The organism is Pseudomonas sp. JL23, assembly GCF_056933585.1.
This window is the reverse complement of the sequence record NZ_CM167795.1, coordinates 1,593,744-1,650,845: the sequence shown is the minus strand read 5'-3', so window position 1 is coordinate 1,650,845 and position 57,102 is coordinate 1,593,744. Positions and strand designations below refer to the sequence as shown.

Sequence of the window (57,102 nt, the reverse complement as noted above, 5' to 3'; positions counted from 1 at the left end):
CCGGGTGGTGGATGCAGGTGGCGATAAGATCCACCAGGTTATCCAAGGCAACCAGGCTGCGTTTGTTATGGATAGCACCCAGTGGCAGCGGAATACCCTTGTCCAGCCAGCGCATCATGCTCAGGAAATTGGCTTTTACTCCGGGGCCGTAAACCAGCACGGGGCGGATGATCACCACTTCCATGCCGGTACGGGCGGCGATTTCACGCAGTCCTTCTTCGGCCCGGGCTTTGGAAACACCATAATGGTCGCCAGGACTCATGGGTTGGTCGGCGGTAAAAGGCGCGCCAATCTCAGTAGCCTCACCGTTTACTTTGATTGAGCTGATAAAGATAAAGCGCTTCACCCCGGCTGCGGCGGCCTGCTCGGCAAGATTGAGGGTTCCGGCGACGTTGACCCGCAGGTATTCCGCTTCCGGGTTGGCGGCTGTGTCGTTCATGACGTGCACGCGAGCGGCGGTGTGAACAACAACGTTTGCGCCGTTAACGAAGGATATCCAAGACGAGTCCGGTTCCATTGAGTTGATATTCACAATTTCAGCGGAATGACCAGCGGTTGAGTAAGCACCACGAACGGCCACTCTCAAAGCATACTCAGGGGACTGGCTGAGATAACGCAGAAGCGCACTACCGACAAACCCCGTAGCACCCGTTATAGCGACTAACCTATTGCTACAGTTCATAGTTACCTCCCCGAGTGCTGGATTGAGATAGTTGCTTATCAAATGTAAAAACTCAATCAAAATATGCAGCAAGACGCGCGTTCACTTCTTTCGCGTCAAAGTGCTTCTGAGCCATCGAATAACTTTCAAGCCCCATCCGTTCTATCTGCTCAGGGTTTTCGATAAAGAAGCGCATTTTTTCAACCAATGCGAGAGCGGAGAACGGGGGTACCAAAAAACCGTTTGCTCCATCAACTACAGTTTCCCGACAACCAGGAACATCGGTAGTAATCACGGGACGGCCAATCGCCATCGCTTCTTGCGTACTCCTCGGCATCCCCTCCCGATAGGAAGGAAGTACCAAAACGCTTGAACGTCGCAACCACTCACTGACATCATCTACATGCCCAGGGTGTATGACAATTCCTTTATCAACAAGCTCCGACAACGTGCGTTCAGTTATCCCCCCCGGGTTCGCCCTATCAATCCCACCCAGCATAAAAAATTTAACCGACGGGTATTCAAGTTTTATCAATCGCGCTGCGGCGACAAACTCATGCACACCTTTCTCAGCGAGTAAGCGTCCGATAAAAATAAAACTTACCGGAAAGGAACACGGCTTCGTGTAGCGATAGTGCTGGAGGTTGACGCCGATGCCGCCTAGCACGCAGCTATTTTTTACGCTCAGACGGTGCCGATCAAGCAAATCTTTCGGATCATCGGGATTGAGAAAAATCAGTCGCTCGATGAACCGAAATGAGAACCGATATAAGGCGACTTGAACTTTCCTGATCAGCGCCTTTTTAATACCTTTTTTACCAGGGTAGTCAGTGAATGCATAGCCAAGGCCTTCCAGCATCGCTATCCGTCGCCTAACCCCCGCAAGTCTTGCAGCAAGGGTACCAAATATTACGGGCTTGACGAAGTAACTAAATACCACGTCAGGCGCTATCTTTCTGATCTGCCTGGACAACACCCAACAATTCCAGGCATCTACTATAGGGTTCAACCCTGCACGGCTAAGCGTATAGTCAATCGGGATGGCATTCAGGTCTACTATTTTTTGCCGAGTCGTATCACAGTAGTCGATGGCGAATGCATAAACCTTGTAACCTTTTTCAACAAGCGTCATTATTAAATCTGCTCGAAATCCCAGCATACCAGTAGCGGTAGTACCTACCAATACAATCTTCATCTCAGTTCATTCCGTAACCGGTGGACTTTAGCGCTTGCCAATGCCGGGCATCTCCTATCTAAAATCATCTGGGAGCTGATGTAACTCGCCCAATCTGCCATCAACCCTTTCATACTTCCCCTCGTAACGATTTTTTTTCGTCAGGTAGACCGTGACTACACAAATGATGAGCGCCAGGTAGTTACACAACCTTAGCCTGACAGCAGTTCCCATATTGTCGTTACCGAGAAGCCATATAGTTCCGTAAACCACAAAGAAAAGCGTTAGAAAAACAACCAGGCGGTCGGCAAAGCGCCTGTTCAGTATCAAATACATAGCACCCAACATAAAAGGGACACTTTCCACCAGAAAAAAAAGCCAACCGAGCAGATTAGAAAAATAGAACCCTAGCATCTGAATGGAAAAACTCTGCAAAAACATCGGTATAAATAATGGGACAGAGTCAAAACTCAAGCCTAGATTAGTACCGCCCTTCAGAGTTAACTCAAACATTGACCTATACAGTAAAATCTTGTCCAGCGCGCCCAGCGCAAAAAGGCCATTTAATGCAAGTAAATATCCGATGACGGACCATACCAATGGCCACCTTGCATGATAAATAACAAACGCGCCCAACCAAGCCACAGCAAAACTGGCACCTAAATAAGGCCTAAATAAAAACATAATGTAGGACATAGCCACAATCAGCAACGATGCCATGAACCGTCTGCCAACACCTTGCAACAGGAAAAAATGCTTAACAACATACACCGCAACTAAAAATATAAAACATAAAAATACATCTCGATAAATATCCAACGCGTAGTAACATAGCGTTGGATAGACGCCGACTAATATGGCGACCGACCAATATATCTTCGGTTCAGCCATACGATTACCGACACTCAGCTCCGCAACCATCAGAGGTATGGCTACAAACCCCATCATCATCAATAGGATTGTCACGCCCTCTCTGGAATAAAACCCGTAGTCATTCATCAGCCTTAATAGCCGATTCCAGAAATTCGCCATACTCTCAACATTACCCACGGCATAATTATGGTAATAGTCGGCGTCATTACCTTCACCGAACGACCATAGTCCATTCTTCATGGTGTAAACAGCCAAGCCGATTTTCAGTACGCCTGTCCCAAAGAACACCAAGCATACAAGCTTCCTAGAAATGTTAAGGTACACAGATCTACCCCCAGCCTCACAACCAGCGTCTTATATTTTAGCCACCGAAAACGGGTTCATTACAACTGCAGTCTTTCGCCAAAACCAAGCGGCCAACAGAGAAGTAGATACGTTGTAAATCACAAACCCTAACGCCACTGAATATAGTCCGAGTATTGAGTATCCAAAGGTGATTACTAGAAGCTGAAGCACCACACCAATCGACACCACTTTAAGGTAAATACTTTTCCTTCTGCAAAACTGCAGAGCCGGTAAACCAATACCGAAACACGCCGAGAGGACGCCACCGGCCATAAGCAGCAACATGGATTGCATGGCAATAGCCTTATCCACACTTATATATCCAAGGTAAACAGAAGCCAATGGTATAATTGCCAGACTGGCACCTACCTGCACCGAGAGCATTATTCTACTCACACCTCGCATATCGCCCTCACCAGACAAAGCGATTTTTGAAGCTTTTGGGATCATCAGGTTAAATGTCGAATGCACAGCAACCAGAACGACGGTGTAAAGAGTTTGCGCAGCGAAATAGGAGGCCAACTCTTCTACATCACCCCAGTAATTGATAAATAATCGATCAGCCTGAAAAGCCAAGACTATTATTATTTGCGGTACTAAAACAGGAACTCCTACCCATTTAGTTTTCAACCAGCCTCTGATATTTAGCGAGAAGTTGACACTCCATACTTTTTCTTTTCTGGCGTAAACAAACAAGACTGGCAAGCAGAGCCAAAAAGATGAATAGGCGAAAAATACAAGCACATCAAACTCGGTATACATCGGCACCGACACCACCGCTACCATTATGACAAACGGCATGACAGCCCGACTAAATTCAAAACACAGAGAAGCCATGATAATTCTTTTTTTGACCACCAGCAAAGCCGCCAACAACGCCATCAAACCTACAGGAATGCCACCCATCAAACCGTAGTTCCAATGACCAAAATATAGCAATCCGCCGTACAAAAGTGACACGACAACTACACCATCCAGCATTTTATAACCTAACCAGACGGGAACCGGAACATCATCATCAGTTACATTATAGCTATCCACCATGGTAATAGCATCACCCCACAAAAAAACTATTGTTACAAGGTTGAATAAGAACATGAAAAGCGAGTAACTCGCCAACTCTACGCTGGTGTAGAAGCGCCCTATTAACAGGATCGCCAACAACGTCCCGATACCTGACACACCCCTTATAGAATAAACAACCAACATCTTGAGCAAGATCGAACTTTCAACCCTCATATTCTACCCACACCACTAATATTTTTATTCGTTGTAGCACTGAAATTATTAAAAATAAACACCCAGCAACTGTATCAGCCTGGATAAACAACGCCCATACCCCTCACACCTATCGCAATCATCTGCAAAGAGGACGGCGAGCATTTTGCACGTATTTCAATTGTTTGCAAGCAACGAAAAACCTGCCTTTAGTGGCTGTACCAGTGACAAAAATTTACGCGAGCCAACGAAAACGGCCGCTCAAATCAAACCAAAAAATTAACTTACCCGAAAATTAACTAATTCACTCAATACAAGTAGAACTTTCCTACAAAAAACTCATACAGGTATTACATGGTAACTCTAGGAAGGAGGGACTGTTTACGGAAAAGATACCGCCGAGGGAATTAAACAAGACCTGAAGGAGCGACTGAATACAATTTTGATCGCGCTCGTAACGCAACCCGCTCCAACACAACGCTCGGCAAATTATAGGATACGGAATCGCTAGAGAAGCGATTCAGATAGAGCGTTGAGCCACTGGCTTGCGCTTCTTATGCAGTCCCACCGCCCACCCCAGAAGCGGCCCGATCAGCATGCCGATCAACAGCGCGGCGATAATCGGTACAGCGAGGACCAGTTCGGGGGACGACCAGCCAAAGAACACCAGAGACACGATCTGCCGGTTCTCAAGAACGAACACTATGGTCGATACGATAAGCAGCAATGCGATGATCGCTGTAAGAATCCGCGTGAACATCCGCATTTTAAGCTCCTTTCGGGAGGCCTAGAGCCCCTCTTCTTCGTCTTCGTTGACACGATCACGCAATTCTTTGCCTGGCTTGAAGTGCGGAACGAATTTACCGTCGAGACTTACCGATTGGCCGGTCTTCGGATTGCGGCCGACCCGGGGTGCCCGGTAATGCAGCGAGAAGCTGCCGAAGCCGCGAATTTCGATGCGATCGCCTGTCGCCAGGCATTGCGACATCTGCTCAAGCATGGTCTTGATGGCCAGCTCGACATCCTTGGATGAGAGCAGCCCCTGATGGGTGACAATTCGTTCGATCAACTCCGACTTCGTCATATTTTTCCCTTCTTTTTCAAGCAGCTAGGACAGCGCTCCGAAGGTTTTAGCATGACCTGAAGGATTTGAACAGCCCAAGTATTGACTTATATAGCAACAGCCATGTCGTGCACGAAAATGTTGCGTGAGCGTGACAGTGGCGCACCTCGTTTCATCCTTGCCAGGACAAGCAGTTCGCCCTGAATGCGCCCTGAGAAGCCCTGAGAGCGCTTCTGAAGGCATATCCGGATTAACACTATACCTTTTGGAGGGTACCAAAATCGCGCCCACAAAAAAGGGCGACCGAAGTCGCCCTTTTTCATGGTCAAGCAGAACTTAGTTCTGTTTTTCCATTTGTGCGCGCAACAGGTCACCAAGAGTGGTAGGACCAGTGTTTTCAGCGGTGTCAGGCTTGCTACGCAGGCTCTGGATCGCTTCTTTCTCGTCTTCAACGTCTTTCGACTTGATGGACAAGCTGATTACGCGGCTCTTGCGGTCAACGCTGATGATCTTGGCTTCGATCTCTTCGCCTTCTTTCAGAACGTTACGCGCGTCTTCAACGCGGTCACGGCTGATTTCGGAGGCTTTGAGGGTCGCTTCGATGTCGTCGGCCAGGGTGATGATGGCGCCTTTGGCGTCAACTTCTTTCACGATACCGCGGACGATTGCGCCTTTGTCATTGACAGTGACGTACTCGGAGAACGGATCGCTTTCCAGCTGTTTGATACCCAGGGAGATGCGCTCGCGCTCTGGATCAACAGACAGGATGACGGTGTCGAGCTCGTCGCCCTTCTTGAAGCGACGTACGGCTTCTTCGCCCACTTCGTTCCAGGAGATGTCGGACAGGTGAACCAGGCCGTCGATGCCGCCGTCCAGACCAATGAAGATACCGAAATCGGTGATCGACTTGATGGTGCCGGAGATTTTATCGCCCTTGTTGAACTGGCCAGAGAAATCTTCCCATGGGTTAGATTTGCACTGCTTGATGCCGAGGGAGATACGACGACGCTCTTCGTCGATGTCCAGAACCATAACTTCCACTTCGTCGCCGACTTGTACGACTTTCGAAGGGTGGATGTTTTTGTTGGTCCAGTCCATTTCGGAAACGTGTACCAGGCCTTCCACGCCTTCTTCCAGCTCTGCAAAGCAGCCGTAGTCGGTCAGGTTGGTTACACGCGCGGTAACGCGGGTGCTTTCCGGGTAACGAGCTTTGATAGCAACCCATGGGTCTTCGCCCAGTTGCTTCAGGCCCAGGGAAACACGATTGCGCTCGCGATCGTACTTCAGGACTTTTACATCGATCTCATCGCCAACGTTGACGATTTCCGATGGATGCTTGATACGCTTCCAAGCCATGTCGGTGATGTGCAGCAGGCCATCGACGCCACCCAGATCGACGAATGCGCCGTAATCGGTGAGGTTCTTGACGATACCTTTGACTTGTTGGCCTTCCTGCAAGGATTCCAGCAGAGCTTCGCGCTCGGCGCTGTTCTCGGCTTCCAGGACGCTGCGACGGGAAACGACAACGTTGTTGCGCTTCTGGTCCAGTTTGATGACCTTGAATTCGAGCTCTTTGCCTTCCAGGTGAGTCGTGTCACGCACAGGGCGGACGTCAACCAGAGAACCAGGCAGGAACGCACGGATGCCGTTAACGTCGACAGTGAAGCCGCCTTTAACCTTACCGTTGATAACGCCCTTGACCACTTCTTCAGCTGCGAAAGCCGCTTCCAGAACAATCCAGCACTCAGCGCGCTTGGCTTTTTCGCGGGACAGCTTGGTTTCGCCAAAGCCGTCTTCGACCGCGTCCAGAGCAACGTGAACTTCGTCACCGACCTTGATGGTCAGCTCGCCAGCGTCGTTGTAGAACTGCTCGAGCGGGATGACACCCTCGGACTTCAGGCCAGCGTGTACAGTTACCCAGTCACCGTCGATGTCGACAACGATACCGGTAATGATTGCGCCCGGCTGAAGGTTCAGGGTTTTCAGGCTTTCTTCAAAAAGTTCTGCAAAGCTTTCGCTCATTTTAATTCCTGTTGATCAAGGGCGAAGAATACGCCCATCTGCCACGCTCCAGACAACGTGGGTTTCGTTCATATGAAAGGAAGCCTGCGGGACTCGGTCTGGTCTCCCACATGGCTCCTTGGTCACCCGGCGATATCGCGAAGGGCGATTTCACTACGGATGCGTTCCAGCACCTGCTCGATAGACAACTCGGTAGAATCCAGCTGGATGGCGTCTTGCGCCGGCTTGAGCGGGGCTACCGCTCGCTGGGTGTCACGCTCATCGCGCGCACATATCTCTTCTAGCAGACTCGACAGACTAACATCATCGCCCTTGGCCTTCAACTGCAAGTAACGACGACGTGCACGTTCCTCGGCGCTGGCGGTGAGGAAAATCTTCAAGGGGGCGTCAGGGAAGACCACCGTACCCATGTCCCGGCCGTCGGCTACCAGCCCCGGCTCTTCCTGGAAGGCACGCTGGCGCTGCAGCAGCGCATCGCGCACCGCCGGCAACGAAGCGACCTGGGAAGCACCGCTGCCGATCTGCTCGTTGCGGATCGAATGGGTAACGTCTTCGCCTTCAAGAACGATGCGCTGACCACCGCCCGCGACCGTCTCGAACTGCACGTCGAGGTGGGCGGCCAGCAGCTTGAGGGCTTCTTCGTTGGTCAGGTCGACACCATGATTGCGGGCGGCGAATGCCAACAGGCGATAAAGCGCGCCCGAATCGAGCAGACACCAACCCAGGTGCTTGGCCAGCAGGCCGGCAACGGTTCCTTTACCGGATCCGCTAGGCCCATCGATAGTGATGACTGGAGCCTTGGCTTTCACGAATGCACCTCCTGCACGACACCAAGACCAACCTGTGCGCACAGCTCAATAAAATTAGGGAAGGACGTGGCGACATTAGCGCAATCATTTACGCGAATGGCGGCACTCGCCCGCAAAGATGCAACACTGAATGCCATGGCGATACGATGATCGCCACGGGCATCGACTTCACCGCCACCGATGGCACCGCCATCAATGATGATGCCGTCCGGCGTCGGCTCCACTTGCACACCCAATGCCAGCAGCCCATCGGCCATGGCCTGGATACGGTCGGATTCCTTGACGCGCAATTCTTCGGCACCACGCAGCACAGTGCGCCCTTCGGCACAGGCCGCTGCGACGAACAGCACCGGAAACTCGTCGATCGCCAAAGGCACCAAGGCCTGAGGGATTTCGATGCCTTTCAGGCGGGCCGAGCGCACGCGCAGGTCCGCCACCGGCTCACCACCGACTTCGCGCTGATTCTCAAGGGTAATATTACCCCCCATCAGCCGCAGAATCTCGATCACGCCGACCCTGGTCGGGTTGATGCCGACATGTTCCAGCAGCAACTCCGAACCCTCGGCAATCGACGCCGCGACCATGAAGAAGGCTGCCGACGAAATATCAGCTGGCACTTCGATATGGGTCGCGGTGAGGCTATGCCCGGACTCAAGGGTCGCCCGATTGGCTTTGACACACACCGGGTAACCAAAGCCACGCAGCAGACGCTCGGTATGGTCACGAGTGGTAGCAGGCTCACTGACACTGGTCTGCCCATCGGCATACAGGCCGGCCAGCAGCAGGCAGGATTTGACCTGAGCACTGGCCATCGGCATCTGGTATTTGAGCGCCTTGAGGGTGTGGCCACCGCGAATGACCAGCGGCGGACGGCCCTCGGCGGCCGTCTCGATCACCGCGCCCATTTCGCGCAGCGGCCCGGCCACACGCTCCATGGGACGCCGAGACAACGAGGCATCACCGGTCAGGGTCGTATCGAAACTCTGCCCCGCGAGCAAACCGGCCAGCAGGCGCATGGACGTTCCGGAGTTGCCGAGGTAAATCGGCCCCGGCGGCGATTTCAGGCCATGCAGGCCGACGCCATGAATGGTCACGCGGCCATGATGCGGGCCTTCAATGACCACGCCCATATCGCGGAAGGCCTGGATGGTCGCCAGGGCATCTTCACCCTCAAGGAAACCTTCGACCTCGGTGGTGCCTTCAGCCAGGGAGCCAAGCATGATCGCGCGATGGGAAATCGATTTATCCCCCGGCACGCGAATACGCCCGTTGACGCTGCCGCCAGGGCCCGCCAGGAAACTGATATTGCGGGTGTGGGCAGCCGGCTCTACATAAGCCCGCCGCGCCAGGATCTTGCCGAAATGCTCCCGCGCCACCCGTGCCCGGGTAAACACGCCGAGCAACTGGTGACCGTCACCGGCATCGATGGCATCGCGCAGCACGTCCAGGTCGCTGCGGAAGGTATCCAGGGTGCGCAGCACCGCCTCGCGGTTGGCCAGGAAGATGTCGTGCCACATTACCGGGTCACTGCCGGCGATTCGGGTGAAATCACGAAAACCTCCAGCAGCGTAACGGAAGATATCCAGGTTTTCGTTACGTTTGGCCAGGGAGTCCACCAGACCGAACGCCAATAGGTGCGGCAGATGACTGGTGGCGGCGAGGACTTCGTCATGGCGCTGGACCTGCATATGCTCGACGTCCGCACCCAGCGCGCGCCATAACCGGTCAACCACCGCCAGGGCGTCGGGATCGGTCTCGGGCAGCGGGGTCAGGATGACCTTGTGCCGCTTGAACAACTGCGAATTCGACGCTTCCACTCCGCTTTGCTCGGACCCGGCAATCGGATGCCCCGGCACGAAACGCGATGGCATGGCGCCAAAGGCCACACCGGCAGCACGTACCACATTGCCTTTGGCACTGCCGACATCGGTCAGCACGGCGTTGCCCAGATCCATGGTTGCCAGCAGCCCCAGCAACTTTTCCATGGCCAGGATCGGCACTGCCAGTTGAATGACATCAGCACCGCGACAGGCGACGGCAATGTCTTCTTCACAGCGATCAACTACACCGAGCTCTACCGCCAGACGCCGCGATTGCGGGTCCAGGTCGACACCCACCACTTCGCCGCACAGGCCGCTTTCACGCAGGCCCTTGGCGAAGGAACCGCCGATGAGGCCAAGACCGATCACCACCAAGCGCCCGATCATAGGTTGGCCTGATTGCACTGAGATGACATCAACCACGCGCCAGAACCTTGGCCAGGGCCTCGAGGAAGCGGGTGTTCTCGGCGGGCAGACCAATGCTGACGCGCAAATGATTCGGCATGCCATAACCACCGATCGGACGCACGATCACGCCTTCGCGCAGCAGCCCTTGATAGACCGGCGCCGCTTCACGTTCAAGGTCGATGGCAATGAAGTTGGCCTTCGAGGGAATCCACTTCAGACCCATCAGGCGCAAACCGCCTTCCAGCTGTTCCATGCCGACTTCATTGAGCTGACGACTCTTCTCGACATACTCGGCGTCGTCCAGCGCAGCGCAGGCAGCAGCCAGGGCCAGGCTGTTGACGTTGAAGGGCTGGCGCACACGATTGAGCACGTCGGCCACTTGCGGCGTCGACAGCGCATAGCCGACACGCAGCGAGGCCAGGCCGTAGGCCTTGGAGAAGGTGCGCGATACCAGCAGGTTGGGGAAATCGGCCAGATAGTTGAGACCATCCGGCAGCTCAGCGCCTGCGGCGTATTCGATATAAGCCTCGTCCAGCACCACCAGCACGTCTTTCGGCACCGCAGCGAGGAACGCGGCGAGCGCGTCGGGACCGAACCAGGTGCCGGTCGGGTTGTTCGGGTTGGCGACGAATACCACGCGGGTATTGCTGTCGATGGCCGCGAGCATGGCCGTCAGGTCATGCCCCCAGTCCTTGGCCGGCGCAACGCGAGCATCAGCGCCGACCGCCTGGGTAACGATGGGGTAGATAGCGAACGCATACTCACTGAATACCGCATTCAACCCCGGCGCCAGGTAGGCACGGGCAACCAGTTCAAGAATATCGTTGGAGCCATTGCCCAGAGTGACCTGGCTGGCCTGCACATTACAGCGCGCAGCGAGGCGTTGCTTCAGATCGAAGCCGTTGCCATCCGGATAGCGGGTCAGTTCGGCAAGTTCGCTGCGAATCGCTTCGAGCGCCTTGGGACTGGCGCCCAGCGGGTTCTCATTGCTCGCCAGCTTGATGATCTGCGCCGGGTCCAGGCCCAGCTCACGAGCCAGCTCATCAACCGGTTTGCCCGGAACATAAGGCGATAGTTTTTGCACGCCCGGCTGAGCCAGGGCGAGGAAGTCGACGCTCATGTATCGCCCCTGTCAGAGAACCGCTTTCGGGTAGGAACCCAGTACCTTGAGTGCAACCGCTTCCTGGCTAATCTGCTCCAGTACGGCCTTGACCAGTGGATCGCGGTGATGGCCGACGAAATCGATAAAGAACACGTAGGTCCATTTACCGCTGCGCGAAGGCCGGGTCTCGATACGGGTCAGGTCGATGCCGTTCTCGTGGAAAGGCACCAGTAGCTCGTGGAGCGCGCCGGGCTTGTTGCTCATCGAGACAATGATCGAGGTCTTGTCGTCACCCGTCGGCGGTACTTCCTGACTGCCGATGATCAGGAAACGCGTCGAGTTGTCCGGACGGTCTTCGATCTTCTCGGCAATACGCGTCAGGCCGTACAGGCCTGCGGACATGTCACCGGCAATGGCAGCGGAGTTCCACTCACCCTTGACCCGCTTGGCCGCCTCGGCGTTGCTGGCAACGGCGATGCGCTCAACATTCGGGTAGTGCGCGTCCAGCCACTTGCGGCACTGGGCCAGGGACTGGGCGTGGGAGTAGATGCGGCTGATGCTTTCGGTCTTGGTGTTTTCGCCGACCAGCAGGTGGTGGTGAATACGCAGCTCGACTTCGCCACAGATGACCATGTCATGCTCAAGGAAACTGTCGAGAGTGTGGTTGACCGCACCTTCAGTGGAGTTTTCCACCGGGACGACACCGAAGTTCACCGCACCGGCGGCGACTTCACGGAACACTTCGTCGATCGCCGCCATCGGACGGCTAATCACGGCGTTGCCAAAATGCTTGATGGCAGCAGCCTGGGTGAAGGTGCCTTCCGGGCCGAGGTAAGCCACTTTCAGCGGTTGTTCAAGAGCTAGGCACGACGACATGATTTCGCGGAACAGCCGCGCCATCTCTTCGTTGCTCAGCGGGCCACGGTTACGCTCCATGACGCGCTTGAGCACCTGGGCCTCGCGCTCGGGACGGTAGAACACCGGCACCTCGCCTTCAGCCAGGGACGCCATTTTCACCCGTGCCACTTCCTGGGCGCAGCGGGCGCGCTCACTGATCAGCTCCAGAACTTTCTCGTCCAGACTGTCAATGCGGACCCGCAGGGCCTTGAGTTCCTGTTCGGACATTAGCCGTGTTCCTTCTCGAACTCAGCCATGTACGCCACCAGCGCATTGACTGCGTGGATATCCACCGCGTTATAGATGGAGGCACGCATGCCGCCCACCGAACGGTGGCCCTTGAGGTTAAGCAGCCCGCGTGCTTCGGCACCGGCGAGGAACGGCTTGTCCAGGCGATCATCAGCCAGGCGGAACGGCACGTTCATCCACGAGCGATCGGACTTGTTGATCGGGTTGCTGTACAAGCCGCTGGCGTCGATGAAGTCGTACAGCTTGCGCTGCTTGACGTCATTGAGCGTGGCAATGGCTTCGACGCCGCCCTGCTCTTTCAGCCATTCGAAGACCAGGCCGGACAGATACCAGGCCAGAGTCGGCGGGGTGTTGTACATCGAGGCGTTATCGGCTGCGACCTTATAGTTGAGCATGGTCGGGCAGAGCGAACGGGCACGACCCAGCAGGTCTTCACGAATGATGTTAACCACGATGCCGCTCGGGCCGATGTTCTTCTGGGCACCGGCGTAGATCATGCCGAAACGCGAGATATCCACCGGACGCGAGAGGATGTCCGAAGACATGTCAGCGACCAATGGCACGTCGCCAGTCTCAGGAATCCAGTTGAATTCCAGGCCACCGATGGTTTCGTTCGGGGCGTAGTGAACGTAGGCGGCGTCTTTGGACAGCTTCCACTCGTTCTGGCCGGGAATGGCGAAATAGTCGTAGGGCTTGGCGCTGGCCGCGACATTGACGTGGCCGTAGCGCGACGCCTCTTCAATGGCTTTCTGCGACCAGATACCGGTGTCGATATAGTCGGCAGTGGCGTCTTCGGGCAACAGGTTCAGCGGAATCTGGCTGAATTGCTGGCTGGCGCCGCCTTGCAGGAACAGCACTTTATAGTTGGACGGAATGTTCAGCAGGTCACGCAGGTCCTGCTCAGCCTTGTTGGCGATGGACACGAACTCATCGCTGCGATGGCTCATTTCCATGACCGACAGGCCTTTGCCATGCCAATCCAGGAGTTCCGCCTGGGCGCGCAGCAGAACAGCTTCAGGAAGCGCAGCAGGACCTGCGCAGAAGTTAAAGGCTCGCTTGCTCATATCCACTCTCACTACGGCCCCGAGAACACCGACACCGTATCGGGCTCTCAGGCGGGTTCATTCAGACCGGGGGCGTTGCCCGCCCCCTTCAACTCAAGGATTTGCTCAGTCCTGCGGTGCTTCGTCGTCCGCAGCACCATCGGCCTGCAGTTCATCACCCGCTTCGTCAGCATCGACGGAGGCCGACAGATCGCCTTCCAGCGCCTCGTCGTCCAGTTCGTCGCCTTCGACTTCAGATGGCTCCTGCACACGCTCCAGACCTACCAGTTTCTCGTCGCTGGCCAGCTTGATCAGGGTCACGCCCTGGGTGTTACGACCGAGGCTGGAAACTTCGTCGACACGGGTACGGACCAGGGTGCCCTGATCGGAAATCAGCATGATCTCCTCGCCGTCGAGCACCTGCACCGCACCGACCAGACGGCCGTTACGCTCGTTGCTGACCATGGCGATAACGCCCTGACCGCCACGCTTGTACTCAGGGAACTCGGAAATCGCAGTGCGCTTGCCATAGCCGCGCTCGGAAGCGGTGAGGATCTGGCTGCCTTCTTCCGGGATCAGCATGGAAATCAGCTTCTGCCCTTCCGGCAGACGCATGCCGCGCACACCGCGGGCGGTACGGCCCATGGCACGGACATCGGATTCCTTGAAGCGGGTAACCTTGCCTCCGTCGGAGAACAGCATGATTTCCTGCTCGCCATCGGTGATGGCGGCGGAGATCAGGATGTCGCCTTCGTCCAGCTCAAGGGCGATCAGGCCGACGCTACGCTGACGGCTGAACGCCACCAGCGGGGTTTTCTTCACGGTACCGTTGGCGGTGGACATGAAGATGAACGGCGCCTTCTTCTTGTCCGCAGCCTTGATGCGCGCCTTGCGCTCTTCTTCGGTTTCGTCGCTGTTTTCCGCGTCGTCGAGTTCGCCATCAATGACCTCGTCTTCCTCGTCAGCCCGCTTGCGCATGGCTTCCAGGTCGACCGGCAACATGGTGGTGATGTACTCGCCTTCGCTCAGTGGCAGCAGGTTGACCAGCGGACGGCCACGGGCAGCGCGGGACGCTTCCGGAATCTCGTAGGTCTTGAGCCAGTACACCTTGCCCTTGCTGGAGAACATCAGCAGGGTGGTATGGCTGTTGGCGACCAGCAGGTGAGCGATGTAGTCCTCATCCTTGACGCCGGTAGCCGATTTACCTTTACCGCCACGACGCTGGGCCTGATAGACCGCCAATGGCTGGGTCTTGGCATAGCCGCCATGGGAAATGGTCACGACCCGCTCTTCTTCGGTGATCAGGTCACCCAGGGTCAGGTCCAGGCGCGCATCGAGAATTTCGGTGCGGCGCACATCGCCGTATTCGGCACGGATCAGTTCCAGCTCTTCGCGGATGACTTCCATCAGGCGCGTGGCGCTGTTGAGGATGCGGATCAGCTCGCCGATCTGGGTCAGGATTTCCTGATACTCGCCCAGCAGCTTCTCGTGCTCCAGACCGGTCAGACGGTGCAGACGCAGTTCCAGAATGGCCTGAGCCTGTTCCGGCGAGAGGAAATACTTGCCGTCACGCAGACCGTATTGCGGATCGAGGTTTTCCGGGCGGCTGGATTCGGCGCCTGCGCGCTCGACCATTTCCACCACGGCGCTGGATTCCCACGGCGTGCTGATCAGGCCTTCCTTGGCTTCGGCCGGGGTCGGCGAAGCCTTGATCAGGGCGATGACCGGATCGATGTTGGACAGGGCAACCGCCTGGCCTTCAAGGATATGGCCGCGCTCGCGAGCCTTGCGCAGTTCGAAGACGGTGCGGCGGGTGACGACTTCGCGGCGGTGACGGACGAAGGCTTCCAGCAGATCCTTGAGGTTGAGGATCCGTGGGCGGCCATCGATCAGCGCAACGATGTTGATACCGAAGACGCTTTGCAGCTGGGTCTGGGCGTAGAGGTTGTTGAGGATGACCTCAGGCACTTCGCCACGACGCAGCTCGATCACTACGCGCATACCATCCTTGTCGGATTCGTCGCGCAGCTCGGTAATACCTTCGAGTTTTTTTTCCTTGACCAGCTCGGCGATCTTCTCGATCAGACGCGCCTTGTTCAGCTGGTACGGCAGTTCGGTGATGACGATCTGCTGGCGGCCGCCGACCTTGTCGATGTCTTCGACCATGGAACGCGCACGCATATAAATGCGTCCGCGACCGGTGCGGTAGGCTTCGACGATACCGGCGCGACCGTTGATGATCGCTGCGGTCGGGAAGTCCGGGCCGGGAATGAATTCCATCAGTTCGTCGATCGTCAACTCAGGGTTGTCGATCAGCGCCAGGCAACCGTCGATGACTTCACCGAGGTTGTGCGGCGGAATGTTGGTCGCCATGCCCACGGCGATACCGCTGGAGCCGTTGACCAACAGGTTGGGAATACGGGTCGGCATGACCGCCGGGATCATTTCGGTGCCGTCGTAGTTCGGCACCCAGTCCACGGTTTCCTTGTGCAGGTCGGCCAACAGTTCATGGGCCAGCTTGGTCATGCGCACTTCGGTGTATCGCATGGCTGCGGCGTTGTCGCCGTCCACCGAACCGAAGTTGCCCTGGCCATCTACCAGCAGGTAGCGCAGGGAGAAAGGTTGCGCCATCCGTACGATGGTGTCGTAAACGGCCGTATCACCGTGAGGGTGATACTTACCGATGACGTCACCGACCACACGGGCGGATTTCTTGTATGGCTTGTTCCAGTCGTTGCCCAGTTCGCTCATTGCGAACAGAACACGCCGGTGCACGGGCTTCAAGCCATCGCGCGCATCCGGCAATGCCCGTCCGACGATTACGCTCATCGCGTAGTCGAGATAGGACTGCTTCAGCTCGTCTTCGATATTGACCGGGAGGATTTCTTTGGCCAGTTCGCCCATGAGAAGCCTGATTCCTTTTTCTGGTGAAACCTCGTGTCATCCATGCGGGACGAACGAAGCTCGCCGCTAGCGGCCTGTGCCGGATAGCGACTTACGACAAATCAACGAGTTATGCCCTGGATCTGTGCAGTGGGGACCACTCTTGCAAGCACCCCCGGAAACCGCCGGATGTTAGCACAAACGCCGTCATGGACCTATCCCTTGAAAGCGCTGAAAACGAGCGAGGCGACCAGAAGACGCCTGATACGCGCTCACAGAGCCGTACAGCCGCCTTCATGGCAATTGGCCGGGCCATTTTAATGCAGGTGTTTACGGCTCATCAGCAGGGCCATCTTCGCTGCATCAGGGCGCTCGACGATGCCTTTTTCGGTCACGATGGCATCGATCAAATCCGCCGGAGTCACATCGAACACCGGATTGAAGGCTTCTACATCCGCGCCGACCCGCTGCCCGCCCACTTCCAGCAATTCGCGACCGTCGCGCTCTTCGATGACGATGTCATCGCCGCTTGCAGTTTCCATGTCAATGGTCGAACTCGGCGCCACCACCATGAACCGCACACCATGGTGCATGGCGGCTACGGCCAGTTGATAAGTACCGATCTTGTTCGCCACGTCGCCATTGGCGGTGATGCGGTCGGCGCCGACGATGACCCAGGTCAGGCCTTTGGTGCGCATCAAGTGAGCCGCAGCCGAATCGGCGTTAAGCGTGACCGGGATGCCTTCGTTGGCCAGTTCCCAGGCGGTCAGGCGCGAGCCCTGCAGCCAGGGTCGGGTTTCGTCGGCGTAGACCCGCTCGATCATGCCTTCCAGGTGCGCCGCACGGATAACGCCCAAGGCAGTACCGAAGCCGCCAGTGGCCAGAGCCCCGGTGTTGCAGTGGGTCAGTACGGTCTGCAGGTTGCCCTGATGCTTGCGGATCAGTTCGGCGCCCAGTTGGGCCATGGTCAGGTTGGCTTCGCGATCACTCAGATGAATCGCTACCGCCTCGGCTTCCAGCACCGTCAACGGATCATCGGTGGGCTTGAGCCGTTGCAGGCGATCGCGCATGCGGTTGAGCGCCCAGAACAGATTGACCGCAGTCGGCCGTGATGCCGCCAGTATGGAAAAATCCTCTACCAGCCCGGCCGCCCAGTCACTACCAGCGGCGATACGGGCGCGGGCGCCAAGCACAATGCCATAGGCCGCGCTGATACCAATGGCCGGCGCACCACGCACGACCATCGAGCGAATCGCCTCAGCGACCCCGGCGGCACTTGTATAGGCGTGCCAGGTTTCCTCGAACGGCAAAACCCGCTGATCCAACAGGTAGAGCGCGTCGTCTCGCCAATCGATGGCCTTCACTTTCTCTGCAGCCAACAGTCGATCGCGCATTACACACCCCACTCTTTTATCAAACAAAACATAATTCACTGAAAAGATGCACACCTGTGGGACCGGCTTTAGCCGGGAAGGCACCGGTACATCCGCTGCATTTGCATGAGCGGATCAGACGTCTTCCCGGCTAAAGCCGGTCCCACGTCAGGCCCGTGTTTGCTGCGCGACAACGCAGCGGCAGGTTCACGATGTGAAAGCCTGCACGCAAACCTTTGCAATTCGCAAACAAGGGGCCAAAAGCCGCCGATTATAGCGAGCCGTCCGGCAAGACGCTCGGGTATACTTCGCCGTCCCTATAAATAAGCCCGGAAGCCTTGCCATGCCGAACACCAAAGCGCCCCTCGACCTGCTGCTCCTGCCGACCTGGCTGGTCCCGGTCGAACCTGCAGGCGTGGTGCTCAAGGACCATGGCCTGGGCGTTCGCGACGGCCGTATCGTCTACATCGGTCCCCGGACCGAGGCCTTGAAACAGCAGGCTGTCGAGATTCGCGAGCTGCCGGGCATGTTGCTCAGCCCCGGTCTGATCAATGCCCACGGCCATGCCGCCATGACTCTGTTCCGCGGCCTGGCCGACGATCTGCCGCTGATGACCTGGCTCGAAGAGCATATCTGGCCCGCCGAAGGCAAATGGGTTGATGAAGCCTTCGTTCGCGACGGCACGGACCTGGCCATCGCCGAGCAGCTCAAGGGCGGCATTACCTGCTTCTCGGACATGTACTTCTACCCCAAGGTGGCCAGCGAGCGCGTGCACAACAGCGGTATGCGCGCACAGATCACCGTGCCGGTGCTGGATTTCCCGATCCCCGGCGCACGCAATACCGACGAAGCCCTGCATATCGGCGTCGAACTGTTCAATGACCTGGCCCATCACCCGCGCATCACCGTGGCCTTCGGTCCGCATGCGCCTTACACCGTGGGCGACGACAACCTGGAGAAAATCCGCGTCATCGCCGACGAACTCGACGCCATGATCCAGATGCACGTCCATGAAACAGCCTTCGAAGTCGAACAGGCAGTGGCACAGAATCAGGAGCGCCCGCTGGCCCGCCTGCACCGCCTCGGCATGCTCGGGCCGCGCTTCCAGGCCGTTCATATGACCCAAATCAGCGATGACGACCTGGCTTTGCTGGTAGAAAGCAACTCCAGCGTGATTCATTGCCCGGAGTCCAACCTGAAACTGGCCAGTGGCTTCTGCCCGGTGGAGCGCCTGTGGCAGGCCGGAGTCAATGTTGCGGTGGGCACCGACGGTGCGGCCAGCAACAATGACCTGGATCTGCTCGGCGAAACCCGTACCGCTGCACTGCTGGCCAAAGCGGTCGCTGGCTCGGCCACGGCACTGGATGCCCATCGCGCCCTGCGCATGGCGACCCTCAACGGCGCCCGTGCCTTGGGCCTGCAGGCCGAGGTCGGCTCCCTGGAAATTGGCAAGGCCGCCGACATGGTCGCCTTCGACTTGTCCGGCCTGGCCCAGCAACCGGTCTATGATCCGGTATCGCAACTGATATATGCCTCCGGCCGCGATTGCGTCAGCCATGTGTGGGTGGCAGGCAAGCCCTTGCTCGAGGAGCGCCGCCTGACCCGCATGGATGAACAGGCACTGGGCCGGACCGCCCGGGCCTGGGGCCTGCGGATCAGCGGCCAGGCCGAATAAGACAGCCCACACCCGCGCTGAGCGGGCCGGCCACACCGAATTCTGAGATTAAGAGGACACCCCATGAGCAACGTCGACCACGCTGAAATCGCCAAATTCGAGGCCCTGGCCCATCGTTGGTGGGACCGCGAAAGCGAGTTCAAGCCGCTGCACGACATCAACCCGCTGCGAGTCAACTGGATCGACGAACGAGTCAATCTGGCCGGTAAAAAGGTCCTCGACGTCGGCTGCGGCGGCGGCATCCTCAGCGAAGCCATGGCTCAGCGCGGTGCCACCGTCACCGGCATCGACATGGGCGAAGCACCCCTGGCCGTGGCCCGCCTGCACCAGCTGGAATCCGGCGTGGAAGTGGAATACCGGCAGATCACTGCCGAAGCCCTGGCTGAAGAGATGCCTGAGCAGTTCGACGTGGTCACTTGCCTGGAAATGCTCGAGCACGTGCCGGATCCGTCCTCGGTCATCCGTTCCTGCATGCGCATGGTCAAGCCCGGCGGCCAGGTGTTCTTCTCCACCATCAACCGCAACCCCAAGGCTTATCTGTTCGCCATCGTCGGCGCCGAATACATCATGGGCCTGCTGCCCCGTGGCACCCACGACTTCAAGAAATTCATCCGCCCCTCGGAGCTGGGTGCCTGGAGCCGCGCGGCGGGCCTTGAGGTCAAGGACATCATCGGCCTGACCTACAACCCCCTGACCAAACACTACAAGCTGGCGTCCGATGTCGACGTCAATTACATGATCCAGACGCTGCGGGAGGCATGACAGCATGCGTTTGAGGGCAGTTCTCTTCGATATGGACGGCACGCTGCTCGACACCGCGCCGGACTTCATCGCCATTTGCCAGGCCATGCTGGCCGATCGCGAATTACCGCCTATCGCCGACAAACTGATTCGCGACCAGATCTCCGGCGGCGCCAGGGCCATGGTTGCGGCGACCTTCGCCATGTCCCCTGAGGCCCCGGAGTTCGAGGCCCTGCGCCTGGAGTTTCTGGAGCGTTATCAGGTCGGTTGCGCCGTCCACAGCCATCTGTTCGACGGCATGGCCGAGCTGCTGGCCGACATCGAAAAGGCCAACCTGATCTGGGGCGTAGTGACCAACAAGCCGGTGCGCTTTGCCGAACCGATCATGCAGCAACTCAAGCTGGCCGAGCGCTCGGCCCTGCTGATCTGCCCGGACCATGTGACCCGCAGCAAGCCGGACCCGGAACCGCTGATCCTGGCCTGCCGCATGCTCGACCTGGATCCGGCCAGCGTGCTGTTCGTCGGTGATGACCTGCGCGATATCGAGTCCGGCCGCGACGCCGGTACCCGCACCGCCGCCGTGCGCTACGGCTATATCCACCCCCACGACAACCCGGATCACTGGGGCGCCGATGTGGTGGTGGATCACCCTCTGGATCTGCGCAAGGTGCTGGATAACGCGTTGTGCAGTTGCTGATACATTTGTAGAGATTGATGAAGTAACCCTGTGGGACCGGCTTTAGCCGGGAAGGCGGCCTGTCTGACAACACAGTCGGGGTGACTGTCCGAGCCTCTTCCCGGCTAAAGCCGGTCCCACCCAGGCGCCATTACCCGCTTATTTCACCGAGGTACCCCATGTTCGATTACTCCGCTCGCCCTGAACTGCTCAAGGACCGGGTAATTCTGGTCACCGGCGCCGGACGTGGCATCGGTGCCGCTGCCGCGCTGACCTACGCCGCCCATGGCGCCACCGTGTTGCTGCTGGGCAAGACAGAAGCCAATCTGACCCAGGTCTATGACCAGATCGAAGCCGCCGGCTACCCGCAACCAGCAGTGATTCCGTTTAACCTGGAAACCGCCCTGCCCCATCAGTACGACGAGCTGGCGGCGATGATCGAGAGCGAGTTCGGTCACCTCGACGGCCTGCTGCACAACGCCTCGATCATCGGCCCGCGCACGCCGCTGGAGCAGTTGTCCGGCGACAACTTCATGCGCGTCATGCACATCAACGTCAACGCCATGTTCATGCTGACCAGCACGCTGCTGCCGCTGCTCAAACTGTCCCAGGACGCTTGCGTGGTGTTCACCTCCAGCAGTGTCGGGCGCAAGGGCAAGGCCTACTGGGGCGCCTATGGCGTATCGAAGTTCGCCACCGAAGGCCTGATGCAGACTCTGGCCGAAGAAGTCGATGGTGTCGCGCCAGTGCGGGCCAACAGCATCAATCCGGGGGCGACCCGCACCAGCATGCGTGCCCAAGCCTATCCGGGGGAAAACCCATTGGATAACCCGCTGCCCGAGCAGATCATGCCGGTGTACCTGTACCTGATGGGCCCCGACAGCGCTGGCATCAACGGCCAGGCTTTCAACGCGCAATAAGCCCTCTCGCTGTTCGGCGGCAGTAATCTGTCGCCAAACGGTGCACTGACCGTTTTCTGCCCCTCACCCCGCCAACAAACCGCCAACGCCAATCCAATGGCAGTTTCATCAATGCGCCAACCCCTTGATCCTGCGGAAGTTAATTTTATTTTCCGCACATGGCACGACTTTCGCTCTACCTCATTCAAGACAGCAACACTTGCTGAGGAGTGCAACCATGAGTTCTCCCGTCCAGACCAACATCATTGATTTCGACCTTGCCCGATCCCAGCGCAAGAGCAGTGCCGTTGGCCATTTCAGCCTGGCGGCACCGATCAATGTGGCGCAATTGCGTCAGCATCTGGACCAACGGTTGCAGAGCAGCCTGGAAGCCGAGCGCATCCTCACGCTGTTCTTCAAACATGTGCAGCACCTGATCCCCCTGGATGGCCTGACCTATCGCCATGAACAAAGCGATGTGAAATTGCGCCTGGGCGGCAACGGTCGGCACAGCGTCACCTATAGCCTCAGTTACGAAGGCCAGTCCCTCGGTGAACTGGGCCTGCAACGCAATATGGGTTTCCTGGAACAAGAACTGGCTGACCTTGAAAGCCTGCTGGCCTGCCTGCTGTTCCCGATCCGCAACGCCCTTCTGTATCGAGCCGCGACTCAGAGCGCCCTGCGTGATCCATTGACCGGCACCGGCAACCGCATCGCCATGGATCAGAGCCTGAGCCGGGAGATAGAAACCGCCGCCAAGGAGCTGCGTCCTCTGTCGTTGCTGATGCTGGATATCGATCACTTCAAGCAGGTCAACGACACCTACGGCCATTGCGTGGGCGATGAAGTACTCAAATCCATCGCCAACACACTCAAGGCGCAGCTGCGTAATTGCGATCAGGTGTTCCGCTTCGGCGGCGAAGAATTCCTCGTCGTCCTCGCCGACACCGGCCGTGACACTGCGGCAATGCTCGGTGAACGCCTGCGCAAGGCCGCCCAGACCCTGATTCACCCGGCAGTAGGGCGCCCGGTAGAGCTGACCATCAGCCTCGGTTGCGCAACGCTGCTGCCTGCCGAGTCCGCCGACAGCCTGCTGCGCCGGGTCGACAGCGCGCTGTACGTCGCCAAGCGCGGCGGACGCAATCGCCTGAGCATGGCCGGCTAAGCCTCAACCGAATGCCCCCGGCACGCTGGCCAGCCTGGTCACCGGCCGCGCCGGCCGCGCGTGCAGGCATTCGCAGGTGAACAGCCGGGGTTTTTCGATCAGATAGCCCTGAGCAAAATCGACACCGATCTCCTGTAAAGCCGCCTCGATCTGTGGGGTTTCGACAAACTCGGCGATGGTCCGCTTACCCATCACATGGCCAATATGGTTGATCACCTCGACCATGGCCCGGTTGATGGGGTTATCGAGCATGTCCTTGACGAAGCTGCCGTCGATTTTCAGGTAGTCCACCGGCAGATGCTTGAGGTAGGAAAAGGTCGACATACCTGCGCAGAAATCATCAAGAGCGAAGTAACAGCCCAGAGCTTTCAACTCGTTGATAAAGCGAATTGCGCTGCCCAGGTTGGCGATGGCCACGGTCTCAGTGATCTCGAAACAAATCATATGCGGCGGAATGCCGAAGGTCTTGAACTGCTGGCGCAGGAACTCGAGAAACTCATCATTGCCAACACTGGCGCCGGACAAATTGACCGCGCAGGTGGCCTTGGGCCCGGCATGCCCCTCGCGCAAGCACTTGGCAATCACCCGGAACACACTGCGTACCACCCAGCGATCCAGAGAGCTCATGATGCCGTAGCGCTCGGCGGCGGGAATGAAACTGTCGGGCAGGATGATACGCCCGGTTTCATCACGCAGGCGCAGGAGAATTTCCACATGCCCGTGGGCATGCTCCGGATTATCGTCCAGGGGCGCAATGGCCTGGGCATACAGGATGAAACGGTTCTCCTCCAGGGCCATGTGCAGGCGTTGAATCCAGGCCATTTCGCCGAAGCGACTGGACAGTTCAGAGTCATCAGGGTGATAGACCTGCACCCGGTTGCGGCCCTTTTCCTTGGCCATGTAACAGGCCATGTCCGCTGCCCGCAGGCTGGCTTCCAAAGTCGCCAAGGCCGGCGAGCCATGGACCAGGCCGATGCTGACCGTGGTCACGAAGGGCCGGCCTTTCCAGACAAACTGCAGGGTCTGCACGGACTGGCGCAGCACCTCGGCCATTTTTTCGGCGATCTGCGGTGAACAGTTGGGCAATAGCACACCAAATTCATCGCCCCCTAACCGTGCCAGGGTGTCGCCTTCACTCAGGCATTGTTGCAACACCGCACAAATATGCCGCAGCAACTCGTCCCCGGCCGCATGGCCGCTGGTGTCGTTGACCAGCTTGAACTGGTCCAGATCGAGAAACATCAGCGAGTGCCGTCCCGGTTCTACCAACTGATATTCCAGAGCCCGTTCCAGTCGAAACTCGAACTCGCGACGATTGGCCAGCCCGGTCAGCGCATCATGGCTGGCCTGCCACGACAGGTTGGCAATGTATTGGCGTTCCCGGGTCATGTCATGCAGAACCAGTACCGTGCCGCTGGCGCCCTCCTCGGTACGGATGGGCGAGCCGACCAGCGCCACCGCCACCGTGGTGCCATCAAGGCGCTGGATCGATTTGAAATGCTCACTGCCCGCGCCCAGCTTGCCTGCCAGAATATGCTCGACCAGGGTCGAGCCTTCGCGCTGATCATTCTCGTCGAGCAGGTTGAACAGCGCCGCCAAAGGCAAACCGAGCGCCTGGGCGTGGGTCCAGCGGGTCATGCTTTCAGCGGCGGGGTTCATATAGACGATGGCCCCAGCGACATCCGTAGTGATCACCGCATCACCGATGGATTGCAGGGTGGTTTGTGCGCGATCCTTTTCCAGCTGCAAGGCATCGGCAAAAGCCCGGCGCTGGGCCAGCAGCTTGTGGGTATGGCGCAGGGCCAGAAGAATCAGGCCGATCGCCGTCAATAGATTGAACAGCAGCAATGCCCGCAGGATCGCCCGTGAGCCCTCGCCCAGAGCATCACTAAACGCTCGTGCGGCGGGCGTGACACCCTCATTGATAGCAACGATCTGCTCGCGCCAGTCGAGCAGATCGGCCGGACTTGCCTGATTGGCGGTGATACGCCCGTGCATGTCATGGGCAAGGTGATCCAGGCGCAGCATGTATTCGTCGCCAATCTGCCAATGGCCGATGGCGGTGCGCATATAGGTCAGGTTACGGAAGTTCAGATACAGCCAGATCAGCCCCGGCACATCCCCCGGATGGTTGCCGCCTTGCAGGATGCCCGCGCGTGCGGCGTCGAGATCAGGGGTTTTCTGTTCCAGGGCCATGCGGAAATCATGGTCGCCCTGGGTGATGGCCATGGCCTGGCGATAACGCAGGTAGTCGGCCTCATTCCGGCTGCTGGCATACAGCGACAGGTAATAGATGGCGTCTTTCTGGCCCTTGGACCACAGGCTTTCCCCGGCGACATAGCTGCGCACGCCGCTGAGGGTGTAGAGGCTGACGCAGCCCAGCAGGGTCTGGAACAGGATCACGGCAATGAACGGCCATACGATGCCCAGCAGACTAGGGGTGGCAAAGATCCGTTCTGACTTCATGGGCTCCCTTCCGACAGCTGGTCCTGAGCAATGAGCCTAGGACAATTGCGCGAAGTGGAGGGCCCTTTTTATCGAATTTGACACACTGCCCAGGCAGGCATGCAGCACCCGGGTATCCAACCCATGTCAGGGCAAGAATCAAAGTGCCACTTAGATCTGCTGCAAGTGCCCGTAAAGCTTGGCGTAGAGCCCGCCATCGGCGATCAGTTGCTGATGACCACCCTGCTCGGCGATGCGGCCGCCATCGAATACCAGCACCCGATCGGCCTGTTTCACCGCCGATAGACGGTGGGCAATGATCAGCGTCGTGCGCGCACTGAGAAAGCGCGCCAGGGCCTGATGCAGGTTGTATTCGGTGGCGGCATCCAGAGCCGACGTGGCTTCGTCGAGAATCACCACCTTGGGCTCGGCCAAGACCATCCGGGCAATCGCCAGGCGCTGGCGCTGGCCGCCAGACAGCCGTACACCGGAACGTCCGACGATACTGTCCAGGCCATCAGGCAAGGCACGAATGGTCGCCTCCAGCTGCGCGATCTCAAGGGCACGCCAGCAGGCTTCATCGCTGCGCTCGCGGCCCATGGTCAAGTTGGCGCGCACGCTGTCGTTGAACAACGCAGGGTGTTGCAGCACCACGGCAACGTTGTCGCGAATGGTTTCCAGACCGATGTCTTGCTGGGTCTCGCCGCCGAAGCTGATGGCCCCGGACTGAGCCGTGTACAGCCCCAGCAGCAGTTGCACCAGGGTGCTCTTGCCGCCACCGCTGGCGCCAACAATCGCAACCTTTTCACCGGGCGCAATCGACAGGTTCAATTGATCAAGCACCTGCACCTCGCCATAGGCAAAGCTCAGCTCGCGAATATCGATGCCCACCGTGGTCTGACCGGCAAAGGGATCGGCGCCACCGACATACTGCGGCTCATCTTCCCGAGCCAGCAGCTCGTTGATCCGGCTCAGGGCACCGCCCGCCGCGTAATAGGCGTATTGCAGGTTCAGCAACTGCTCGACCGGGCCGATCATGAACCACAGGTAACTGAACACCGCGAGCATCTGGCCGATGGACAAATCAGAGAACAGCACCGTAAGCATCGCTACGGCGCGGAAGATATCGATGCCGAACTGGAACAACAGGCCACTGGCGCGGCTTGAGGCATCGCTTTTCCATTGTGAGGCGATGGCGTAATCGCGCACATCCTTGGCCCGCAGGCCGAGCCGGCCAAGGAAGAAACCCTGGCGATTACTGGCGCGCACTTCCTGAATCGCTTCCAGGGTCTCGGTGAGGGCCTGGGTAAAGCGCGACGTGCTGTCGTTCTCCAGTTTCTTCAGGTGCTTGACCCGTTTACCCAACTGCACCGTGGCGTAGATCACCAGGGGGTTGAACAACAGGATCAGCAACGCCAGCTTCCAGTGCATGAAGATCAGGATGGTCGCCGTGCCGGTGAGGGTCAGCATGGCGACCAGGAAGCGGCTGAGGGTTTCGCCGATGAATTTGTCGAGGGTATCGAGATCGGTGACCAAGTGCGCGCTCACCGTTCCGCTGCCCAGGCTTTCGTATTCACCCAGGGAAATACGCTTGAGGCGCTCGATCAGGCGCACGCGGATACGGTAGACGATGTCCTTGGCCAACCGCGCGAACAGCCGCGCCTGAACCACGTTGAACACCAGGGCACTGAGGCGCAGACAAAAGGTAAACAACAGCATCAGGCCGATATACCCGGCAGCCTTCTGCAGGTTGTCGGGCAACAGGTGATTCATGAAGCGCAGGGCCGAGTCGCCGTGGCCCAGTAGCACTTCGTCCACCAGCAACGGCAGCAGCAACGGGATCGGTACGCTGCACAGGGTGCCCAGTACCGCCACGCCGTTGGCGATCCACAGGGCTTTTTTGTGGCGCATGACCAACTGGCGAATCTGCGCCCAGTTCAGGCGGTCGCGAGGTGCTGCTGGCGGGATCGATCCATCAGGCACTGACGGCACGCTCCAGCCAGCGCCCGAGCAGCGGCGCCAATTCATCCAACGGTTGATAGCCGTTGGTCAGCAATGCCAGCTGACCATTACGCTCGGCCAGCAGGGTCGGGAAACCGGCGATGCCCAGGTCCTGTACCCACGCAAAATCTGCAGCGGTATCCGCCAACTGTGCGGCGCTGTCGAAGGCTTCGGCGAATTCGATACGCGGCAGACCGGCCTGTTCCGCCAGCTCGGCGAGGACTGAGGCCTGGGTCACATCACGGCCGTCGCGGTAAAACGCTTCCTGAATCCGCTTGACCAGGGCCCAGGCAATGTCCTCATCAAAAGAGCGGGCAGTGACCACCGCGCGACAAGCCGGCTCAGTGTCGTAAACGAAGCCGTCGGGCAACGCATCATCGAAGCGAAACGGCTGGCCGGTCGCTTCATGCACCGCCTGCCAGTGATTGAGGATGTAGCGCCGGGTCGATGGATCCAGTGCCGCACCGCTACCGGTGCGCAACCCACCCATGACCAGATGCAGCGGAAAGCCCGCTGCCCTCGCCTGCTGCACCAGGGCCTCGGCGACTGGCGCGAACCCCCAGCACCATGAACACATCGGGTCCATTATATAAAGCAGGCGGTCGGACATGGCTCAGGCCTCGTTTTGACGATAGTTATAGCCGATCGGATGGGGCTGGTTGCGCGCCTTGGCCAGTTCGATCTGCTTCTGCCGATCGATGGCGCTGCGGCGGGTCTTCTCGCTCAGGCTATCCCAGCAGTGCGGGCAACTGATGCCGGGCGAATAGTGTTCGCTGGCGCGCTCTTCGACACTGATCGGGGTGCGGCAGGCGTGACACTGATCGTAGTCGCCTTCGCTGAGATCGTGGCGCACGGTGACGCGATTATCGAAAACGAAACAGTCGCCGCGCCACTGGCTCTCTTGCTCTGGAACCTCTTCCAGGTACTTGAGAATCCCGCCCTTGAGGTGGTAGACCTCTTCGAAGCCCTCGCCGAGCATATAGCTGGAAGCTTTCTCACAGCGGATGCCACCGGTGCAGAACATCGCCACCTTCTTGTGTACGGCCGGGTCGAAGTGCGCCTTGATGTACTCCGGAAACTCGCGAAAGCTGGTGGTCTTGGGATCGATGGCGCCTTCGAAGGTGCCGATGGACACTTCGTAGTCGTTGCGCGTATCGATCAGCAGCACTTCAGGGTCGGTGATCAGGGCGTTCCAGTCCTTGGGCTCGACATAAGTGCCCACGGCCTTGTTCGGATCGACGCCGGGCACGCCCAGGGTGACGATTTCTTTCTTCAGCTTGACCTTGGTCCGATAGAACGGCTGCTCGTCGCAGTAGGACTCCTTGTGATCGATATCGATCATGCGCGGATCCAGCTTCAACCAGGCCAGCAGGCCATCGATACCTTCGCGGCTGCCGGAAACCGTGCCATTGATGCCCTCTTCGGCAATCAGCAGGGTGCCCTTGATAGCGTTGTCGACCATGGCCTGCAACAGCGGCTCACGCAGTTCAACGTAATCGGAAAGGGTGACGAATTTGTACAGCGCGGCAACAACGATAGGCGCCGTGACGGGTGCTTCGGACATGTGTAACTCCAGGTGGTGACCCTCGCAAAGGGCCTACCGGATCGAAAAAAAGCCAATAAAAAACGCGCCGGGTCGCGGCGCGTTGCGGATTCTAGCAAAAACCGGAGCGTTGCAGGCAGCCCGATCAGTGCCCACCGGCACAGGTCGGTGATGCCGGGGCCGCACCGGTCTTCGCCCACTCTTCAGGCGTATAAGTGTGCAGCGCCAGAGCGTGGAACTCGCCCATCAGGCCACCGAGCAGGCCGTAGACCTTCTGGTGGCGCTTGACGGAGCTGAGCCCCTCGAACTGTTCGCTGACCACGGTCGCCTTGTAGTGGGTCTGCTCGCCACGGCTGTGCATGTGGCTCTCATCGAGCACATGCAGGTAAACCGGTTGAAACACGGCAAGAGCCGACTCGATACGCGTTTGCATGGTCATGACAGATTTCGCTCAATCAGGGCTTCTTGGTTGCCTTGGCAGGCGCGGCAGCAGGCTTGAGCTGGGCGGTCATATCGTCCAGCAGCTTGTCGACCACGGGACCGGCGACCTGGAGTTTTTCCTGGGTCATCTGGATAGATTTCTGACCCAGTACCGGCGAAGTCGCCAGGACTTTTTGGCCCAGCGGCGACTGGTAGAAAGCCACCAGATCTTTCAGCTCGCTTTCGCTGAACGCAGAGGCGTAGAGTTTGACCATGTCAGGCTTGAGCTTGTCCCAGCCGATGGCTTGGTCCAGAGCGGCACTGGCCTTGGCCTGGTAGGTTTCCAGCACGGCCTTTTTCGCGTCGGTACCGTTGGCCTCGGCGAAACGCTGGTTGAACATCTGCTGTACTTGCATGTAGGCCGGGGTGGCCAGTTTGTCGGCGTGCACCAACTTGAGGAATGTTTCTGCATTGGCATTTTGGCTGGCAGCATCGGCAAGAACCTGGCCGCTGGCACAAGCCAGAACCACCGCAGCACAAATAGCACGAAGACGGGTCATCGAGTTTCCTTTATAGCAGGCGAGGCATTACCCCAAGGCCGACCATTCTGCGCCCATGAACCCAAAGCGCTCAAGCCCCCGGCCTTATTGGTGATGCAAATCATTCTCAAAATTGAACCCAAACCGCTCAAGAACGCCTAAACTGCACGTTCAACTTTTCAGGAGTGAATCCAGTGAGCCGTATTGAAACAGACAGCATTGGTCCGATCGATGTCCCCGAGGACGCCTATTGGGGGGCCCAGACCCAACGCTCGTTAATCAACTTCGCCATTGGTCAGGAACACATGCCGGTGCCGGTGCTGCACGCCCTGGCACTGGTCAAGAAGGCCGCCGCGCGGGTCAATAACCGCAATGGCGATCTGCCTGGCGATATCGCCCGCCTGGTCGAACAGGCTGCCGATGAAGTGCTCAGCGGCCAGCTCGACGCACAGTTCCCCTTGGTGGTCTGGCAGACCGGCAGCGGCACCCAGAGCAACATGAACGTCAACGAAGTGATCGCCGGTCGCGCCAATGAGCTGGCTGGCCAGGGTCGCGGCGGCAAGTCGCCGGTGCACCCGAACGACCACGTCAACCGTTCCCAGAGCTCCAACGACTGCTTCCCTACGGCCATGCATATCGCTGCCGCCCAGGCCGTGACCAGCCACCTGCTGCCCGCTATTGCCGAGCTGTCCAGCGGCCTGGCCGAGCAATCGGCGCGCCACATGAAACTGGTCAAGACCGGCCGCACCCACATGATGGATGCCACGCCGATCACCTTCGGTCAGGAACTCTCGGGCTTCGTTGCCCAGCTCGAATACGCCGACAAAGCCATCCGCGCCACCCTGCCGGCCATTTATGAACTGGCCCAGGGCGGCACCGCCGTCGGCACCGGGCTGAACTCACCGAAGGGCTTCGCCGAGGCCATCGCCGCTGAACTGGCTGCGCTGTCGGGGCTGCCGTTCGTCACCGCGCCGAACAAATTCGCCGCCCTGGCCGGCCACGAGCCGATTGCCGCCCTGTCCGGCGCCCTGAAAACTCTCGCTACAACCCTGATGAAGATCGCCAACGACCTGCGCCTGCTGGGCTCGGGCCCGCGTGCGGGTCTGGCCGAGGTTAAGCTGCCAGCCAACGAACCTGGCAGCTCGATCATGCCCGGCAAGGTCAACCCGACTCAGTGCGAGGCCCTGTCGATGCTCGCCCTGCAGGTCATGGGCAACGACGTCACCATCGGTTTCGCCGCCAGCCAGGGCCACCTGCAACTGAACGTGTACAAGCCGGTGATCATCCATAACCTGTTGCAATCGATCCGATTGCTGGGCGATGGCTGCAGCAACTTCAACGAACATTGTGTCGCGGGCATGGAGCCGGACGCCGAGAAGATGGCCGAGCACCTTGAGCGCGGCCTGATGCTGGTGACCGCCCTCAATCCGCATATCGGCTATGACAAGTCGGCGCAGATCGCCAAGAAAGCCTACAGCGAGGGCCTGACCCTGCGTGAAGCGGCCTTGCAACTGGGTTTCCTGACCGATGCGCAGTTTGAAGAGTGGGTGCGTCCGGAGAATATGCTGGAAGCGGGCAGTAACGGCTGATCCCTGCACAACACGTTGGAGCCGGGCTTGCCCGCGATTCAGGCAACGCGGTGTATCCGGCATACCGCGTCGAGGCTTTCGCGGGCAAGCCTTGCTCCAACGGACCAGGTTCAGTCAGTTGAAGATTGCTTCATCCGCGCATGATTACGGCTATAGGTGTCCTCACCCATAGCCGCAATCTGACCCTCGATCAACGCCTCGAAAGGCCGCAGCAACGCGGCAAATGAAGTCGGCGCCTCCAGCGCCTGCAAGGCATGAACGATGGCTTCCAGCGTCGACAAGGCCTCGGCATCCGGTGCCTTGCGCAGGCGATAGCGCGACACCCCAACCTCTCCCAGCGTGACCCGTGGCAGCGCTGCCAACAGCGGATTGCAATGCAGCAACTTGCGCGCCTTGCGCCAGGTGCCATCCGGAACCACTAATAAGGTCGGCAGGCTCTCGGCGCCATCAGCGATCAAGGGTTGTGCCTGCTCACCGGGAAACAGCAGGCGCGCCTGATAGCCCGGCTGATTGAGCAATTGCGGCAGATCCTCGAACACCTCCCCCACTCGCAACTGCGCGTTACGCAGGCCCAGGGTCGCCAGGCGCGCAGTATTGAGGGCGTGATTGACTTCACTCGGGTGCTGCAATACCAATACCCGAGTGCGACTGTCCAGGGAGGGAATCAGCGCACACAGGCAGTGGCTTTGCGGGCGCAGGCAACGTTCACAGCGAGCACGGGACATCGAAACCTTCCTCAGACCGGATTGAGCTGCGCTTTGAGCAGGTCGCGAAACGTCTGGATCAGCGGCTCCCGGCTGCGCCCCCGACGCACGATCATGGAAAACGGCGCCTGATAACCGAAGGTAGCGGGCAGCAATACCCGCAGATGGCCGGAATCGACCCAGGCCTGAGCGTAATGCTCCGGCAGATAACCGATATAAGCCCCTGAGAGCACCAGAATCAGCTGCGCCTCCATACTTTCCACCGTCGCCGCACTGTGCTTGAAGCCATGGCGCGCCAGCTCGGCCTGGCTCCAGTAGCCACGGCCGACCATGCGCTGCTGGGCAATCAATGGCTCGGGAATGCGCCGTTCATTGAACAGCGGATGGCGATTACTGCAATACAACCAGTGCTGTTCGCGATACAGCGGCTGATACAGCAGGCCATTCATGCGCGTGGAAAACGAACCAATGGCCAGGTCCAGACGATTGTCCAGCACCCCCAGTTGCAGCTCATAAGGACTCATCACCGACAAATGCAAGTGCACCGCCGGATGCTCTTCGCTGTAGGCACCAATCACCTCGGCGAAGGGCAAGGCCCGGTCACTGACGGTGGAATCGAGCACGCCGAGGTTGAGGGTGCCGCGCAATTCGCCTTTCAGAGCCGCCGCATAGAGCTCGAAGCCCTCCAGCTCGCCTAACAGGCGCAGGGTTTCCTGATGGAACAGCTCGCCTTTGCTGGTCAGGCTGAAGCCGCCACGGCCGCGATGACACAGGACAATACCCAGGGCCGCCTCGAGCTGGCTCATGTAGGTACTAATGGCCGAAGTCGACAGGTTGAGTTCCTGCTGGGCACTGGCGAACCCCTGATGGCGGACCACGCTGACAAAAATGCGCAGCAATTTCAGATCGGGTAGAGCACTGGCCATGGAGGTCCTGCGAGGTATAGAGCAACAAGAAAGGGCCGTTCATTCTAACCACAATACCCATGTGCAGCAGCGTCCGGCGGCATCAGTTCAGAAATTTCTAAACTGATTATTTGCTCCTTGGGATTCCTTCCCCGCCCCCCGCTTCGCAGAATCGCCTCTATCCAAACCATGCTGAGGCAATCCCGTGGAAAAGATTTTTCACCAACCACTGGGCGGCAACGAAATGCCGCGCTTCGCCGGTATCGCCACCATGATGCGCCTGCCCCATCTGCAGAGCGCCGCAGGCCTGGATGCCGCCTTTGTCGGTGTACCGCTGGACATCGGCACCTCGCTGCGCGCCGGCACCCGCTTCGGCCCGCGGGAAATCCGCGCTGAATCGGTGATGATCCGCCCCTACAACATGGCCACCGGCGCCGCGCCTTTCGACTCGCTGTCGGTAGCGGATATCGGTGACGTGGCGATCAACACCTTCAATCTGCTCGACGCCGTACGCATCATCGAAGAAGCTTACGACGAGATCCTCGAACACGGCGTCATTCCCATGACCCTGGGCGGCGACCACACCATCACCCTGCCGATCCTGCGGGCCATCCACAAGAAACACGGCAAGGTCGGGCTGGTGCATATCGATGCCCACGCCGACGTCAACGATCATATGTTCGGCGAGAAGATCGCCCACGGCACCACTTTCCGCCGCGCGGTGGAAGAAGGCCTGCTCGATTGCGACCGCGTGGTACAGATCGGTTTGCGCGCCCAGGGCTACACCGCTGAAGACTTCAACTGGAGCCGCAAACAGGGTTTCCGCGTGGTTCAGGCCGAAGAATGCTGGCACAAATCCCTTGAGCCGCTGATGGCCCAGGTACGCGAGAAAGTCGGTGGCGGCCCGGTCTATTTGAGCTTCGATATCGACGGCATCGACCCGGCCTGGGCACCAGGTACCGGCACACCGGAAATTGGCGGTCTGACCACCATTCAGGCCATCGAAATCATCCGCGGCTGTCAGGGCCTGGACCTGATCGGTTGCGACCTGGTGGAGGTCTCACCGCCTTACGACACCACCGGCAACACGTCTCTGCTGGGGGCCAACCTGCTGTACGAAATGCTCTGTGTCTTGCCGGGTGTTGCGCATCGTTAATTATCCGGCACAGCCGTAGGACCGGCTTTAGCCGGGAGGGCAGTATAACAATCGATACAAATGTATTGATAATGACGCCCTCCCGGTTAAAGCCGGTCCTACAACAAATGGGCTTACCTGATCCATCGCTTGCGCAGCCTTGGGCGGCGCCTACAGAACCCCACTCCAATTAAATTGTTACACCGTGTTTGAATCCCCTCCGTCCAGCGCCTGCGCGCGCCTCAGCCAGCGGTTTGAACTAATCTTGACTATCTCTCCCTCCGTTTTTCGGCAGTAGGGTCTAGCCTGCGAATAGCCGCGACCGGGGTTTGCATGAACCGCGAGGAAATCAAACAGAGGGTGTTCGACACATTGGGCATCATTCTGGTCGACAAAACCGCCATCCACGAAGACTCAACCTTCAAGGACCTGGCCCTGGACGATGACGATGTGGAAAAGCTGTTGCTCAGGCTGGGCAGCGAGTTTGGCTTTGTCTTTCCAGATGCAATACGCAAGCGCGCAGGCGATGCGCCAGACCATGTGACATTACCCACGCTGGTCGACTTGATCGTGCTGATGCGGCGGGAAGAGCAGCCGGAAGGATCCACTCATGCGCAGAAGCATGAAGGACGTGCGCGCACCGCCAGACGGGCAAAGCGGCGCGCTAGGAAGAAAGGATAAGTGTCAGCGGCGTTGGCGACGTCGGTCGTCGTCGGTTCGCACGGGGATCGGTTGCAGCTTGGGTGGTTCGATCAAGCCCAAGGCAACACCCAGATCATGCAGCCATTCTTGCAATTTGTCGTTCATAAGGCCCCCTTGGGGAAATACACGGACATCAACTTCGAAATCCTGCCCTGGAAATCATAGTGCTATCCCGCACTTTACGCCTGCTACCGGACGTCGCGGGGAAATATTTCATGCCTTAATGTGACAGCTTGTAGAACGCCAGTGCGTGATCGTGCGACCAACGGCAAACTTTCTTACGACGCGGTGCCCTGCGGACAGAACGCCCGCAGGGCAATGGGAATCAGTTAATGATTGCCGGGGCCAGGGCACTGCCTTCATGGGCCTGGCTGCGACGCGCCATGACGAAGAAGAACAGCCCACCCAGCAGACAGCCGGTAAACCAAGAGAAGTTGGCCACGGGTTGCAACGCCGGGGTAAAGGTAATCGCCACACCGATAATGGCCGCCAGTACCAGCGCCTTGACCGCTGTCCAGTTGACGCCATTGGTGTACCAGTAGCGCCCGCTCGGGCCATCGTTGAACAGCGCATCAACATCGATCTGCTGCTTCTTGATCAGGTAATAGTCCACCAGCAGGATGCCGAACAGCGGGCCGATGAAGGCCGCGAGGATATCCAGGGTGTAGTGGATCACTTCCGGGTTATTAAACAGGTTCCACGGGGTAATGAAGATCGACGCCACGGCGGCAATCATGCCACCGGCACGCCAGCTGATCTTGCTGGGTGCGACGTTGGCGAAGTCAAAGGCCGGCGAGACAAAGTTGGCGACAATATTGATACCGATGGTCGCGGTCACGAAGGCAAAGGCTCCGAGCAGCACCGCCACGTCGTTATCGATACGGGCCACGGTAGCAATCGGGTCATGCAGCATTTCACCGAAGATTGGCAAGGTGCCGGAGACGATAACCACGGTCACCAGGGAAAATGCCAGGAAGTTCACCGGTAGGCCCCAGAAATTGCCGCGTTTGACGTCAGCCATGGTCCGGGCATAGCGACTGAAATCGCCGAAGTTCAGAGTAGGACCCGAGAAATACGACACCACCAGAGCCGTGGCCATGATGATCTGGGATACCGCCTGCCAACCCGTCAAGGATTTTTCCGACAGGGTAAAGCTGATATTGCTCCAACCCGCTTTCCAGACGATCCAGCCCGCCAGCAGAAACATCACCGCATAAACCACCGGACCTGCCCAGTCGATGAAACGCTTGATCGAGTTCATGCCGGTCCAGAATACCAACGCCTGCACTACCCACAGCCCCAGGAAACCGAACCAGCCCAGGTAAGAAAGGCCAGCAAAGTGAGGCTCGTTGTACACCGCCATCTGAGGGAGAAAACGCAGTACCACGATGATCAGGGCACTGGAGGCCAGATAGGTCTGTACGCCGTACCAGGCCACCGCGATCAGGCCGCGAATGACTGCGGGGACGTTGGCCCCGAACACACCAAAGGCCAAGCGGCAGATCACCGGGTATGGCACTGCGGCCTTCTGGCTCGGACGGGCCACCAGGGTTGCCACAAGTTGCACGATGCAGATCCCGGCCAGCAAGGCGATCAGCACCTGCCAACTGGCCAGCCCCAGGGCGAACAGGCTGGCGGCGAAGACGTAACCGCCCACGCTGTGCACGTCGCTCATCCAGAAGGCGAAAATGTTGTACCAACTCCACGTCTGCGGCACAGGCCCCAGGTCTTCGTTATATAGGCGGGGGCTGTAACCCTTGGGCATTGGCTCGGTCATCGCATATCTCCCTGAGAGGATGAGCAACGTCCCGTAACTGGCTGTAAAACAGAGTGCGTACGGGAGTCGCTACTGGTTGTATACGAATTGATACGCAGAATGCGTGCCATTCTGCTTTTTCAGGGAGTGAAACGGCCGCCAAACCGCATTCTTGAGAGGGGTTTACTTAGGGCAATGGCGCTTTGAGACTATGGTTTTTAACCGTAAATGCTCGTTGCTAGTGCAGTATTGCCTATAAAAGGTGCGTTTTTTGTTTGAGCGAAAAGCTGACTATAAACTGTATACAAAACCTCATTAAAAACGTCCAAATTCCCTCACAATGGTTGATTACCATCGTCATCAGTCAGAGCTCGCTCAAGCAACTCGGTAGGCAGGCTTTTGCTGGCACGGGCACCCAGTAGCTTGAGCTGCTCACTGCGGCTGACCAGGTTGCCGCGCCCGTCCGTCAGCTTATTGCGTGCTGCGGCGTAGGCCTTATCCAGTTGCTGGAGACGGTTACCCACCTCATCGAGGTCCTGAATGAACAACACGAACTTGTCGTAGAGCCAGCCGGCACGCTCGGCGATTTCCCTGGCGTTCTGGCTCTGGCGCTCCTGCTTCCACAGGCTGTCGATCACTCGCAGAGTCGCGAGCAATGTGGTCGGGCTGACAATCACGATGCTCCGGTCGAAAGCCTCCTGAAACAGTGTCGGCTCAGCTTGCAGGGCTGCCGAGAACGCGGCTTCGATCGGCACGAAGAGCAAGACGAAATCCAGACTGTGCAGGCCTTCCAGGCGTTTGTAATCCTTGCCGGACAGACCTTTGACATGATTGCGCAGCGACAATACGTGCTGCTTCAAAGCCGCCTGGGCCAGCACCGTATCGTCGGTCGAAACGTATTGTTGATAAGCCGTCAGACTGACCTTGGCATCCACCACCACCTGTTTGTCACCCGGCAGCATGATCAGCACATCGGGCTGGAAGCGCTCGCCATCGGGGCCCTGCAGGCTGACCTGGGTCTGGTACTCACGGCCCTTTTCGAGCCCGGCGTGCTCCAGTACGCGCTCGAGAATCAACTCCCCCCAGTTACCCTGAGTCTTCTGGCCTTTCAGGGCACGGGTCAGGTTGGTGGCTTCATCGCTCAAACGCTGGTTCAGTTGCTGCAGACGCTCCAGCTCCTTGCCCAGTGAGAAGCGCTCACGGGCTTCCTGCTGATAACTCTCTTCAACGCGTTTTTCGAACGACTGAATACGCTCTTTGAGCGGGTTGAGCAGTTGCCCCAACTGTTGCTGGCTGGTTTCAGCAAACCGCTGCTCACGCTCGTCAAATATCTTGCCCGCCAGCTCGGCGAACTGGGCGCGCAGTTCGTCGCGCGAGCCCTGCAGGTCGGTCAGACGCTGCTGATGACTTTCCTGCTGCTCACGCAGCTCGGCAGCCAGGGACGCGCAGCGGGCGTCCAGACGCCTCAGCTCGGCGTCCTTGTCGATCCGCTCGGCATTCAGGCTGTCCAGGGCATCCCGGGAATCATCGTGGGCCTGACGCTGCAACTCCACTTCTCGGCGCAACGCGGCCAGCTCCGCGAGCCTGGCACTGTTGGCCTGACTCAAGTCGCTGATTTCATCGCGACTGGCATCGAGCTGGGCGTTGAGACCGTCCTGAGCCATGCGCGCCGTGCTCAAACGCTCGTCAAGCAGCGCCGATTCGGCCTGGCGCTGAGCCAGACGACGCTGCAGTTGCCAAGCCAGGAACAATAAAGGCAGGGCTGCGGCGGCCAGCCCCAACAAGAGACTGGTCAGATCCAGTGCCATAGAAACTCCAGATGATCGAATTCATGCTCGCGGCATTATGCGACGCAAAATAACCAGAAGACGGGATAAGTAACAGACTGACAGGCGCGGGCTAGAGCAAGCGCGCGGGACAATCCACAGAAGCTGTGGATAACTCAGTGGACAACCCCCCTTTAACCCGCGCAAACGCACGTAGAATGGGGCCTGCGTTCAAACTGACGATTTTTTCACCAACAAAAAAAAGCGATGTTTTTCATTGACTTAATAATTCACCACCAAAAATCAAGCTCTTAGGGCTGTATATGACAGTGACATGGCAGCTTGTCCGGCTAATGTGCACAAGTCAATTCCCAGTGGCTATAAGAGCCGCAAATGCACCGACAAAAACAGCCCTTGACGCGACTCAATCGCAATCAGAGCGGGGCCTTCGGGCTCGTGCTGAAATAAATCGGTCGCCTCGATCCTGAACCGCAGCGATTGAAGATTGCCTGATCATCTGGTCAAGCAGCCTCCAGGCAGCCACACTGCCCGACTAGTCCATTGGCGGATCACCGCGTCCATGAGAGACATCCTGGCCTTTGCCCTGCTGTTAGTAGTTGTCGGTATCGTCGCGATGGCCATCAGCCTGAAACTGCCCAGCCCCGACGGCGCGATTTTCGCCGCAACCATCGTCCTATCAGCGACGATCATGGCGCTGATGATCAGCGTCGATCTCGGCGAAGGCCGAATCAACCGCGTGGGCGACGTCATGCGTCTGATCGAGCAACGACGTTCCTGGCGCATGACCGTACCCGCCTACTTGCTGGGGTGGTCTCTGTCGGCAGCAATGACCGTATTGATTTATCGGAGCCTATCTTGACTTCTTTTGACATACCCCTTCCCTTTCACCGCAAGATCCATTACCATCGCCGCCGTTAGTACCAAGCTGAAAGTCAATTCTGGTCGAAAAGTCCCATCCACAGCACGATAGCCGTGGGCAAAAAGGGATCGACCACCTCGATGGTTTCCAGACATGCACACTGCCCAGTGGCTTCCTCACTAACCGGAAGACTGCGGTAAACCAAGCATGGCCTGATAGAACCAGCCTGCAATTGATCAGGAACTTCACCCCGAGCGTCGAACCTTCGCTCCCGCAGTGATGCCTGCCCTCCTAAGTACCTACCAGTCAGACCAGGCGCCATACGATAACGCGCGCTTTAACTGGCTGTTTTTGTTCCAGTCAGGTTCTTCGCCCCGCCATGCCTCGGTTATCCAGGCACAGGCCCGCGTTTACTGGGACGTTTATTGTTGCACGGTATTGTTCCGTGTCGTTTTAGGAAACACCTTGACCATGACTACTCATATCCACACCGAGGCCGCCATTCGCACCCTCACCCACGCCTTCGCCCCGATGAACTGCCTGATCATGGCCGCTCGCAAAGGCTGCTTCAGCTTCACCCTCGTCAATGAGCACGGCATTGCCCGTCATAGCGAGCGCCTGTACCCCGATCAATACTCCAGCGCCGAGCCGCTGCAGGCCGTGATCGAGCGTACGCGCCAGGCCCTGACCGCCTGACATACGCGGATTCAGGCCAGGCCCGAGCCCTGCTGACAAAATCAGCGGGGCTTTTTATTGCTCGCATTTTTCCTACAGAAAAATCAGACCTAATCACTGGTCGCTATATGCCACGTCCTACATCTCGAGAAATATTTTAAAAACAGCCCTTTACACTCGAAATATGACACTACACTTCAACTCAAGCAGCCCAGGCTGCTTCCGACGGACTCTGTCCGATCCATCCGCTGCCAATGCGTTGGGGTCCGTCGGCCATTACCTTTTCGAGCAGGCTGTATTATGGGAATTGCTGCCAGCGAACTGTGCCGTTATGTGATCCGCCCTACGCTTGAGTATCTGGGCCATCACACACCTTCTGCCGAGTCTTTCCTGCTGGGTGTTGCCGCCAGCCAGTCCGCCCTTGGTGCGGCACTGGACAGCCGTCGAGGCCACGGTCTGTACAGCATCCCCGAGCGCCGCCATCAACAACTCTGGGATAACTACCTGGCGTTGGACCCTGACCTGGCCAGCCGGGTCCGCGGCCTGGCCAGCCAGCACGCCTTCCTCGACGGCCCCCACCTGGAACTGACCGTCAACCTGCGCTACTCCACCGCTATTGCCTGGATGATGATCGAAGCCCAGGGTGCCATCTTGCCGTGCGAAGACGATCTGCTTGGCATGGCTCGCCTGTGGCGCCAGGTTTTTCAACCCCAGGGACGCCTGCGCGACTTCACTGCGGCCTGGCAAATTTGTGTTGCTCCATTACTCCTTGCGGCCTGACTGTTCAGTCAATTTGCACGTTTGCTGGAGTTGGCGACGTTTTGGGCAAATTGTCCTACAAAACCGCTTTAACTCGGGCTATTCATGCTCTGGCGCAACCGGAAAAATGTTGGTAATTTCCGCGCGGTGATCAACAAGGAGTTCTAATAATGAAAAAAGCAATACTCAAGACCACACTCAGCATCGCCGTGTCCGTAGCCTGCTCCCAAGCCTTCTCCGCCGGTTTTGCCATCAACGAACAGAGCATCAGCGGCATGGGCACCGGTTTCGCGGGCCGCTCCTCCAGCGCTGACGATGCCACCACTGTCTACGGCAACCCTGCCGGCATGTCCCGTTTGAAACGTCAGGAAGTCAGCGTTGGCGCTGCCGTCATCGACGCCAAGACCGATATCCATAACGGTCGCGGCACTTTCGGTGGCAGCAACGATGGCGATATGGTTCCGCTCGTCGCCGTTCCGATGGGTTACTACGTCAAGCCTATCGATGAGCATTGGGCATTCGGCGTCGGTTTCTATGCCCCGTTCGGCTTAGTGACCAACTACGAAAACGGTTTTGCCGGTCGTTACTTTGCCGACAAAAGCCACGTTGAGGTCATGACCTTCCAGCCGACTGTCAGTTACGCCTTCAACGACAAGGTTTCCATCGGTTTCGGCCCGACCTTCAACCGTATTGAAGGCACCCTGACTTCGGAAACGCTGACTGCGGCAACGCCGGGTCGCAACGATGGCAAGGTCAAGATCACCGGTGACGATACCGCTGTGGGCTTCAACGCCGGTATCCTGGTTCAGGCAACCGACACCACTCGCCTGGGTCTGACCTACCACTCCAAGATCGACTTCAAACTCGACGGCAAGACCAAGATCGAAGGCGTAGGCTTCGGTCCGTTCAACGGCCAGAAGTACGATGCCAACCTGGATCTGGATACGCCTGAGTCGGTGGACATGTCCATCACCCAGAAGATTGATGACAAGTGGACCGTCTACGCCGGTAGCACCTGGACTCGCTGGAGCCGCCTGAAAGACATCACCGTCAATAACAGCGGCGTTCCGGTACAACTCGGCGGCTCTGCCGGCCCGATCGGCACCATCAAAGAAGATCAGAACTGGCATGACACCTGGGCCCACGCCATCGGCGCGTCCTACCAGTTGAACAAGCAGTGGGTCCTGCGCACCGGCCTCTCGGTCGATCAGGCGCCGACCAACAACGTCAACCGTTCTCCACGCATCCCTACTGGTGACCGCAAGGCCATCAGTTTCGGCGCAGGCTGGAGCCCGACCGACGATCTGACCATCGACGTAGCGTATTCGTACCTGCGCGAAGACGAAGCCAAGATCCGCGATTCCAGCGCGACCAAAGGCTCGTACAGTGCTGACTTCAAAAACAGCGCTCACGGTTTCGGTACTTCGGTTACCTATCGTTTCTGATAGCCAGCCGTTTTCCGGATAAGAAAAAGCCCCGTTCTTCGGGGCTTTTTCATGTCCGGATGCGCGCTTGCAGCGAACTCACTCCGAGCCTAAGGCCTCGAAGCGATCGCCTTGTCCAACGCCTCCAGCAACTCCGGATCATCCGGCTTGGTCACGCTGGAGAAACTGGCAATCACCTTGCCCTGGCGATCGACCACGTACTTGTAGAAATTCCATTTCGGCGCGCTGCTCTGCTCGGCCAGCACCTTGAACAGATGGGTAGCATCTGCGCCCCGCACCGGCTGTGGCTCGGTCATGGTGAAGGTCACGCCGTAGTTCACATAGCAGACCTTGGCGGTCTCTTCGCCGTCCTTGGACTCCTGCTTGAAGTCATCGGAAGGCACACCCAGTACTTCCAGACCACGTCCCTTGTATTGCTTGTTCAAGGCTTCCAGACCTTTGAACTGCGGGGCGAAGCCGCAGAAGCTGGCAGTATTGACGATGAGCATGGGCTTGCCGGCGAAGCGCTTGCACAGGTCGATATTTTCCTTGGCGCGCAGTTTGGGCAATTCCCCCTGGAGCAAGTCCGGGCAATCAGCGGCCAGGGCGGTGCCACTCAGGGCAAGCAAAAGAACAGGCAGGGAAATCCAGCGAATCATCATGACGGCCTCCAAGGCTCACTTCTGACCGACACGCTACGCTGGCCTTCAGAGCAACGCCAGTCCTGCCAGGACCAATACTTCCAGCAGCTCCAGCAGGGCACCTGCGGTATCGCCGGTGGTACCGCCCAGGCGCCGCAGCATCAGCCGACGCAGCCAGAAGAAACCTGCCGTGGCGAGCAACAGGGCGAACAGCCCGGTCAGGCCCGCGATCAGCGCACAGCCGACCGCTCCCACGAGCAGCACCTGTCGGCCCAAAGAGCGCGGCAGGTGATCGGCCAGGGCCTGCCCCAGCCCGCCCTTGCGCACGTAAGGGGTGCCCAGGAATAACCCGAGCATGGCGCCGCGAGCGATAACCGGGGCGAGCAACAGAGCGATGCTGTGGCCGCCGTCGATCAGGGCAAGAATCGCAGCGAACTTGAGTTGGAGGACCAGAATCAGGGTGACCACGGCAATTGGCCCGCTGCGTGGGTCCTTCATGATGCTCAGGGTACGCTCACGGTCGCCGAAGCCCCCGAGCCAGGCATCGGCGCTGTCGGCCAGGCCGTCCAGATGCAGACCGCCACTGAGCAACACCCACGCGCTCAGCAGCAAAGCGGCATGCAGAAACGCCGGGGTGTGGCTCAGCACGCCGTTCAACACCAACAACAGGACGCCAAACAGCAGGCCCACAGCCGGGTAGAACAGCAACGAACGACCCAGTGCCTGGGGCGACGGCATACCCGCCAGGCGAATCGGCAGGCTGCTGAGAAACTGCAAGGCAATCCAGAACGGCAACATCATCAGCCCTCGGTCAAGACACAGCCGCTGTCGACCCGCAGCGGCAACAATGCGCCATGGCCGACGCTGACCTGCAACAGCTGCTCACGAGGCAGGCCGCGCGCCTGGGCCAGCAACAGGCGCATCACCCCGCCATGGCAGACCAGCAGCACCCGCTCGCCGTCACAGGCTTGATACAGGCGTTCGACAGCACTCAGCACACGCGCGGCAAAGCCTGTCACCGGCTCCCCATTGGGCGGTGTGAAGGCATAGGGGTCGGCCCAGAACAGCCCCAGTCCCTCGGCATCGGTTTCCATCAACTGCGCGGCGCTATGCCCCTCCCAGTCGCCGAAATGAAGCTCCTGCACGTCGGCCTCCAGTTGCAGGGGCAGATTCTGCTTTGCGGCCAGTTGTTCGGCAAAACGTGCGCAACGTTGCAACGGCGAGCTGACAATGCGGTCCCACGGCCCGGCTTCTGCCACCGCCGCCTGCATCTGCGCCCAACCGGTGGCGGTCAAGGCGTCGTCGAGGCTGCCGCGCATGACGCCGCCCAGCTCAGTCTCGCCATGACGCAACAGGTCCAGGCGCAAGGTCATGCCGGTCGATCCGCCACTGCGGCTTCAGCGAAAGTGGCCATATTGTTGTGCAGGGCGCAGGCCATCTGCACCAGTGGGACCGCCAACGCCGCACCGCTGCCCTCGCCCAGACGCAGACCCAGATCGATCAGCGGCTCGGCCTGCAGGGTTTCCAGCAGATGACGATGGCCCGGCTCGGCACCGCGATGGCCGAACAACAGCCACTCGCGACAGGACGGATTCAGACGCACCGCCACCAATGCCGCGACGCTGCAGATAAAGCCGTCCACCAGGGCTGCAATGCCTTCCTGGGCACAGGCCAGATAGGCGCCGACCAGCGCGGCGATTTCGAAACCGCCCAGGCACAGCAGGCTTTGCAGCGGATCGCCCGCAGCCTGTTCGGCATGCAGCGCCAGAGCACGTTCGATGACCGCCGTCTTGTGGCGAATCCCTTCGGCGTTCAGCCCGGTGCCCGGCCCGACCAGCAAAGGCGCTGCGCATTCCAGCAAGGAACAGGCGACAGCACTGGCCGACGCAGTATTGCCGATACCCATCTCACCGCCGATAAACAGCTCGCTGCCAGCGGCCTTGGCCCGCAACACGCTGTCACGCCCGCCCGCCATGGCCAGCAGCCCTTGCTCGACAGTCATCGCCGGACCCTGGGCAAAGTTGGCCGTACCGGCGCCAATGTTCAGGTGGCGAACACCCGGCAGATTCAGCGGCGAGACCGTGCCGAGATCGACCACGTCCAACTGCGCCGACAACTGTTTGGCCAATACGCTGATGGCCGCGCCGCCCATGATAAAGTTGTGCAGCATCTGCCCGGTCACTTCCTGGGGATAGGCCGACACGCCTTCAGCGACGACACCGTGGTCACCGGCGAAAATCGCGATCCAGCACTTATCCACAGCAGGCTTTTCCCGGCCTTGCAGGCCAGCCAATTGCACCGCCACCCGTTCTAGCTGGCCGAGGGAGCCGGTTGGTTTGGTCAATTGCTGCTGACGGGCCAACGCGGCTTCGCGCATCGGTACATTCAGCGCCTGAGCAGGTTTGAGCCACCAGGAGTCAGTCATAGCGCGGTTCCTTTCAAAGTCAGAGGCAGGCCGGCAACGCTCAGAACGACCCGCTCGCAACGCTCGGCCAGGGCCTGGTGCAACCAGCCAGCCTCGTCGACGTAACGGCGGGTCAATTCGCCGAGGGGCACGATGCCCATCCCGGTCTCGTTGCTGACAAAAATGATTTCACCCTGCAGGTCGGCCAGGCAGGTAAGCAGGGCGTCACGCTCAAGGGCCAGACGCTGGGGCTCGTCCTCAAGCATCAGCAGATTGGTCAGCCACAGGGTCAGGCAGTCCACCAACAGGCAGCGCCCGACCTTGGCGTTGTCGCGAAGGATTCGGGCCAGTTGCAGTGGCTCTTCGATCAGACCCCAGTGCTCGGGGCGGCGCTGACGATGCAAGACCACCCGTTCGTTCAGCTCGCCATCGATGGGCTGACTGGTGGCGATATAGGTCACCTCCAGACCCGATTCAGTGGCCAGTCGTTCGGCCAGACGACTCTTGCCCGAGCGCGCACCGCCAAGGATCAGTTGCAGCATCAGTCTTGCTCCAGGCCGCATAGCTGGCGCAGCAGCGGACCATCGAGATGGTTTTCCACCAAATCCGCCAGACGCTCGATATCACGCTCGCGCAGGGCGTGATAATCCACCGCCTGTACATTCTGCAGACCGGCCCAGCGCAGCAATGCCGTGCAGGACGCAGGACTTTCGAACAGGCCATGCAGATAGGTGCCGAGAATTTGCCCGTCGACGCTCTGGGCGCCATCGCAACGGCCATCGTCGAGATAGACCGCTGGACGCTCCAGGGCACTGCCACTGGTCACGCCAGCATGAATTTCGTAGCCGCTGACCTGGGCACCTTCGAGCTGCAGATGCCCGCTCACATTGCGCAGCTGCTTCTCTTGTTCCAGCACCGTGCTCAAATCGAGCAGGCCCAGCCCGGCGCTCGAACCCGCCGCGCCTTCAAGGCCCAGCGGATCATGGACTTGCTCACCGAGCATCTGCAGGCCGCCGCAAATCCCCAGAACCTTGCCGCCGTAGCGCAGGTGCCGCGTAATCGCCGCGTCCCAGCCATTGGCGCGCAGGTAAGCCAGGTCGCTGCGCACGCTCTTGGAGCCCGGCAGGATGATCAGGTCGGCCGGCGGAATCGCCTGGCCGGGGCCGACGAATTGCAGATTGACCTGTGGGTGCAGGCGCAGCGGATCGAAGTCGGTGTGATTGCTGATGCGCGGCAGGACCGGCACCACCACATTGAGCACCTGCTCGACCTTGTCGGTCTGGCGCTGATCGAGACCATCTTCGGCCTCCAGATGCAGATCCATGACATAAGGCAGCACGCCGAGCACCGGTTTGCCGGTGCGCGCTTCGAGCCAGTCCAGGCCCGATTGCAGCAGGGCGATATCGCCGCGAAAACGGTTGATCACAAAACCTTTGACCCGGGCCTGCTCACTGGGCTCAAGCAGCTCCAGGGTGCCGACCAGATGAGCAAAGACGCCGCCACGATTGATATCGGCCACGAGGATTACCGGGCAATCCACCGCCTCGGCAAAGCCCATATTGGCGATATCGTTGGCGCGCAGATTGATCTCGGCAGGCGACCCCGCGCCTTCAACCATGATCACTGGATATTGCGCACTTAGGCGGGCATGGGATTGCAGCACCGCTTCCATGGCGATGGTTTTATAGCCGTGATAGGCCACCGCGTTCATGGTAGTGACCGCCCGGCCATGGATGATCACCTGGGCGCCGGTGTCGCTGTTGGGCTTGAGCAGCACCGGGTTCATATCGGTGTGAGGCTGCAAGCCACAGGCCTGGGCCTGTACCGCCTGGGCCCGGCCGATCTCGCCACCGTCTGCCGTCACCGCGCTGTTCAACGCCATGTTCTGCGGCTTGAACGGCACCACGGCAACCCCCTGGCGGGTCAGCCAGCGGCACAATGCGGTCACCAGGGTGCTCTTGCCTGCGTCGGAAGTGGTGCCTTGCACCATCAGAGTGGTCATGAAGAGTGTCCGTTGAATTCAGTCAGGGCGCTGGCGATACGCTGCCAGTCGCGCTCATCGGCGGGCAGGCCAAAACGCAGGCTGTCGGTATGGCTGTCCCCCGTGGAAAACAGTCGCAGCAGAATCCCGCGACGGGCGCAAAACTCATGCAGAGCCTTGGCCCGGGGCGTGCGCACCCATTGAAACAAGGCGCAGCCACCCTGGGGTTGCAGGCCATGCTCGCTCAGCAGCTCGAACAGCCGGGTACCCGCCTGTTCGCAACGCTGACGTTGCTGCAACTGGGCGGCGCGGTCTTGCAGGCAGACCCGCCCAAGCTCCCGGGTCGGGCCGCTGACCGCCCAAGGCCCGATCTGGACCTCAAGTTGTTTAAGTAACGATGCTTGAGCCATGACAAAGCCCAGTCGTACGCCGGCTAGGCCGAAGAACTTGCCGAAGGAGCGCAGCACGATCAAGCCGCTGCGATCAGCCTCGGCCACCAGGCTCGATTCGGGGGTCACGTCCATAAAGGCCTCGTCCACCACCAGCCAGCCGCCGCGCTCGGCCAGACGCGAGTGCCATTCGAGCAACAATTGCGGGGCCAGCTTCAAGCCGGTAGGGTTGTTCGGGTTGACCACCACCAACACATCCAGATGCTCGATGAAGTAATCGACCTCTTCCTCCATCAGCTCACGGACCAGGAAGCCGCCATTGCGCCATGCCTCGGCGTGCTCGGCATAACAAGGCGACAACACACCGACCCGGCCCGCCCGACGCAAACGCGGCAGGGCCTGGATCGCCGCCTGGCTGCCCGGCACCGGCAGCAGTTGCGCAGTGCCGTAATAGCCCGCAGCCGCGGCTTCCAGCCCGTCATGATTCTCCGGCAGGCGCGCCCAGGCTCGCAGCGCAATCGGCGGGACTTCGAACGGCCAGGGCGCCAGGCCCGTGGACAAGTCCAGCCACTCGGTCTCAGCGATACCGTAGTGTTGCGCCGCAGCCCTCAGACGCCCGCCGTGCTCAAGCATAGAATTCCGTTCCCAGGCATAAGATCAATAACCACAACCAGACACCGCGCTGTACCAACTGCCAGCCTCGCTCGATGGAGTCAGGGCTGGCCGCTAGGCCTCGGCCCAGTTGCGGTCGCTGATGCAGCTCGCCGTGATAAATCGCCGCACCACCCAATTCGACGCCAAGCGCGCCCGCGCCCGCCGCCATCACCGGCCCGGCATTGGGGCTGTCCCACAGCGGCGCCTGGGTCTTCCAGCAGTGCATGGCCAGGCGCGTCTTACCCAGCAGCGCGTAGGTCAAAGCCACCAGGCGCGCCGGAATATAGTTGAGGACGTCGTCGATTTTTGCCGCAGCCCAACCAAAACGTTCGAACCGCGCATTGCGATAACCCCACATGGCATCCAGGGTATTGCTCAGGCGATACAGCACGACGCCCGGCGCACCGGCCACGACAAACCAGAATATCGCAGCAAATACCGCATCGCTGCCGTTTTCCAGTACCGACTCAGTGGCCGCCCGGGCCACTTCGGTGGCGTCCAGTTCGTCGGTCTGGCGGCTGACCAGATAACCGACCCGCTGGCGCGCCGTGTCCAGTTCATTGGCGCGCAGAGCCTGAGCCACCGGCTCGACGTGCTCGCCAAGGCTGCGCAGGCCAAGGGCGCAATACAGTGCCAGCACCTCGACCAACCAGCCGATATAGGGCAGCCAGCTCAGGGCCGTGGCCACCAGGGTGATCGGCACCACAGCGATAAACCAGGCGGTCACACCATGGCTGCGCCAGCCGCGCCCGGCAGCATTGAAGCGCTTTTCGATACGCTCGGCGAAACGGCCGAACGCCACCAGCGGGTGCGACCGTTTCGGCTCGCCGAGCAGCGCATCCAGAGCCACCCCGGCGATGCTCAGCAGCGCCACACTCATTGACTCACTCCCCATTGATTCTCAAATAGCAGCTCGCTCAGCGGACGCTCCTGCGCCCAGCCTTCGAGTACCAGCATCGGCGCCGGATAAAACTCGGTCACCGGCCCCAGGCACAGAATCGCCAAAGGCTTGGCCCCGGCGGGCATATTCAGCAGCGTCGCCAGCGCCTCGGGATCGAACAGCGATACCCAACCCATGCCCAGACCTTCGGCACGGGCGGCGAGCCACAGATTCTGGATCGCGCAGGACAATGACGCCATGTCCATCTCCGGCAGGGTCCGTCGACCGAAGATATAGCGCTCGCGGCCGTCCATCAGCGCGGCGACCAGGACCTCGGCGCAATCGTTGATACCCTCGACCTTGAGCTTCATGAAGTCATCAGCCCGTTCGCCCAGAGCCTCGGCGGTGCGAATTCGCTCCTCCTCGACCTGAACCTGCATCTGCCGACGTAACTCGGGATCGCTGATGCGGATAAAGCGCCAAGGCTGCATCAGGCCGACACTGGGGGCCTGATGCGCCGCCTGCAGTAAACGACCAAGCAACTCGGGTGCCACAGTGCCACCACTGAAGTGACGCATATCCCGCCGCTCGGCAATGGCGCGGTACACCGCTGCCCGTTCTTCGGTGCTGAACGCCTGGTCACTCATGGTCGGAAAAGCGCCGCAACCGCCTGAGGATGTGAGGGAAAGTAAAAGTGCACGTAGGACGCAGTCAGGCGCCCCAGACGATAGACGGCCTCGGCACCGCGTCCACCGTTGGGGCTGACGCCACGGGCAATCGGCTGCAACTCGGTGCTGGTCAGGGAGTGGTGATAGGTGTGCCCACGCAGCAAGCCTTCCGGCAGCTCCACCGCCTGCAAGGCCAGGGCAGCCAGACGCTTCTGCATCACAGCCTCCCCGCCCAGCAATCCGACCAGTTCAGCGCGCTGGCCCTCGACATCGGTCAGGGCATCGAGCAGATAAAGCATCCCGCCGCATTCAGCGAGCAACGGTTTACCCGCAGCATGATGGGTGCGGATGGCCGCCAGCATCGGCGCGTTGGCCCCCAGGGTCAGGTGATGCAGTTCCGGATAACCGCCAGGCAGATACAGGCTGTCGGCCTCGGGCAACTGTTGATCACGAATCGGCGAGAAGAACAGCAACTCGGCGCCCATGGCCCGCAGCAGGTCCAGATTGGCGCCATAGAGGAAGGCAAAGGCTTCGTCATGGGCCACGGCAATCCGTACGCCCATCAGCCACGACTCCACTGCGCTGCTGTGCGGCGCAGCAAAGGTCACGGCGGGCGGCAATGCCACTTCGCAAGTACTGGCCAGCGCTTCGGCGGCGGCATCAAGACGCGCATCCAGATCATTCAATTCGCTGGCCTGCACCAGCCCAAGGTGGCGACTGGGCAGCTCGATACCGGTTTCCCGGGACAAGGCGCCATACCAACGCAGGCCTTCGGTCAGGCTGCCTTCGAGCAATTGCGCGTGGCGCACCGTGCCCACGCGGTTGGCCAGGACTCCGGCAAATGGCAGGTCCGGCTGATAACGCGCCAATCCCAGGGCCAGGGCGCCAAAGGTCTGGGCCATGGCGGTGCCGTCGATCACCCCCAACACCGGAACACCGAAGTGCCGGGCCAGGTCGGCGCTGGACGGCGTGCCGTCGAACAGCCCCATCACCCCTTCGATCAGGATCAGGTCGGCTTCGCCCGCTGCTTCCCAGAGCAGGCGGCGGCTTTCCTCGGCGCCGACCATCCACAGGTCGAGCTGATAGACCGGCGCACCGCTGGCGCGCTCGAGAATCATCGGGTCGAGAAAGTCCGGGCCGCATTTGAACACACGAACCTTGCGCCCCTGATTACGGTGCAGGCGCGCCAGGGCGGCGGTGACCGTGGTCTTGCCCTGGCCGGAGGCCGGTGCGGCAATCAGCACGGCCGGGCATTGCCGGTTCATAACGCTGCACTCACAGTTCGATGCCTTTTTGCGCACGGATGCCTGCCTGGAAGGCGTGCTTGACCACGGCAATCTCGGACACGGTATCGGACAGATCGATCAATTCCTGTTTGGCGCCGCGGCCGGTCACGATCACGTGCTGCATCGGTGGGCGGGCCTGCAAGTCACTGAGCACTTGCTCCAGGTCCAGATAGCCGTGCTTGAGGGCGATATTCAGTTCATCCAGCACTACCAGGCCAATGGCCGGGTCGCTGAGCATTTCCCGGGACACGGCCCAGGCGGCTTCGGCGGCGGCGATATCGCGCTGGCGATCCTGGGTTTCCCAGGTGAAGCCCTCGCCCATAACGTGGAAACGCACTTGCTCGGGGAAGCGTCGATAGAACAGCTCCTCACCGGTGCTGTTGCGGCCCTTGATGAACTGCACCACGCCGCAGTGCATATCGTGGCCCATGGCCCGGGCGAGCATGCCGAAAGCCGAGCTGCTCTTGCCCTTGCCATTGCCGGTCAACACCAACAACAGGCCGCATTCATTGGGTGAGCTGGCAATGCGCTCGTCCATCACCGCTTTTTTGCGCTGCATGCGCGCCAGGTGGCGTTCGTCACGTTCAGGGGATTCGTTCATCTCGGCTCTCCGCTCGAGGACACGTGAAAGCACAAGGCAGGCGCAGCAATCGGCGGCACGGCACCGATGCAGGACATCGCCCGCCGCGATGCCATTGATTGAATCAGGCCGGTCTCCGGGCTCATGAGCGGCGCGTGCCGAGGCACGCCCGACGCCACGCCTTCCCATGCGTTCGCACAGTGGCACTCCATAGCGTCTTGACTCATTTACCGTTGCGGGGGCAGCGCCGGGATCTGACCGGCTTCCCTGTTTCACTCAATTGCTGAGCACCTGAAACAAGTCGCGAAGGGTAGAGGGTTGGGGTAACAGCGTCAATGAATGCAAGACGGGTTGAACCCTCACGGAACCTGTCCCTCTACTCTTCATTGGATACTGCCCGTCACGGAGATTGTTCATGTTCAAAATCAGACCTCAGTACGCTGTTCTGTTACTGCTGGCAGGAGGTCTTGCGGCCTGCGGCGAGTCGTCGACCTTGCAGGTCAGCGACGGCACCGGTGCCTCGCCGAAACTGCCGGAGCCGAACAAGACCCTGATCCCCACCGTGAATATCGCCCCCGCCGTGGGCTGGCCGAATGGCGGCAAGCCCACGGCGGCAGCGGGCACCCAGGTTGCGGCCTTCGCCCAGGGCCTGGATCATCCCCGCTGGTTGTATGTGTTGCCCAATGGCGATGTACTGGTGGCCGAAACCAACGCACCGCCCAAGCCGGACGACAGCAAGGGCATTCGCGGATGGGTGATGAAGAAAGTCATGGGCAAGGCCGGGGCTGGCGTGCCCAGCGCCAACCGCATCACCCTGCTGCGTGACGCCGATCACGATGGCGTGGCGGAAACCCGCAAGGTGTTTCTCGACCATCTCAATTCACCGTTTGGCATGACGCTGATCGGCAATGACCTGTACGTCGCCGATACTGATCGTCTGATCCGCTTCCCCTATCAGGAAGGCCAGACCTCAATCAGTGCCGCCCCGGTCAAAGTGGTCGATCTGCCAGCCGGGACCATCAATCATCACTGGACCAAAAACGTCATTGCCAGCAAGGACGGCAGCAAGCTGTACGTCACCGTGGGCTCCAACAGCAATGTCGGTGAAAACGGCCTGGCCGCCGAAGAAGGCCGCGCGGCGATCTGGGAAGTGGATGCCGCCACCGGCGCCCACCGCATCTTCGCTTCCGGTCTGCGCAACCCCAACGGCATGGATTGGGAGCCGAGCAGCGGCAAGCTGTGGACCTCGGTCAACGAGCGCGACGAGATCGGCAGCGACCTGGTGCCGGACTACGTGACCTCGGTACAGGACGGTGCTTTCTATGGCTGGCCCTTCAGCTACTACGGCCAGCATGTGGACGCGCGAGTCGATCCACAGAATCCCGCCCTGGTCGCCAAGGCCATCGCCCCGGATTACGCCGTCGGCCCCCATACGGCATCGTTGGGCATGGTCTTCACCGACGGAAAATCCCTGCCCGCGCCCTTCACTCAGGGCCTGTTGGTCAGCCAGCATGGCTCATGGAACCGCAAGCCCCACAGTGGCTATAAGGTGATCTTCGTGCCCTTTACCGACGGCAAACCCAGCGGTGCGCCGGTTGACCTGCTGACGGGCTTCCTCAATCAGGACGAGAAAGCACAAGGCCGCCCGGTGGGCATCGTCAACGACAATAAAGGCGGGGTGTTGGTGGCGGATGATGTGGGGAATGTGATTTGGCGGGTGACTGCCAAGTAGTTATTAGTTGCGAGCTGCTAGCTACGAGCTAGAAGCTTTTTGCTGGTAGCTCGAAGCTCATAGCTCATCGCTCGCAACTTCAATTCTGCATCTGCGCCAAATGCTCAGGCTGAATAACCCGCTTGGCATTCAGATAAGCCTTCTGCCAGTAAGGCTTGTCCAGGCTGTCGAGCTTGACCGTGCCGCCGGTCTGCGGGGCATGCACGAAGCGGCCTTCGCCGACGTAGATCCCGGCATGGCTGACCTGGCTGCCGCCGCCCGTGGCGAAAAACACCAGGTCGCCGGATTGCAGTTGGGCGCGATCGACATCCGGCGCGCGCATCACCACCAGGTCACGGGTCGAGCGTGGCAGGGCAATACCGGCGGCATCACGATAGACGTAACCGATCAGGCCGCTGCAATCGAATCCGGAATCGGGCGTGTTGCCACCCCAGCGATAAGGCGTACCGACCAGGCCAAGGGCACGGAACAGGACATCTTCGGCAGCGGGAGGAGTTTGCGAGGGTGCAACGAGAACCGGACGCTGAACGATCCGGGGCTGCGGCGGTGGCGCGCTGGCGCAGGCACCGAGCAAGGCTGCTAGGGAGATGACCGCCAGGCGTACCGTTATCGACATAAACAACAACCTGCTGGATGCGGCTTATCTTGCCGAGGCTCAATCAATAAGGCGCGCTATAGCGCGCCCAGGGATTTCAAGGGTGACGGCGTTGGATTGTAGTCGAACTCATGGCAGTCGTCTGCTCAGGCGCAGAAGGCGGGGCCATGGCCAAGGCACGCTTGGCTTCGATAAAGGTCTTGCTCCAGTACACATCGTCGAGGCTGTCGACACGCACACCACCGCTGCGGCGGCTGCTGGAGTGGATGAACTGATCATCACCCAGATAGATCCCGGCGTGGCTGACACGACCGCGGCCGGCAGTGCTGAAGAACAGCAGGTCGCCTGGCTTTAGGTCATTGCGCTTAACCAGCGGAGCGTCAATGTTGATCATTTCGCGCGAGGAGCGCGGCAGGCTCATGCCAGCCTGTTCGCGGAACAGGTAGCCAATGAAACCACTGCAATCGAAACCCGAACTGGTCGAAGTACCGCCGAAACGGTAGCGAGTACCGATCAACGACTTGCCGCGCTCAAGGATGCTGTCAGCCAGGGCTGGCAACTGATAAGGCTTTTGTTCGGCAAACTGAGCCAGTTCGGCTTCAGTGGCCAGCTCGTCCTGAAGAACCGAGCCGTCAGCGCGATCTGCGCGATGGCCGGAGGACTGAGCGGTAACCGGGGTCTGGTACTGCTGTTGCGACGTCGGCATGTTGGCCGAACAGCCGAAGAGCAGTGAGACGAGTGCGAGAGGCACGAGGGGTGCAAAGCGATTTAGCATGGGCACGACCGTGGCTGTGAATTTAAGAAGCCGCGACTATGCCCTCTATCGTTGTGATTTGCAAATTCAATCGACTTATATGTGACTTATCAATTGATCCATGACATGTACCGCGCGGCACTTTAAAAACGCATCCATTTGCGCACTGTGATCGGTGCTCACCGGATTGATTTCCGCCGTAAAACCACCGGATACCCGCGTGCGCAGCATGGGTTCATGGATATACGGGAAGCTCGCTGTGGTGCCGATGCTCAGCACCATATCGAAGCCCAGGGTCATCTGCTCCTGCAAAGTCGCCAGCGCCTCCCGGGGTAACATTTCCTCAAACAAAACGACCGGTGGTCGCAAAACGCCATGACAGCGTTTGCACAGTGGCGGCAGCGGTTGTCGCAGGTGCTCGCTCAACTGCGGGTCATGGGCGCCGCAGGATTGGCAGAACAATGGCGCCAGCTGGCCATGAATCTCGATCAGGCGCTCCGGCGGGCTGCCCGCCGCCCGATGATAGCCATCGACGTTCTGGGTCAGCACCCAGCAATCGGGTTTCATGCGCTGTAACTGAGCGATGGCGTAGTGGGCTGCGTTGGCCTCACCGCCGAGACAGGCTCGGCCCAATTCGGCGATGTACTTCCAGCACAGGGCTGGATCGCGGCGCAGCATCGGCCCGGACAAGGCCATTTCGATGGGCAGGCCGTCGGCCGTCTCGCCGTTGTACAGCCCCCCAACACCGCGATAGGTGGGCAGACCGGAATCAGCGGACAGTCCGGCACCGGTAATGATCAAGATGCGGCGGGCATGACGCAAGGCAGCAGCGACCTGCAACACCAGCGCCGGATCTACCACCCGAGGGTCTCTTTAAGGAAGGGAATGGTCAGCTTGCGCTTTTCCTGCAACGAGGCCTGATCAAGGCGTTCGAGCAAATCGAACAACGCGCTCATGCTGCGGGTGCCACGAGTCAGGATGAAATGCCCGACTTCATCAGTCAGGTGCAGACCACGGCGCGAGGCACGCAGCTGCAGGGCACGCAATTTGTCTTCATCGGACAGGGCGCGCATCTGGAACACCAGGGCCATGGTCAGGCGCGACTTGAGATCCGCCAGCTTGACCGGCAACTCCCTGGGCGACTGGGACGCCGCGATCAGCAGGCGACGACCGCTGTCACGCAGGCGATTGAACAGGTGGAACAGCGCTTCTTCCCACTCCGGCTTGCCAACCACCACTTGCAGGTCGTCGATGCACACCAGCTCGTATTGTTCGAGATGATCGAACAATTCGACGCCCTGCTCGATAACCTGCGCCATGGGCAGATACACCGCCGGTTCACCCAACTGCTCGAAACGCAGGCAGGCCGCCTGCAACAGATGCGTACGCCCTACCCCGTCCTTACCCCAGAGGTAAATCAGACTTTCGGTCCATCCGGCATCGGCTTCACACAGCCGCTCGACGTAGCCGAGGGCCGCAGCATTGGCGCCAGGATAGTAATTGATGAAGGTGGCGTCATCACGCAGACGCACACCCAGGGGCAGCTGAATCGGTTTCATGCTGGCTGAACGGCTCGGGGAGCCATAGGGGCCTCTGTGTAAAGTCTGCAAAGTCTATACCCGTGACGTCGGGCGCACAATGCGAGAGACCACAAGCAAAATCAAAGGTTTATGCGCGTGACTGGCAAATCGCCCGCCACGCTTTGTGAAAACCGGAAACACTTATAAATCAGGATCTTCCGCGCCGCCGTAGATATCCGACTCTTTATAGAGGTCATGCATGTGCCGCACCAGCACCATAATCACTGCGGCAACCGGCAGAGCCAGAAGGATACCGGTAAAGCCGAACAGCTCGCCGCCAGCCAGGATCGCGAAGATCACCGCCACCGGATGCAGACCGATACGATCCCCCACCAGCAACGGCGTCAGGACCATGCCTTCCAGCGCCTGGCCGACCATGAACACTGCGACAATCCCCAGCATCGGGTACAGATCGCCGCCGAACTGGAACAGCCCGGCAGTAATCGCCGCGCCGATGCCGATAACAAAGCCCATATACGGCACGATGGCTGCCAGACCGGCGATCAGGCCGATCAACAGGCCCAGTTCCAGGCCTACCAGCATCAGGCCGGCGGCGTAGATAACACCCAGAGCCAGCATCACCAGCAGTTGCCCGCGGATAAACGCACCGAGAACCTCG

The 57,102-nt window shown here is 59.4% G+C and carries 54 protein-coding genes and 1 riboswitch (2 of these 55 running past the window's edge); of the genes, 13 read left to right on the top strand and 41 right to left on the bottom strand.

Annotated elements, in window-relative coordinates:
* The 14 genes from AC1Z24_RS07725 to mtnA form a co-directional block, all read right to left on the bottom strand.
* Positions 1-682, bottom strand: partial view of a UDP-glucose 4-epimerase family protein gene (locus tag AC1Z24_RS07725; protein WP_483746561.1) — the 5' portion only. Its footprint begins 299 nt before the window's first position; 682 of the gene's 981 nt are visible here — the first part of the coding sequence; the start codon lies at positions 680-682; its stop codon lies beyond the left edge, outside the window.
* Positions 683-734: 52 nt separating this feature from the next.
* Complete coding sequence (locus tag AC1Z24_RS07720) at positions 735-1,856, bottom strand: glycosyltransferase family 4 protein (RefSeq protein WP_483745164.1); 1,122 nt, start codon at positions 1,854-1,856, stop codon at positions 735-737.
* A gap of 54 nt (positions 1,857-1,910) precedes the next feature.
* Entirely contained in the window at positions 1,911-2,963 is a 1,053-nt protein-coding gene (locus tag AC1Z24_RS07715; RefSeq protein WP_483745163.1) for a hypothetical protein, read from the bottom strand.
* 99 nt (positions 2,964-3,062) lie between these two features.
* Positions 3,063-4,271, bottom strand: coding sequence for a lipopolysaccharide biosynthesis protein (locus AC1Z24_RS07710; RefSeq protein WP_483745162.1), 1,209 nt, complete (start codon positions 4,269-4,271; stop codon positions 3,063-3,065).
* 520 nt (positions 4,272-4,791) lie between these two features.
* The gene (locus AC1Z24_RS07705; protein ID WP_483745161.1) at positions 4,792-5,037 is read right to left on the bottom strand and encodes a lipopolysaccharide assembly protein LapA domain-containing protein; all 246 of its coding nucleotides are present in this window, start codon (positions 5,035-5,037) and stop codon (positions 4,792-4,794) included.
* 21 nt (positions 5,038-5,058) lie between these two features.
* Entirely contained in the window at positions 5,059-5,355 is a 297-nt protein-coding gene (gene ihfB / locus AC1Z24_RS07700; protein ID WP_003369729.1) for an integration host factor subunit beta, read from the bottom strand.
* A gap of 315 nt (positions 5,356-5,670) precedes the next feature.
* On the bottom strand, positions 5,671-7,356 hold the full coding sequence (gene rpsA, locus AC1Z24_RS07695; protein ID WP_259099365.1) for a 30S ribosomal protein S1: 1,686 nt from the start codon (positions 7,354-7,356) through the stop codon (positions 5,671-5,673).
* A 122-nt stretch (positions 7,357-7,478) separates the two neighbouring features.
* Positions 7,479-8,165, bottom strand: coding sequence for a (d)CMP kinase (cmk, locus tag AC1Z24_RS07690; RefSeq protein ID WP_259099363.1), 687 nt, complete (start codon positions 8,163-8,165; stop codon positions 7,479-7,481).
* Positions 8,162-10,372: a bifunctional prephenate dehydrogenase/3-phosphoshikimate 1-carboxyvinyltransferase gene (locus AC1Z24_RS07685; protein WP_483745160.1), complete on the bottom strand. Its 2,211-nt coding sequence runs from the start codon at positions 10,370-10,372 to the stop codon at positions 8,162-8,164. Before AC1Z24_RS07685 ends, cmk begins: the two co-directional genes overlap by 4 nt.
* A 28-nt stretch (positions 10,373-10,400) precedes the next feature.
* Positions 10,401-11,513: a histidinol-phosphate transaminase gene (gene hisC, locus AC1Z24_RS07680; protein WP_483745159.1), complete on the bottom strand. Its 1,113-nt coding sequence runs from the start codon at positions 11,511-11,513 to the stop codon at positions 10,401-10,403.
* Positions 11,514-11,525: 12 nt separating this feature from the next.
* Positions 11,526-12,620, bottom strand: a complete 1,095-nt coding sequence (gene pheA, locus AC1Z24_RS07675) for a prephenate dehydratase (protein ID WP_259099358.1) — start codon at positions 12,618-12,620, stop codon at positions 11,526-11,528.
* A complete protein-coding gene (gene serC, locus AC1Z24_RS07670) occupies positions 12,620-13,705 on the bottom strand; it encodes a 3-phosphoserine/phosphohydroxythreonine transaminase (protein WP_483745158.1) in 1,086 nt (361 codons plus the stop codon). The genes pheA and serC overlap by 1 nt, the downstream gene beginning before the upstream one ends.
* Before the next feature lie 105 nt (positions 13,706-13,810).
* A complete protein-coding gene (gyrA, locus tag AC1Z24_RS07665) occupies positions 13,811-16,588 on the bottom strand; it encodes a DNA gyrase subunit A (RefSeq protein WP_483745157.1) in 2,778 nt (925 codons plus the stop codon).
* Between the two features lie 296 nt (positions 16,589-16,884).
* Positions 16,885-17,961: an S-methyl-5-thioribose-1-phosphate isomerase gene (gene mtnA / locus AC1Z24_RS07660; RefSeq protein WP_483745156.1), complete on the bottom strand. Its 1,077-nt coding sequence runs from the start codon at positions 17,959-17,961 to the stop codon at positions 16,885-16,887.
* A gap of 322 nt (positions 17,962-18,283) precedes the next feature.
* Between mtnA and AC1Z24_RS07655 the strand changes: the two genes are divergently transcribed.
* The 5 genes from AC1Z24_RS07655 to AC1Z24_RS07635 all read left to right on the top strand — a co-directional run bounded on the left by AC1Z24_RS07655 (position 18,284) and on the right by AC1Z24_RS07635 (position 23,096).
* On the top strand, positions 18,284-19,615 hold the full coding sequence (locus AC1Z24_RS07655) for a TRZ/ATZ family hydrolase (protein ID WP_483745155.1): 1,332 nt from the start codon (positions 18,284-18,286) through the stop codon (positions 19,613-19,615).
* A gap of 63 nt (positions 19,616-19,678) precedes the next feature.
* The gene (gene ubiG / locus AC1Z24_RS07650; RefSeq protein ID WP_483745154.1) at positions 19,679-20,377 is read left to right on the top strand and encodes a bifunctional 2-polyprenyl-6-hydroxyphenol methylase/3-demethylubiquinol 3-O-methyltransferase UbiG; all 699 of its coding nucleotides are present in this window, start codon (positions 19,679-19,681) and stop codon (positions 20,375-20,377) included.
* Between the two features lie 4 nt (positions 20,378-20,381).
* Complete coding sequence (gene mupP, locus AC1Z24_RS07645; RefSeq protein ID WP_483745153.1) at positions 20,382-21,053, top strand: N-acetylmuramic acid 6-phosphate phosphatase MupP; 672 nt, start codon at positions 20,382-20,384, stop codon at positions 21,051-21,053.
* Between the two features lie 158 nt (positions 21,054-21,211).
* Complete coding sequence (locus AC1Z24_RS07640) at positions 21,212-21,952, top strand: YciK family oxidoreductase (protein WP_483745152.1); 741 nt, start codon at positions 21,212-21,214, stop codon at positions 21,950-21,952.
* A gap of 217 nt (positions 21,953-22,169) precedes the next feature.
* Entirely contained in the window at positions 22,170-23,096 is a 927-nt protein-coding gene (locus AC1Z24_RS07635; protein WP_483745151.1) for a GGDEF domain-containing protein, read from the top strand.
* A 3-nt stretch (positions 23,097-23,099) separates the two neighbouring features.
* Here AC1Z24_RS07635 and AC1Z24_RS07630 read toward each other — a convergent pair whose 3' ends face one another.
* The 6 genes from AC1Z24_RS07630 to AC1Z24_RS07605 form a co-directional block, all read right to left on the bottom strand.
* Complete coding sequence (locus AC1Z24_RS07630) at positions 23,100-25,562, bottom strand: EAL domain-containing protein (protein ID WP_483745150.1); 2,463 nt, start codon at positions 25,560-25,562, stop codon at positions 23,100-23,102.
* 150 nt (positions 25,563-25,712) lie between these two features.
* Positions 25,713-27,452: an ABC transporter ATP-binding protein gene (locus tag AC1Z24_RS07625; RefSeq protein ID WP_483746560.1), complete on the bottom strand. Its 1,740-nt coding sequence runs from the start codon at positions 27,450-27,452 to the stop codon at positions 25,713-25,715.
* A gap of 64 nt (positions 27,453-27,516) precedes the next feature.
* Positions 27,517-28,119 (bottom strand): DsbA family protein, encoded by a 603-nt coding sequence (locus tag AC1Z24_RS07620; protein WP_483746559.1) that lies wholly within the window; start codon positions 28,117-28,119, stop codon positions 27,517-27,519.
* Positions 28,120-28,155: 36 nt separating this feature from the next.
* Positions 28,156-29,106, bottom strand: a complete 951-nt coding sequence (gene trhO, locus AC1Z24_RS07615; protein ID WP_259099339.1) for an oxygen-dependent tRNA uridine(34) hydroxylase TrhO — start codon at positions 29,104-29,106, stop codon at positions 28,156-28,158.
* Between the two features lie 124 nt (positions 29,107-29,230).
* Positions 29,231-29,524, bottom strand: coding sequence for a BolA family protein (locus AC1Z24_RS07610; RefSeq protein ID WP_259099338.1), 294 nt, complete (start codon positions 29,522-29,524; stop codon positions 29,231-29,233).
* A gap of 16 nt (positions 29,525-29,540) precedes the next feature.
* On the bottom strand, positions 29,541-30,065 hold the full coding sequence (locus tag AC1Z24_RS07605) for a DUF2059 domain-containing protein (RefSeq protein WP_259099336.1): 525 nt from the start codon (positions 30,063-30,065) through the stop codon (positions 29,541-29,543).
* Positions 30,066-30,238: 173 nt separating this feature from the next.
* On the opposite strand from AC1Z24_RS07605, the gene AC1Z24_RS07600 reads away from it, so the two are divergent.
* Positions 30,239-31,633, top strand: coding sequence for a class II fumarate hydratase (locus tag AC1Z24_RS07600; RefSeq protein WP_259099334.1), 1,395 nt, complete (start codon positions 30,239-30,241; stop codon positions 31,631-31,633).
* 110 nt (positions 31,634-31,743) lie between these two features.
* On the opposite strand, the gene AC1Z24_RS07595 is transcribed toward AC1Z24_RS07600, so the two are convergent.
* A complete protein-coding gene (locus AC1Z24_RS07595; RefSeq protein WP_483745149.1) occupies positions 31,744-32,358 on the bottom strand; it encodes a tRNA-uridine aminocarboxypropyltransferase in 615 nt (204 codons plus the stop codon).
* Positions 32,359-32,369: 11 nt separating this feature from the next.
* Entirely contained in the window at positions 32,370-33,263 is an 894-nt protein-coding gene (locus AC1Z24_RS07590; RefSeq protein ID WP_259099330.1) for a LysR family transcriptional regulator, read from the bottom strand.
* Between the two features lie 184 nt (positions 33,264-33,447).
* On the opposite strand from AC1Z24_RS07590, the gene speB reads away from it, so the two are divergent.
* The gene (gene speB / locus AC1Z24_RS07585; protein ID WP_259099329.1) at positions 33,448-34,398 is read left to right on the top strand and encodes an agmatinase; all 951 of its coding nucleotides are present in this window, start codon (positions 33,448-33,450) and stop codon (positions 34,396-34,398) included.
* A gap of 312 nt (positions 34,399-34,710) precedes the next feature.
* A complete protein-coding gene (locus AC1Z24_RS07580; protein WP_483745148.1) occupies positions 34,711-35,058 on the top strand; it encodes a hypothetical protein in 348 nt (115 codons plus the stop codon).
* Between the two features lie 3 nt (positions 35,059-35,061).
* Here the strand turns inward: AC1Z24_RS07580 and AC1Z24_RS07575 are convergent, their stop codons facing one another.
* From AC1Z24_RS07575 to AC1Z24_RS07565, 3 genes are all read right to left on the bottom strand, one after another.
* The gene (locus AC1Z24_RS07575) at positions 35,062-35,184 is read right to left on the bottom strand and encodes a PA1414 family protein (protein WP_483745147.1); all 123 of its coding nucleotides are present in this window, start codon (positions 35,182-35,184) and stop codon (positions 35,062-35,064) included.
* Positions 35,185-35,404: 220 nt separating this feature from the next.
* Entirely contained in the window at positions 35,405-36,856 is a 1,452-nt protein-coding gene (locus AC1Z24_RS07570) for an NCS1 family nucleobase:cation symporter-1 (protein WP_483745146.1), read from the bottom strand.
* Positions 36,857-37,170: 314 nt separating this feature from the next.
* A complete protein-coding gene (locus AC1Z24_RS07565) occupies positions 37,171-38,643 on the bottom strand; it encodes a DNA recombination protein RmuC (RefSeq protein WP_483745145.1) in 1,473 nt (490 codons plus the stop codon).
* Between the two features lie 538 nt (positions 38,644-39,181).
* Between AC1Z24_RS07565 and AC1Z24_RS07560 the strand changes: the two genes are divergently transcribed.
* The 4 genes from AC1Z24_RS07560 (at position 39,182) to AC1Z24_RS07545 (ending at position 42,360) form a co-directional block, all read left to right on the top strand.
* On the top strand, positions 39,182-39,481 hold the full coding sequence (locus tag AC1Z24_RS07560) for a hypothetical protein (protein WP_483745144.1): 300 nt from the start codon (positions 39,182-39,184) through the stop codon (positions 39,479-39,481).
* 471 nt (positions 39,482-39,952) lie between these two features.
* A complete protein-coding gene (locus AC1Z24_RS07555; protein WP_259099319.1) occupies positions 39,953-40,177 on the top strand; it encodes a hypothetical protein in 225 nt (74 codons plus the stop codon).
* A gap of 279 nt (positions 40,178-40,456) precedes the next feature.
* Positions 40,457-40,936: a hypothetical protein gene (locus AC1Z24_RS07550; RefSeq protein ID WP_259099317.1), complete on the top strand. Its 480-nt coding sequence runs from the start codon at positions 40,457-40,459 to the stop codon at positions 40,934-40,936.
* A 149-nt stretch (positions 40,937-41,085) separates the two neighbouring features.
* Complete coding sequence (locus AC1Z24_RS07545) at positions 41,086-42,360, top strand: OmpP1/FadL family transporter (protein ID WP_483745143.1); 1,275 nt, start codon at positions 41,086-41,088, stop codon at positions 42,358-42,360.
* An 89-nt stretch (positions 42,361-42,449) separates the two neighbouring features.
* Here AC1Z24_RS07545 and AC1Z24_RS07540 read toward each other — a convergent pair whose 3' ends face one another.
* Genes AC1Z24_RS07540 through cobO form a run of 11 tightly spaced genes read right to left on the bottom strand, consistent with a single transcriptional unit; the run spans position 42,450 to position 51,843 of the window.
* Complete coding sequence (locus AC1Z24_RS07540; protein WP_483745142.1) at positions 42,450-43,001, bottom strand: glutathione peroxidase; 552 nt, start codon at positions 42,999-43,001, stop codon at positions 42,450-42,452.
* Between the two features lie 45 nt (positions 43,002-43,046).
* Positions 43,047-43,778, bottom strand: a complete 732-nt coding sequence (locus AC1Z24_RS07535; RefSeq protein WP_483746558.1) for an adenosylcobinamide-GDP ribazoletransferase — start codon at positions 43,776-43,778, stop codon at positions 43,047-43,049.
* Positions 43,779-43,780: 2 nt separating this feature from the next.
* Positions 43,781-44,353: an alpha-ribazole phosphatase family protein gene (gene cobC, locus AC1Z24_RS07530; protein WP_483745141.1), complete on the bottom strand. Its 573-nt coding sequence runs from the start codon at positions 44,351-44,353 to the stop codon at positions 43,781-43,783.
* Positions 44,350-45,405, bottom strand: coding sequence for a nicotinate-nucleotide--dimethylbenzimidazole phosphoribosyltransferase (cobT, locus tag AC1Z24_RS07525; RefSeq protein ID WP_483745140.1), 1,056 nt, complete (start codon positions 45,403-45,405; stop codon positions 44,350-44,352). Before cobT ends, cobC begins: the two co-directional genes overlap by 4 nt.
* On the bottom strand, positions 45,402-45,926 hold the full coding sequence (cobU, locus tag AC1Z24_RS07520) for a bifunctional adenosylcobinamide kinase/adenosylcobinamide-phosphate guanylyltransferase (protein WP_483745139.1): 525 nt from the start codon (positions 45,924-45,926) through the stop codon (positions 45,402-45,404). The genes cobT and cobU overlap by 4 nt, the downstream gene beginning before the upstream one ends.
* Positions 45,926-47,386: a cobyric acid synthase gene (locus AC1Z24_RS07515; RefSeq protein WP_483745138.1), complete on the bottom strand. Its 1,461-nt coding sequence runs from the start codon at positions 47,384-47,386 to the stop codon at positions 45,926-45,928. Before AC1Z24_RS07515 ends, cobU begins: the two co-directional genes overlap by 1 nt.
* A complete protein-coding gene (gene cobD / locus AC1Z24_RS07510) occupies positions 47,383-48,387 on the bottom strand; it encodes a threonine-phosphate decarboxylase CobD (RefSeq protein WP_483745137.1) in 1,005 nt (334 codons plus the stop codon). Before cobD ends, AC1Z24_RS07515 begins: the two co-directional genes overlap by 4 nt.
* Positions 48,380-49,288, bottom strand: coding sequence for an adenosylcobinamide-phosphate synthase CbiB (cbiB, locus tag AC1Z24_RS07505; RefSeq protein ID WP_483745136.1), 909 nt, complete (start codon positions 49,286-49,288; stop codon positions 48,380-48,382). The genes cobD and cbiB overlap by 8 nt, the downstream gene beginning before the upstream one ends.
* Positions 49,285-49,935, bottom strand: coding sequence for a 5,6-dimethylbenzimidazole synthase (bluB, locus tag AC1Z24_RS07500; RefSeq protein WP_259099297.1), 651 nt, complete (start codon positions 49,933-49,935; stop codon positions 49,285-49,287). The genes cbiB and bluB overlap by 4 nt, the downstream gene beginning before the upstream one ends.
* Positions 49,932-51,221 carry a cobyrinic acid a,c-diamide synthase CobB gene (locus AC1Z24_RS07495; RefSeq protein WP_483745135.1) on the bottom strand — a complete coding sequence of 430 codons (1,290 nt, stop codon included), beginning with the start codon at positions 51,219-51,221 and terminating at the stop codon, positions 49,932-49,934. The genes bluB and AC1Z24_RS07495 overlap by 4 nt, the downstream gene beginning before the upstream one ends.
* A 10-nt stretch (positions 51,222-51,231) precedes the next feature.
* Positions 51,232-51,843, bottom strand: coding sequence for a cob(I)yrinic acid a,c-diamide adenosyltransferase (gene cobO / locus AC1Z24_RS07490; protein WP_483745134.1), 612 nt, complete (start codon positions 51,841-51,843; stop codon positions 51,232-51,234).
* Between the two features lie 89 nt (positions 51,844-51,932).
* A riboswitch (cobalamin riboswitch) is annotated at positions 51,933-52,132 on the bottom strand.
* Between the two features lie 105 nt (positions 52,133-52,237).
* On the opposite strand from cobO, the gene AC1Z24_RS07485 reads away from it, so the two are divergent.
* On the top strand, positions 52,238-53,554 hold the full coding sequence (locus AC1Z24_RS07485; RefSeq protein WP_483745133.1) for a PQQ-dependent sugar dehydrogenase: 1,317 nt from the start codon (positions 52,238-52,240) through the stop codon (positions 53,552-53,554).
* A gap of 79 nt (positions 53,555-53,633) precedes the next feature.
* On the opposite strand, the gene AC1Z24_RS07480 is transcribed toward AC1Z24_RS07485, so the two are convergent.
* The 5 genes from AC1Z24_RS07480 to AC1Z24_RS07460 form a co-directional block, all read right to left on the bottom strand.
* Positions 53,634-54,170: a C40 family peptidase gene (locus AC1Z24_RS07480; RefSeq protein WP_483745132.1), complete on the bottom strand. Its 537-nt coding sequence runs from the start codon at positions 54,168-54,170 to the stop codon at positions 53,634-53,636.
* A 76-nt stretch (positions 54,171-54,246) separates the two neighbouring features.
* On the bottom strand, positions 54,247-54,924 hold the full coding sequence (locus AC1Z24_RS07475; RefSeq protein WP_259099290.1) for a C40 family peptidase: 678 nt from the start codon (positions 54,922-54,924) through the stop codon (positions 54,247-54,249).
* 75 nt (positions 54,925-54,999) lie between these two features.
* Positions 55,000-55,764, bottom strand: a complete 765-nt coding sequence (locus AC1Z24_RS07470) for an NAD-dependent deacylase (RefSeq protein ID WP_483745131.1) — start codon at positions 55,762-55,764, stop codon at positions 55,000-55,002.
* Complete coding sequence (gene hda, locus AC1Z24_RS07465) at positions 55,758-56,462, bottom strand: DnaA regulatory inactivator Hda (RefSeq protein WP_259099285.1); 705 nt, start codon at positions 56,460-56,462, stop codon at positions 55,758-55,760. The genes AC1Z24_RS07470 and hda overlap by 7 nt, the downstream gene beginning before the upstream one ends.
* Positions 56,463-56,624: 162 nt before the next feature.
* On the bottom strand, positions 56,625-57,102 hold the end of the coding sequence (locus tag AC1Z24_RS07460; RefSeq protein ID WP_483745130.1) for an AI-2E family transporter. Its footprint extends 596 nt past the window's final position; the window shows 478 of its 1,074 coding nt (coding positions 597-1,074); its start codon lies beyond the right edge, outside the window; the stop codon is at positions 56,625-56,627.

Excerpts from the sequence above, each read along its gene's own strand:
- AC1Z24_RS07630 (WP_483745150.1), bottom strand. The coding sequence starts at position 25,562 with ATGAAGTCAGAACGGATCTTTGCCACCCCTAGTCTGCTGGGCATCGTA.
- AC1Z24_RS07620 (WP_483746559.1), bottom strand. The coding sequence starts at position 28,119 with ATGTGTTCATGGTGCTGGGGGTTCGCGCCAGTCGCCGAGGCCCTGGTG.
- AC1Z24_RS07580 (WP_483745148.1), top strand. The coding sequence starts at position 34,711 with ATGAACCGCGAGGAAATCAAACAGAGGGTGTTCGACACATTGGGCATC.
- AC1Z24_RS07640 (WP_483745152.1), top strand. The coding sequence starts at position 21,212 with ATGTTCGATTACTCCGCTCGCCCTGAACTGCTCAAGGACCGGGTAATT.
- AC1Z24_RS07550 (WP_259099317.1), top strand. The coding sequence starts at position 40,457 with ATGGGAATTGCTGCCAGCGAACTGTGCCGTTATGTGATCCGCCCTACG.
- rpsA (WP_259099365.1), bottom strand. The coding sequence starts at position 7,356 with ATGAGCGAAAGCTTTGCAGAACTTTTTGAAGAAAGCCTGAAAACCCTG.
- hda (WP_259099285.1), bottom strand. The coding sequence starts at position 56,462 with ATGAAACCGATTCAGCTGCCCCTGGGTGTGCGTCTGCGTGATGACGCC.
- AC1Z24_RS07495 (WP_483745135.1), bottom strand. The coding sequence starts at position 51,221 with ATGAACCGGCAATGCCCGGCCGTGCTGATTGCCGCACCGGCCTCCGGC.
- AC1Z24_RS07590 (WP_259099330.1), bottom strand. The coding sequence starts at position 33,263 with ATGGCCAGTGCTCTACCCGATCTGAAATTGCTGCGCATTTTTGTCAGC.
- hisC (WP_483745159.1), bottom strand. The coding sequence starts at position 11,513 with ATGAGCGTCGACTTCCTCGCCCTGGCTCAGCCGGGCGTGCAAAAACTA.
- cobT (WP_483745140.1), bottom strand. The coding sequence starts at position 45,405 with ATGACTGACTCCTGGTGGCTCAAACCTGCTCAGGCGCTGAATGTACCG.
- AC1Z24_RS07605 (WP_259099336.1), bottom strand. The coding sequence starts at position 30,065 with ATGACCCGTCTTCGTGCTATTTGTGCTGCGGTGGTTCTGGCTTGTGCC.
- cobU (WP_483745139.1), bottom strand. The coding sequence starts at position 45,926 with ATGCTGCAACTGATCCTTGGCGGTGCGCGCTCGGGCAAGAGTCGTCTG.
- AC1Z24_RS07655 (WP_483745155.1), top strand. The coding sequence starts at position 18,284 with ATGCCGAACACCAAAGCGCCCCTCGACCTGCTGCTCCTGCCGACCTGG.
- cobC (WP_483745141.1), bottom strand. The coding sequence starts at position 44,353 with ATGACCTTGCGCCTGGACCTGTTGCGTCATGGCGAGACTGAGCTGGGC.
- cbiB (WP_483745136.1), bottom strand. The coding sequence starts at position 49,288 with ATGAGTGTGGCGCTGCTGAGCATCGCCGGGGTGGCTCTGGATGCGCTG.
- AC1Z24_RS07595 (WP_483745149.1), bottom strand. The coding sequence starts at position 32,358 with ATGTCCCGTGCTCGCTGTGAACGTTGCCTGCGCCCGCAAAGCCACTGC.
- ubiG (WP_483745154.1), top strand. The coding sequence starts at position 19,679 with ATGAGCAACGTCGACCACGCTGAAATCGCCAAATTCGAGGCCCTGGCC.
- cobO (WP_483745134.1), bottom strand. The coding sequence starts at position 51,843 with ATGAACGAATCCCCTGAACGTGACGAACGCCACCTGGCGCGCATGCAG.
- mupP (WP_483745153.1), top strand. The coding sequence starts at position 20,382 with ATGCGTTTGAGGGCAGTTCTCTTCGATATGGACGGCACGCTGCTCGAC.
- ihfB (WP_003369729.1), bottom strand. The coding sequence starts at position 5,355 with ATGACGAAGTCGGAGTTGATCGAACGAATTGTCACCCATCAGGGGCTG.
- AC1Z24_RS07515 (WP_483745138.1), bottom strand. The coding sequence starts at position 47,386 with ATGACCACTCTGATGGTGCAAGGCACCACTTCCGACGCAGGCAAGAGC.
- cobD (WP_483745137.1), bottom strand. The coding sequence starts at position 48,387 with ATGCTTGAGCACGGCGGGCGTCTGAGGGCTGCGGCGCAACACTACGGT.
- serC (WP_483745158.1), bottom strand. The coding sequence starts at position 13,705 with ATGAGCAAGCGAGCCTTTAACTTCTGCGCAGGTCCTGCTGCGCTTCCT.
- AC1Z24_RS07485 (WP_483745133.1), top strand. The coding sequence starts at position 52,238 with ATGTTCAAAATCAGACCTCAGTACGCTGTTCTGTTACTGCTGGCAGGA.
- AC1Z24_RS07555 (WP_259099319.1), top strand. The coding sequence starts at position 39,953 with ATGACTACTCATATCCACACCGAGGCCGCCATTCGCACCCTCACCCAC.
- bluB (WP_259099297.1), bottom strand. The coding sequence starts at position 49,935 with ATGAGTGACCAGGCGTTCAGCACCGAAGAACGGGCAGCGGTGTACCGC.
- trhO (WP_259099339.1), bottom strand. The coding sequence starts at position 29,106 with ATGTCCGAAGCACCCGTCACGGCGCCTATCGTTGTTGCCGCGCTGTAC.
- AC1Z24_RS07560 (WP_483745144.1), top strand. The coding sequence starts at position 39,182 with ATGAGAGACATCCTGGCCTTTGCCCTGCTGTTAGTAGTTGTCGGTATC.
- AC1Z24_RS07635 (WP_483745151.1), top strand. The coding sequence starts at position 22,170 with ATGAGTTCTCCCGTCCAGACCAACATCATTGATTTCGACCTTGCCCGA.
- AC1Z24_RS07720 (WP_483745164.1), bottom strand. The coding sequence starts at position 1,856 with ATGAAGATTGTATTGGTAGGTACTACCGCTACTGGTATGCTGGGATTT.
- AC1Z24_RS07575 (WP_483745147.1), bottom strand. The coding sequence starts at position 35,184 with ATGAACGACAAATTGCAAGAATGGCTGCATGATCTGGGTGTTGCCTTG.
- gyrA (WP_483745157.1), bottom strand. The coding sequence starts at position 16,588 with ATGGGCGAACTGGCCAAAGAAATCCTCCCGGTCAATATCGAAGACGAG.
- AC1Z24_RS07545 (WP_483745143.1), top strand. The coding sequence starts at position 41,086 with ATGAAAAAAGCAATACTCAAGACCACACTCAGCATCGCCGTGTCCGTA.
- AC1Z24_RS07685 (WP_483745160.1), bottom strand. The coding sequence starts at position 10,372 with ATGATCGGGCGCTTGGTGGTGATCGGTCTTGGCCTCATCGGCGGTTCC.
- AC1Z24_RS07535 (WP_483746558.1), bottom strand. The coding sequence starts at position 43,778 with ATGTTGCCGTTCTGGATTGCCTTGCAGTTTCTCAGCAGCCTGCCGATT.
- pheA (WP_259099358.1), bottom strand. The coding sequence starts at position 12,620 with ATGTCCGAACAGGAACTCAAGGCCCTGCGGGTCCGCATTGACAGTCTG.
- AC1Z24_RS07480 (WP_483745132.1), bottom strand. The coding sequence starts at position 54,170 with ATGTCGATAACGGTACGCCTGGCGGTCATCTCCCTAGCAGCCTTGCTC.
- AC1Z24_RS07540 (WP_483745142.1), bottom strand. The coding sequence starts at position 43,001 with ATGATGATTCGCTGGATTTCCCTGCCTGTTCTTTTGCTTGCCCTGAGT.
- AC1Z24_RS07570 (WP_483745146.1), bottom strand. The coding sequence starts at position 36,856 with ATGACCGAGCCAATGCCCAAGGGTTACAGCCCCCGCCTATATAACGAA.
- AC1Z24_RS07565 (WP_483745145.1), bottom strand. The coding sequence starts at position 38,643 with ATGGCACTGGATCTGACCAGTCTCTTGTTGGGGCTGGCCGCCGCAGCC.
- AC1Z24_RS07625 (WP_483746560.1), bottom strand. The coding sequence starts at position 27,452 with ATGCGCCACAAAAAAGCCCTGTGGATCGCCAACGGCGTGGCGGTACTG.
- AC1Z24_RS07610 (WP_259099338.1), bottom strand. The coding sequence starts at position 29,524 with ATGACCATGCAAACGCGTATCGAGTCGGCTCTTGCCGTGTTTCAACCG.
- mtnA (WP_483745156.1), bottom strand. The coding sequence starts at position 17,961 with ATGCGCGATCGACTGTTGGCTGCAGAGAAAGTGAAGGCCATCGATTGG.
- AC1Z24_RS07705 (WP_483745161.1), bottom strand. The coding sequence starts at position 5,037 with ATGCGGATGTTCACGCGGATTCTTACAGCGATCATCGCATTGCTGCTT.
- AC1Z24_RS07475 (WP_259099290.1), bottom strand. The coding sequence starts at position 54,924 with ATGCTAAATCGCTTTGCACCCCTCGTGCCTCTCGCACTCGTCTCACTG.